Source organism: Caproicibacter sp., from assembly GCF_046707225.1.
Lineage (GTDB): Bacteria > Bacillota > Clostridia > Oscillospirales > Acutalibacteraceae > Caproicibacter.
Map to the genome: position 1 here is coordinate 1 of NZ_JBJKOP010000020.1, position 56431 is coordinate 56431.

59 protein-coding genes, 1 riboswitch and 1 other annotated feature (1 of these 61 cut by a window edge) are annotated in these 56431 nt (G+C 53.4%); of the genes, 50 read left to right on the plus strand and 9 right to left on the minus strand.

Annotated elements, in window-relative coordinates; genetic code table 11:
- Positions 1 to 137 precede the first annotated feature (137 nt).
- Together ACLQ3M_RS03015 and ACLQ3M_RS03020 are read right to left on the minus strand one after the other, a co-directional pair.
- Positions 138 to 611, minus strand: a complete 474-nt coding sequence (locus ACLQ3M_RS03015; RefSeq protein WP_411676231.1) for a DUF1540 domain-containing protein — start codon at positions 609 to 611, stop codon at positions 138 to 140.
- A gap of 52 nt (positions 612 to 663) precedes the next feature.
- Positions 664 to 1299: an AAA family ATPase gene (locus tag ACLQ3M_RS03020; protein WP_411676232.1), complete on the minus strand. Its 636-nt coding sequence runs from the start codon at positions 1297 to 1299 to the stop codon at positions 664 to 666.
- 298 nt (positions 1300 to 1597) lie between these two features.
- On the opposite strand from ACLQ3M_RS03020, the gene ACLQ3M_RS03025 reads away from it, so the two are divergent.
- From ACLQ3M_RS03025 to ACLQ3M_RS03085, 13 genes are all read left to right on the plus strand, one after another.
- Entirely contained in the window at positions 1598 to 1993 is a 396-nt protein-coding gene (locus ACLQ3M_RS03025; RefSeq protein ID WP_411676233.1) for an MmcQ/YjbR family DNA-binding protein, read from the plus strand.
- Between the two features lie 353 nt (positions 1994 to 2346).
- Complete coding sequence (locus tag ACLQ3M_RS03030; protein ID WP_411676234.1) at positions 2347 to 3735, plus strand: TrpB-like pyridoxal phosphate-dependent enzyme; 1389 nt, start codon at positions 2347 to 2349, stop codon at positions 3733 to 3735.
- A gap of 106 nt (positions 3736 to 3841) precedes the next feature.
- A complete protein-coding gene (locus tag ACLQ3M_RS03035) occupies positions 3842 to 4885 on the plus strand; it encodes an ABC transporter substrate-binding protein (protein WP_411676235.1) in 1044 nt (347 codons plus the stop codon).
- Positions 4886 to 4902: 17 nt separating this feature from the next.
- A complete protein-coding gene (locus ACLQ3M_RS03040) occupies positions 4903 to 5823 on the plus strand; it encodes an ABC transporter permease (RefSeq protein WP_411676236.1) in 921 nt (306 codons plus the stop codon).
- A 4-nt stretch (positions 5824 to 5827) separates the two neighbouring features.
- Positions 5828 to 6607, plus strand: coding sequence for an ABC transporter ATP-binding protein (locus ACLQ3M_RS03045; RefSeq protein WP_411676298.1), 780 nt, complete (start codon positions 5828 to 5830; stop codon positions 6605 to 6607).
- A gap of 100 nt (positions 6608 to 6707) precedes the next feature.
- Positions 6708 to 6957 (plus strand) — a binding site (T-box leader).
- Between the two features lie 76 nt (positions 6958 to 7033).
- Positions 7034 to 8572 carry a 2-isopropylmalate synthase gene (locus ACLQ3M_RS03050; RefSeq protein WP_411676237.1) on the plus strand — a complete coding sequence of 513 codons (1539 nt, stop codon included), beginning with the start codon at positions 7034 to 7036 and terminating at the stop codon, positions 8570 to 8572.
- 13 nt (positions 8573 to 8585) lie between these two features.
- Positions 8586 to 9860, plus strand: a complete 1275-nt coding sequence (gene leuC, locus ACLQ3M_RS03055; protein WP_411676238.1) for a 3-isopropylmalate dehydratase large subunit — start codon at positions 8586 to 8588, stop codon at positions 9858 to 9860.
- Positions 9861 to 9862: 2 nt separating this feature from the next.
- Entirely contained in the window at positions 9863 to 10348 is a 486-nt protein-coding gene (gene leuD / locus ACLQ3M_RS03060; RefSeq protein WP_411676239.1) for a 3-isopropylmalate dehydratase small subunit, read from the plus strand.
- Between the two features lie 23 nt (positions 10349 to 10371).
- On the plus strand, positions 10372 to 11445 hold the full coding sequence (gene leuB / locus ACLQ3M_RS03065; RefSeq protein WP_411676240.1) for a 3-isopropylmalate dehydrogenase: 1074 nt from the start codon (positions 10372 to 10374) through the stop codon (positions 11443 to 11445).
- A 205-nt stretch (positions 11446 to 11650) separates the two neighbouring features.
- Positions 11651 to 12580, plus strand: coding sequence for a cysteine synthase A (gene cysK / locus ACLQ3M_RS03070; RefSeq protein WP_411676241.1), 930 nt, complete (start codon positions 11651 to 11653; stop codon positions 12578 to 12580).
- 97 nt (positions 12581 to 12677) lie between these two features.
- The gene (locus ACLQ3M_RS03075; protein ID WP_411676242.1) at positions 12678 to 13631 is read left to right on the plus strand and encodes an NAD(P)H-dependent glycerol-3-phosphate dehydrogenase; all 954 of its coding nucleotides are present in this window, start codon (positions 12678 to 12680) and stop codon (positions 13629 to 13631) included.
- Between the two features lie 71 nt (positions 13632 to 13702).
- On the plus strand, positions 13703 to 14542 hold the full coding sequence (locus tag ACLQ3M_RS03080) for a P-loop NTPase (RefSeq protein ID WP_411676243.1): 840 nt from the start codon (positions 13703 to 13705) through the stop codon (positions 14540 to 14542).
- Positions 14543 to 14941: 399 nt separating this feature from the next.
- Positions 14942 to 15541, plus strand: a complete 600-nt coding sequence (locus tag ACLQ3M_RS03085; RefSeq protein WP_411676244.1) for a TetR/AcrR family transcriptional regulator — start codon at positions 14942 to 14944, stop codon at positions 15539 to 15541.
- A 91-nt stretch (positions 15542 to 15632) separates the two neighbouring features.
- Here the strand turns inward: ACLQ3M_RS03085 and clpB are convergent, their stop codons facing one another.
- The 4 genes from clpB to ACLQ3M_RS03105 form a co-directional block, all read right to left on the minus strand.
- Positions 15633 to 18239 carry an ATP-dependent chaperone ClpB gene (gene clpB, locus ACLQ3M_RS03090; RefSeq protein ID WP_411676245.1) on the minus strand — a complete coding sequence of 869 codons (2607 nt, stop codon included), beginning with the start codon at positions 18237 to 18239 and terminating at the stop codon, positions 15633 to 15635.
- A 38-nt stretch (positions 18240 to 18277) separates the two neighbouring features.
- Complete coding sequence (locus ACLQ3M_RS03095) at positions 18278 to 18943, minus strand: ribbon-helix-helix domain-containing protein (protein WP_411676246.1); 666 nt, start codon at positions 18941 to 18943, stop codon at positions 18278 to 18280.
- A gap of 192 nt (positions 18944 to 19135) precedes the next feature.
- On the minus strand, positions 19136 to 20116 hold the full coding sequence (locus ACLQ3M_RS03100) for a D-2-hydroxyacid dehydrogenase (protein ID WP_411676247.1): 981 nt from the start codon (positions 20114 to 20116) through the stop codon (positions 19136 to 19138).
- Positions 20117 to 20207: 91 nt separating this feature from the next.
- Positions 20208 to 20654, minus strand: coding sequence for a TspO/MBR family protein (locus tag ACLQ3M_RS03105; protein ID WP_411676299.1), 447 nt, complete (start codon positions 20652 to 20654; stop codon positions 20208 to 20210).
- Positions 20655 to 20769: 115 nt separating this feature from the next.
- Here ACLQ3M_RS03105 and ACLQ3M_RS03110 point away from each other — a divergent pair, with 115 nt between their 5' ends.
- Positions 20770 to 22080: a glycosyltransferase gene (locus ACLQ3M_RS03110; RefSeq protein ID WP_411676248.1), complete on the plus strand. Its 1311-nt coding sequence runs from the start codon at positions 20770 to 20772 to the stop codon at positions 22078 to 22080.
- Between the two features lie 29 nt (positions 22081 to 22109).
- On the opposite strand, the gene ACLQ3M_RS03115 is transcribed toward ACLQ3M_RS03110, so the two are convergent.
- Positions 22110 to 22283: a hypothetical protein gene (locus ACLQ3M_RS03115; RefSeq protein ID WP_411676249.1), complete on the minus strand. Its 174-nt coding sequence runs from the start codon at positions 22281 to 22283 to the stop codon at positions 22110 to 22112.
- Between the two features lie 203 nt (positions 22284 to 22486).
- Here ACLQ3M_RS03115 and ACLQ3M_RS03120 point away from each other — a divergent pair, with 203 nt between their 5' ends.
- Positions 22487 to 23662 carry an HD domain-containing phosphohydrolase gene (locus tag ACLQ3M_RS03120; RefSeq protein ID WP_411676250.1) on the plus strand — a complete coding sequence of 392 codons (1176 nt, stop codon included), beginning with the start codon at positions 22487 to 22489 and terminating at the stop codon, positions 23660 to 23662.
- Between the two features lie 51 nt (positions 23663 to 23713).
- Here the strand turns inward: ACLQ3M_RS03120 and ACLQ3M_RS03125 are convergent, their stop codons facing one another.
- The gene (locus tag ACLQ3M_RS03125) at positions 23714 to 23935 is read right to left on the minus strand and encodes a hypothetical protein (protein WP_411676251.1); all 222 of its coding nucleotides are present in this window, start codon (positions 23933 to 23935) and stop codon (positions 23714 to 23716) included.
- Positions 23936 to 23979: 44 nt separating this feature from the next.
- The gene (locus ACLQ3M_RS03130) at positions 23980 to 25041 is read right to left on the minus strand and encodes a sporulation protein (RefSeq protein ID WP_411676252.1); all 1062 of its coding nucleotides are present in this window, start codon (positions 25039 to 25041) and stop codon (positions 23980 to 23982) included.
- Between the two features lie 104 nt (positions 25042 to 25145).
- On the opposite strand from ACLQ3M_RS03130, the gene ACLQ3M_RS03135 reads away from it, so the two are divergent.
- The 35 genes from ACLQ3M_RS03135 to ACLQ3M_RS03305 form a co-directional block, all read left to right on the plus strand.
- Entirely contained in the window at positions 25146 to 25394 is a 249-nt protein-coding gene (locus ACLQ3M_RS03135; protein ID WP_066647855.1) for a YabP/YqfC family sporulation protein, read from the plus strand.
- A gap of 9 nt (positions 25395 to 25403) precedes the next feature.
- A complete protein-coding gene (locus tag ACLQ3M_RS03140) occupies positions 25404 to 26582 on the plus strand; it encodes a sporulation protein YqfD (protein WP_411676253.1) in 1179 nt (392 codons plus the stop codon).
- Positions 26583 to 26688: 106 nt separating this feature from the next.
- On the plus strand, positions 26689 to 27648 hold the full coding sequence (locus tag ACLQ3M_RS03145; RefSeq protein WP_411676254.1) for a PhoH family protein: 960 nt from the start codon (positions 26689 to 26691) through the stop codon (positions 27646 to 27648).
- 3 nt (positions 27649 to 27651) lie between these two features.
- Positions 27652 to 28161, plus strand: a complete 510-nt coding sequence (ybeY, locus tag ACLQ3M_RS03150) for an rRNA maturation RNase YbeY (protein ID WP_411676255.1) — start codon at positions 27652 to 27654, stop codon at positions 28159 to 28161.
- A gap of 2 nt (positions 28162 to 28163) precedes the next feature.
- Positions 28164 to 28679, plus strand: coding sequence for a diacylglycerol kinase family protein (locus ACLQ3M_RS03155; RefSeq protein ID WP_411676256.1), 516 nt, complete (start codon positions 28164 to 28166; stop codon positions 28677 to 28679).
- Positions 28660 to 29583: a GTPase Era gene (gene era / locus ACLQ3M_RS03160; protein ID WP_411676257.1), complete on the plus strand. Its 924-nt coding sequence runs from the start codon at positions 28660 to 28662 to the stop codon at positions 29581 to 29583. Before ACLQ3M_RS03155 ends, era begins: the two co-directional genes overlap by 20 nt.
- A 245-nt stretch (positions 29584 to 29828) precedes the next feature.
- Positions 29829 to 30593: a DNA repair protein RecO gene (gene recO / locus ACLQ3M_RS03165; RefSeq protein ID WP_411676258.1), complete on the plus strand. Its 765-nt coding sequence runs from the start codon at positions 29829 to 29831 to the stop codon at positions 30591 to 30593.
- 4 nt (positions 30594 to 30597) lie between these two features.
- On the plus strand, positions 30598 to 31125 hold the full coding sequence (locus ACLQ3M_RS03170) for a GNAT family N-acetyltransferase (protein ID WP_411676259.1): 528 nt from the start codon (positions 30598 to 30600) through the stop codon (positions 31123 to 31125).
- On the plus strand, positions 31122 to 31526 hold the full coding sequence (locus tag ACLQ3M_RS03175; protein ID WP_411676260.1) for an ACT domain-containing protein: 405 nt from the start codon (positions 31122 to 31124) through the stop codon (positions 31524 to 31526). Before ACLQ3M_RS03170 ends, ACLQ3M_RS03175 begins: the two co-directional genes overlap by 4 nt.
- Positions 31519 to 33897 carry an endonuclease MutS2 gene (locus ACLQ3M_RS03180; protein WP_411676261.1) on the plus strand — a complete coding sequence of 793 codons (2379 nt, stop codon included), beginning with the start codon at positions 31519 to 31521 and terminating at the stop codon, positions 33895 to 33897. Before ACLQ3M_RS03175 ends, ACLQ3M_RS03180 begins: the two co-directional genes overlap by 8 nt.
- 73 nt (positions 33898 to 33970) lie before the next feature.
- Entirely contained in the window at positions 33971 to 34630 is a 660-nt protein-coding gene (locus tag ACLQ3M_RS03185) for a hypothetical protein (RefSeq protein ID WP_411676262.1), read from the plus strand.
- Between the two features lie 85 nt (positions 34631 to 34715).
- Positions 34716 to 35078, plus strand: coding sequence for a YlxM family DNA-binding protein (gene ylxM, locus ACLQ3M_RS03190; protein WP_411676263.1), 363 nt, complete (start codon positions 34716 to 34718; stop codon positions 35076 to 35078).
- An 11-nt stretch (positions 35079 to 35089) separates the two neighbouring features.
- Positions 35090 to 36418: a signal recognition particle protein gene (gene ffh / locus ACLQ3M_RS03195; RefSeq protein WP_156990151.1), complete on the plus strand. Its 1329-nt coding sequence runs from the start codon at positions 35090 to 35092 to the stop codon at positions 36416 to 36418.
- A gap of 62 nt (positions 36419 to 36480) precedes the next feature.
- A complete protein-coding gene (gene rpsP, locus ACLQ3M_RS03200) occupies positions 36481 to 36723 on the plus strand; it encodes a 30S ribosomal protein S16 (protein ID WP_066647822.1) in 243 nt (80 codons plus the stop codon).
- A gap of 21 nt (positions 36724 to 36744) precedes the next feature.
- On the plus strand, positions 36745 to 36978 hold the full coding sequence (locus ACLQ3M_RS03205; RefSeq protein ID WP_066647820.1) for a KH domain-containing protein: 234 nt from the start codon (positions 36745 to 36747) through the stop codon (positions 36976 to 36978).
- 65 nt (positions 36979 to 37043) lie between these two features.
- Positions 37044 to 37140: riboswitch (THF riboswitch) on the plus strand.
- A gap of 57 nt (positions 37141 to 37197) precedes the next feature.
- Complete coding sequence (locus ACLQ3M_RS03210; RefSeq protein ID WP_411676264.1) at positions 37198 to 37743, plus strand: folate family ECF transporter S component; 546 nt, start codon at positions 37198 to 37200, stop codon at positions 37741 to 37743.
- A gap of 22 nt (positions 37744 to 37765) precedes the next feature.
- A complete protein-coding gene (gene rimM, locus ACLQ3M_RS03215; protein WP_411676265.1) occupies positions 37766 to 38281 on the plus strand; it encodes a ribosome maturation factor RimM in 516 nt (171 codons plus the stop codon).
- Positions 38271 to 39020 (plus strand): tRNA (guanosine(37)-N1)-methyltransferase TrmD, encoded by a 750-nt coding sequence (trmD, locus tag ACLQ3M_RS03220; RefSeq protein WP_411676266.1) that lies wholly within the window; start codon positions 38271 to 38273, stop codon positions 39018 to 39020. Before rimM ends, trmD begins: the two co-directional genes overlap by 11 nt.
- Positions 39021 to 39392: 372 nt before the next feature.
- A complete protein-coding gene (locus ACLQ3M_RS03225; RefSeq protein ID WP_066647806.1) occupies positions 39393 to 39656 on the plus strand; it encodes an HPr family phosphocarrier protein in 264 nt (87 codons plus the stop codon).
- Between the two features lie 86 nt (positions 39657 to 39742).
- Positions 39743 to 41602, plus strand: coding sequence for an excinuclease ABC subunit UvrC (uvrC, locus tag ACLQ3M_RS03230; protein WP_411676267.1), 1860 nt, complete (start codon positions 39743 to 39745; stop codon positions 41600 to 41602).
- A gap of 56 nt (positions 41603 to 41658) precedes the next feature.
- Positions 41659 to 42204 carry a 16S rRNA (guanine(966)-N(2))-methyltransferase RsmD gene (gene rsmD, locus ACLQ3M_RS03235; RefSeq protein WP_411676268.1) on the plus strand — a complete coding sequence of 182 codons (546 nt, stop codon included), beginning with the start codon at positions 41659 to 41661 and terminating at the stop codon, positions 42202 to 42204.
- A gap of 3 nt (positions 42205 to 42207) precedes the next feature.
- A complete protein-coding gene (gene coaD / locus ACLQ3M_RS03240; RefSeq protein WP_411676269.1) occupies positions 42208 to 42702 on the plus strand; it encodes a pantetheine-phosphate adenylyltransferase in 495 nt (164 codons plus the stop codon).
- Complete coding sequence (locus ACLQ3M_RS03245) at positions 42699 to 43169, plus strand: ATPase (protein ID WP_411676270.1); 471 nt, start codon at positions 42699 to 42701, stop codon at positions 43167 to 43169. The genes coaD and ACLQ3M_RS03245 overlap by 4 nt, the downstream gene beginning before the upstream one ends.
- 224 nt (positions 43170 to 43393) lie before the next feature.
- A complete protein-coding gene (mraZ, locus tag ACLQ3M_RS03250; RefSeq protein ID WP_066647800.1) occupies positions 43394 to 43813 on the plus strand; it encodes a division/cell wall cluster transcriptional repressor MraZ in 420 nt (139 codons plus the stop codon).
- A 12-nt stretch (positions 43814 to 43825) separates the two neighbouring features.
- On the plus strand, positions 43826 to 44773 hold the full coding sequence (rsmH, locus tag ACLQ3M_RS03255) for a 16S rRNA (cytosine(1402)-N(4))-methyltransferase RsmH (protein WP_411676271.1): 948 nt from the start codon (positions 43826 to 43828) through the stop codon (positions 44771 to 44773).
- Positions 44774 to 44775: 2 nt separating this feature from the next.
- Positions 44776 to 45270 carry a hypothetical protein gene (locus ACLQ3M_RS03260; RefSeq protein ID WP_411676273.1) on the plus strand — a complete coding sequence of 165 codons (495 nt, stop codon included), beginning with the start codon at positions 44776 to 44778 and terminating at the stop codon, positions 45268 to 45270.
- A 149-nt stretch (positions 45271 to 45419) separates the two neighbouring features.
- On the plus strand, positions 45420 to 47630 hold the full coding sequence (locus ACLQ3M_RS03265; protein ID WP_411676274.1) for a penicillin-binding transpeptidase domain-containing protein: 2211 nt from the start codon (positions 45420 to 45422) through the stop codon (positions 47628 to 47630).
- Positions 47631 to 47651: 21 nt separating this feature from the next.
- Complete coding sequence (locus ACLQ3M_RS03270; protein WP_411676275.1) at positions 47652 to 48209, plus strand: hypothetical protein; 558 nt, start codon at positions 47652 to 47654, stop codon at positions 48207 to 48209.
- Between the two features lie 14 nt (positions 48210 to 48223).
- Positions 48224 to 49231: a phospho-N-acetylmuramoyl-pentapeptide-transferase gene (gene mraY, locus ACLQ3M_RS03275; RefSeq protein ID WP_411676276.1), complete on the plus strand. Its 1008-nt coding sequence runs from the start codon at positions 48224 to 48226 to the stop codon at positions 49229 to 49231.
- 107 nt (positions 49232 to 49338) lie between these two features.
- Positions 49339 to 50550: an FtsW/RodA/SpoVE family cell cycle protein gene (locus tag ACLQ3M_RS03280; protein ID WP_411676300.1), complete on the plus strand. Its 1212-nt coding sequence runs from the start codon at positions 49339 to 49341 to the stop codon at positions 50548 to 50550.
- An 18-nt stretch (positions 50551 to 50568) separates the two neighbouring features.
- Positions 50569 to 51699, plus strand: coding sequence for an undecaprenyldiphospho-muramoylpentapeptide beta-N-acetylglucosaminyltransferase (gene murG, locus ACLQ3M_RS03285; RefSeq protein WP_411676277.1), 1131 nt, complete (start codon positions 50569 to 50571; stop codon positions 51697 to 51699).
- 60 nt (positions 51700 to 51759) lie between these two features.
- On the plus strand, positions 51760 to 53013 hold the full coding sequence (murA, locus tag ACLQ3M_RS03290; RefSeq protein WP_411676278.1) for a UDP-N-acetylglucosamine 1-carboxyvinyltransferase: 1254 nt from the start codon (positions 51760 to 51762) through the stop codon (positions 53011 to 53013).
- A 24-nt stretch (positions 53014 to 53037) separates the two neighbouring features.
- Entirely contained in the window at positions 53038 to 53910 is an 873-nt protein-coding gene (locus ACLQ3M_RS03295) for a cell division protein FtsQ/DivIB (protein WP_411676279.1), read from the plus strand.
- A gap of 167 nt (positions 53911 to 54077) precedes the next feature.
- Positions 54078 to 55172: a cell division protein FtsZ gene (gene ftsZ, locus ACLQ3M_RS03300; RefSeq protein WP_411676280.1), complete on the plus strand. Its 1095-nt coding sequence runs from the start codon at positions 54078 to 54080 to the stop codon at positions 55170 to 55172.
- Positions 55173 to 55516: 344 nt separating this feature from the next.
- A protein-coding gene (locus ACLQ3M_RS03305) for a magnesium transporter CorA family protein (RefSeq protein ID WP_411676281.1) crosses the window boundary here: on the plus strand, positions 55517 to 56431 show its 5' portion. The gene runs 9 nt beyond the window's last position; 915 of the gene's 924 nt are visible here — the first part of the coding sequence; its start codon is at positions 55517 to 55519; its stop codon lies off the right edge, out of view.

The following is a 56431-nucleotide window of genomic DNA, read 5'->3' on the forward strand; positions in this document are numbered from 1 at the left end:
GTTATGCTCTAAGAGCTTTTCATTTTGTGTCACAACTAAATTCTAAAGCAAAAAGCCGGAGCAGCCAATACCTTTTGGTATGGTTGTTCCGGCTTTTTTTCGGCGCTGTTTTGCAACAGCCCCTTCCGGATTCGTGATTAAAATGTCGGATGATTCGTTGAGCCGAACCCTTTGCTTTCTTCACTCGATTCGTGCAATGCGGCGGAATATGCGCCGTAGCCCTTCCCCGGCGAATTCTGACCGCCGGTACCGACGGAATTTCGGCTTCCGCCGTCGCCGCCGCTTCGGTTTTCAAAGGTTGCGCATTCCGTTTTGACCTGACCGTTGTTGACATTGGTCGTCCGGATGTCGATGCGATCGGCGGAGCAGGCCCGGTTCTCATTATAAACGCATTTTGTCACTTCGCAGTGAATGTCCAGCGACGGGTTCGGCGATTGATGATCGACCGCGTTTTTCGGAATTCCTCTGTTTTCTTCGGTGTCAATAAAATTTGCACAGTAGGTTTGGGTACTCGCGCTTGCGCGCGGGCCGCCCACCATAATATCGGGGCGGCAGCAGGATTTGCTTTTGTTATTTCCACAGTTTGTAACATCACAATGTAAATTCGTCATATTACGGCACCTCAATCTTAATTTTTATCTATTGTGTGCCGGAAGAAGCGGTTTATTCCTGCTCAGTCTGATTTTCATGCAATTCGACAGCCCGCGCAATCAGTTGTTCCGTTCCTGAAATTCCGATGAAAGAAGTATCGACGCAAAGATGGTAATTTTCGGCGTCCCCCCATTTCTCGTCCGTGTAAAAATGGTAGTAGCCGGAGCGCTGCTTATCCTGCTTTGCGACCCAGCCCGCCGCGCTTTCAGGCTGCACACCGTACTCCGTTACGGCGCGCTCTTTCCGGAACGTAAGGTCGGCGCGCAGGAATACGCTGAATACGTTTTCCTTTCCCCGCAGAATATCGTCGGCGCAGCGGCCCACAATGACGCACGGCCCCGCCTCGGCCGCCTCCCGAATCAGCTTCGCCTGAAGCTGAAACAGGCGGTCGTTGATCGGCAGACGCCCGGATGCAATGGCGTTTTCCGCAAAGGGATAATTGTTTCCCATGATCATTGCATACAGAAGGTTGCTTCCGGCTTTTTCATCCGCCTGTTCCAGAATTTCACGGCTCCATCCGCTTCGCTTCGCGGCCGTCGCGATCAGCTCCCTGTCATAAAAAGGAATCGAAAAACGCTGCGCCAGCTTTTGCCCGATCTCCCGGCCTCCGCTGCCGTACTGTCTTGCGATGGTAATCACGGTCTTCATGCTGATTTCCCTCCAGTTCCGCTTCGTTTGGATTTACTTTTATTATAACATGAAACGGGAGAAATGAGGCATTTTTTTCCACGGATGTCCCCGCTTGACTTGCCCGCGAAATCGGATTATTATTTTTTGTGCCCTTTGAAACTCCCCGGCCATGCCGGGGGGCTCAGAAGAGCGTGGGCGTTGAGCAGAAAATGCGCATCGAACCTACCCCAAACCCCTCCCGTTTTAATTTCGAAGCGAAAGCAGGCGGCCTCCATGAAACGGGGGCGGGGGTGAGTGAAAAGGAGTCTGACCTTTTATGAGGGATAAGAACGGGACGGGAAAAAGCCGTGTTTTGACCCGAAGGGAACTTGCCGACTGCTGCCTCCGCTTTCCCGGCGCTTATGAAGATTACCCGTTTGATGACGATCCGCTTTCTCCGGACGCCTGGACCGTCATGCGGCACAGGGAAAACCGGAAGAGCTTTGCGCTGATCTTTGAGCGCGGCGGGTTCCTCAACATTAACCTGAAATGCGATCCCGCCGAGGCCGATTTTCTGCGCGGAGTTTACCGGAGCGTGACCCCGGCGTATCACATGAACAAGGAACACTGGATCGGCGTCCGGCTGGACGGCGGCGTTCCGGAGGCGGAGCTGTTCGCCTGGGTGGAACGGAGCTTCCGGCTCACGCTTGCGCAAAAGAAAAGAAAGTCTTGACAAAAAATCCGGCCCGGCATATACTGAATATCAACATAAAAAACCGGCGAGTAAGAGTAGTACTTCGGGGTTACATTTTCTTAAGAGAGCCGCAGGCGGTGAGATTGCGGTGGGGATGTTCCGGATGAATGGACTTATGAGGGCGGGACGAAAGGCTTTTTTGCCGAGTAGTGTCCGACGGGATCTTCACCCGTTACCAAGGAAGCGTGCATGGTGGTGCATGGAGTAAGCGGGCGATTTTCGCCAACGTGGGTGGTACCGCAGGAGTTTAGGCTCTTGTCCCTGTAATTACAGGGGCAAGGGCTTTTTTTGTACTCTTTTTTAACTTTTGGCAGAATGAAAGGAGAATTATCATGAGCAAAATTCCATACCGTTTGTATTTAACCGAAGATCAGATTCCGCGGCAGTGGTATAATCTGCGGGCGGATATGAAGGAGCTCCCCGACCCGATGATCAACCCGGTGACCATGAAACCGGCGGTGGAAGAAGACCTGTATCCCGTGTTCTGCCGGGAATTGGCGCATCAGGAAATGGACGCCGAAACGCGCTGTGTGGATATTCCGGACGAAGTGCTGAATATTTACAAGATTTACCGCCCGTCGCCGCTGGTGCGCGCTTATAATCTGGAAAAAGCGCTTGGAACACCGGCAAAGATTTATTACAAATTTGAGGGGAACAATACCTCCGGCAGCCACAAGCTGAATTCCGCCGTCGCACAGGCGTATTATGCGAAGCACGAAGGAATGACTTCCCTGATGACGGAAACGGGCGCGGGACAGTGGGGCACTGCGCTTGCGGAAGCCTGCTCTTATTTTGGAATTCCGCTGACCGTGTTTATGGTTAAGGTTTCCTATCAACAGAAGCCGTACCGCAAAGATGTGATGCGGACGTTCGGCGCGGACGTAATTCCAAGCCCCAGTGATTTGACGAATGCGGGGCGTGCTATTCTTGCCAAAGACCCGAACACCACAGGAAGCCTTGGCTGCGCGATTTCGGAGGCTGTTGAACGCGCCGTCACCACAGAGGGATGCCGCTATGTTCTGGGTTCGGTTTTGAATCAGGTTCTGCTGCACCAGTCCGTGATCGGGTTGGAGTGCGAAACAGCCATGAAGCTGATCGGGGAATACCCGGATGTCGTGATCGGCTGTGCGGGCGGCGGTTCAAATTTAGGCGGGCTGATTGCGCCGTTCATGCGCGATAAACTGACCGGAAAGGCGAATCCGCACTTCATCGCGGTGGAGCCGGCTTCGTGCCCATCCCTGACGCGCGGAAAATACGCTTATGATTTCTGTGACACCGGGAAGGTCACGCCGATGGCGAAAATGTATACCCTCGGCAGCGGCTTTATTCCGTCCGCGAATCATGCCGGCGGTCTTCGTTACCATGGAATGTCTCCGATTCTGTCGAAGCTGTACCATGACGGATATCTGGATGAGGCACGTTCGGTGGAGCAGAGCAAGGTTTTTGAAGCCGCCGTCTATTTTGCAAAGCATGAAACCATCCTGCCCGCGCCGGAATCCGCGCACGCGATTCGAGTGGCGATGGATGAAGCCGTTCGCTGCAGGGAAAGCGGCGAGGCAAAAACGATTCTGTTTGGCCTGACCGGAACCGGATATTTTGATATGGCCGCCTATTCGTCCTACTTGGACGGCAGCATGACGGATACGATCCCGACCGATGAAGCGCTGCAGCGCGGATTTGACAGCCTGCCGAAAATACCCGGAGTTCAGGAAGAACCTTAAAAGCTCAACAAAAATAGCCTGAAAGAAGGTGGTGCCGATGCCGGACGGCTGGCGGTGGAATTCGTGTTCCTTTGGTAAGAATATCTTTTTCAGGAGGGAATCTCATATGAAAAACTTTGGTAAAAAAATCGGCGCGGCGGCTCTCGCCGTTCTTGTCTCCGGCGCGCTCGGCGCCTGCTCGGCCTCCGGCTCCGCTTCTTCCGCGGCGCCGGCTTCTTCCGCCGGATCGTCCGGTTCTTCGGCAAAAACGTCGAAATCGATCGGCATCATCGAATACGCCGTGAATCCGTCGCTTGACAACTGCCATACGGGCTTTGTGAAGGGGTTGGAGGAGTCCGGCTACAAGGAGGGCGAAAATCTGACCGTCGATTTTCAAAACGCCCAGGCGGATCCCAACAATGCCAAAACGATCGCACAGACCATGGTGGCGAAAAAGTATGACATGGTGATGGGCATCGCGACCCCGGCGGCGATGGCTTTGTACGGCGCGGCGAAGTCGGCGGATATTCCGACCATTTTTACTTCCGTCAATGACCCGGTTGCGTCCGGAATCGTAAAGTCGCTAAAAAAGCCCGGCGTCAACTGCACCGGATCCTCCGACGTTCTGCCGCTGGAGGATCAGATCAAAATGATCCGCGCGTTTCTGCCGAACGCGAAGAAAATCGGCGTGCTGCACACGACCAGCGAGCCGAATTCCACGGCATGCCTGAAAAAGTTCCAGAGCATTGCGCCGAAATACGGTTTTGAAGTGGTTGAAATCGGGGTCACAGGTTCCTCCGATGTGGAACCGGCAGTCAAAACGCTGATTTCCAAAGGGGTTGACTGCATCAATAACTTTACGGACAACAATGTTGTCAACCATTTGCCCGGTTTGCTTCAGGCCGCAAACGAAGCAAAAATCCCGATTTTCGGTTCTGAAGTGGAACAGGTGAAGGACGGCTGCCTTGGTTCCGTCAGCATTGATTTCGTTGCCCTTGGGGAAGAAACCGGCAAGATGGCCGCGAAGGTATTGGACGGCACGGCGAACCCGGCGACGACTCCGGTTTACACGGTGGATTTCGGCAAACCGGTATATAACGATAAAGTGATGAAGCAGCTGGGAATTTCTCTTCCCAAGGACTATTCCGGCGCGGAAAACGTCGCGCAGTAAAAACAATCGGGGGGCTGATGGCATTGGATGTGTTTTTGGGACTACTGACCGGCGTGTTGCAGGAGGGCTTTGTCTACGGCATCATGGCGCTTGGAATTTATGTGACGTATCAGGTGCTGAATTTTCCGGATCTTTCGGTGGAGGGAACGTTTCCGCTTGGGTCCTGTGTTGCCGGTGTGATGATCGCTTCCGGACTGAATCCGTGGCTTGCCTGCGTGGCGGCGTTTGCATGCGGGGCGGCGGCGGGCGGCGTGACGGGTCTTCTGCATGTGAAACTGCACATCACCGACCTGCTTTCCGGAATTCTGGTCATGACGGCTTTGTGGAGCGTCAATCTTGCTGTTACTTCCGGCAGCGCGGTCACGCCGTTTTACAACCGGCCAACCATTTACACTTCCGGCCCGGCGGCGCTGATTTCGGATTCCCATAACAGCCTGCGGGCGCTTGTGGTCGCGTTTGTTTCCTGCCTGCTCGTTAAGCTGTTGCTCGATGAATATTTAAAAACAAAATCCGGCCTTTTGCTGCGTGCCGCAGGGAACAATCCGCGGTATGTCGTTTCGCTTGGAAAGGACCCGGGCAATATGAAAATTCTGGGTCTGATGCTCGGCAACGGCCTAGCCGCGCTTTCCGGGTGCATCCTCTGCCAGCGGGAGGAATCCGCCGATATCTACAGCGGGACCGGCATGATCGTTCTGGGACTTGCGGCAGTCATTGTGGGGGTCAATATTTTTTCCGGCATCCGGTTTCTGCGTTCCACAACGGCAGTCATCCTGGGCGCGGTTCTGTACCGCGGCGTTCTGGTGGCCGCGCTGCAGATGGGTCTGCCGACCAACTACATGAAGCTGTTAATGGCGGTGCTGCTGACCGTCGTTCTGGTGGCCTACAAAACGGTGCCGGCGGGAAGGAGGAAGAAACATGTCAGTCGAACGGAAGTCTGAACCGCTGCTGGAATTCCGGCAGATCGATAAAACCTTTCACAGCGGGACGGTTAGCGAACTGAGGCTGTTCGATCATTTTGACCTTTCGGTCCCTCAAGGCCGTTTCGTCTGTATCATCGGAAGCAACGGGTCCGGAAAAACGACCCTTTTGAACCTCCTTTGCGGCGGGGAAACGCCGGACGCGGGCAACATTTTTCTCGGCGGCAGAGAGATTACCCGCGAGCCGGAGCATGTGCGTTCCCGGCGAATCGGCCGCGTGTTTCAGGACCCGTCGATCGGTACCTGCCCGCAGCTGACGATTCTGGAAAATCTCTCCCTTACCGACCGGAAGGGAAAACGCTATGGGCTTTCCCGCGGGGTCAGCCGGAAGAAAATCGACGAGTACCGTTCCAGACTGGAACTGCTGAAGCTGGGGCTGGAGGATCAGCTCGACCTGCCGGTCGCGAACCTTTCGGGCGGCCAGCGGCAGGCGCTGTCCCTTCTGATCTGCACGATGACGCCGATCGACCTGCTGATTCTCGACGAGCACACGGCAGCGCTCGATCCTTCTTCCAGTGAAAATGTGATGGAACTGACGCGGCGTTTTGTCAGGGAGAAGCGGCTGACGGCCCTGATGGTGACGCATAATCTCCGTTTTGCCCTGGCTTACGGCGACCGTCTTGTGATGATGCACCGCGGGAAAGCGGTTCTGGACGTCTGCGACGGGGAAAAGAATGCCCTGAAAATCCACGATCTGACCGAACGATTCAACGAGATCAGCATTGAGGACGGGAATGACGTCTGATTGCGTCTTCCTGTGAAAATGTATTGAAAAATAAAATCATTCATTAAATTCCCCTTGACAGCCGGCAGTTTCTACGCTACAATACCAATTAATTGAATCACGGAATGCGTTGATAGGGATCAAAGCATCTGCAACCGAGTTTCAGAGAGCCGTTGTTTGCTGCGAAACGGTGCCGGGCAGATGTATAACTCACCTTAGAGCAGTCCGCCGAACGGTTTTCATACCCAGTAGAGCGGAACGGTTTCTCCCCGTTACAGGAGAACTGCATTGATGGATGCAGGCCGAGTGGGCATTGGAAACAATGCCAACAAAGAGTGGTACCGCGACAGGATTTCACCGTCGTCTCTTTTTGAGACGGCGGTGTTTTTTGTTTTCCCCGATTCTGCAAATCGTGATGAAATCATTTTGACGGATGGAGGCAATCGTATGACAGAATCCATGAGAAGAATCAAGATTTTTGACACAACCCTGCGCGACGGCGAGCAAAGCCCCGGGTGCAGCATGAATCTGGGGGAGAAGCTGGAAATGGCGGCACAGCTGGAAGAATTGGGAGTCGATGTGATCGAGGCCGGTTTCGCGGTCTCATCCCCGGAGGATTTTGAATCCGTCCGGCAGATTGCCGATGTTTTGCAGAAAACAACGGTGGCGAGTCTGGCACGCGCGACAAAATCGGATATCGACACCGCGTTTGACGCGGTCCAGAAAGCAAAAAAACCGCGCATCCACGTGTTTCTCGCAAGCTCCGATATTCATCTGCAGCACAAGCTGCACATGACGCGGGAGGAAATGCTGCGCCAGACCGGCGAAATGGTCCGCTACGCGAAAACTCTGGTGGAGGACATTGAATTCTCCGCGGAGGATGCGAGCCGCACGGACTGGGAATTCCTTGCGAGGGTTTACGAAACGGCGATTGCGAACGGCGCAACTGTTATCAATGTACCGGATACGGTGGGATATGTGACGCCGCAGGAAATGTACGATCTGATCGCGTATTTGAAAGAGAATGTAAAGGGGATTGAAAAGGCGGAAATTTCCGTCCACTGCCACGACGACCTCGGCATGGCGGTCGCGAATTCACTTGCCGCCGTGCGGGCGGGGGCAACTCAGGTGGAATGTACGGTGAACGGCATCGGCGAACGTGCCGGGAACGCCTCTCTGGAGGAAATCGTAATGGCGCTGAGAACCCGGCAATCCTATTATCAGGCGGCGGCCGGCGTGGATACGACAAAGATTTATAAAACCTGTAAAAAGCTTTCCGCCATCACCGGTGTGCCGATCGGGCCAACCAAGGCGATTGTGGGCGCGAACGCGTTTGCGCACGAGGCGGGAATCCATCAACACGGCGTGCTGAACGATCGTCTGACGTATGAAATCATGACGCCGGAAAGCGTTGGAATTTCCCATAATACGATGGTTCTCGGCAAGCACTCCGGGCGTCACGCGTTTGAAGAAAAACTGAAGTCGCTCGGCTATGCGCTTTCTTCGGAGGCCCTGTCGGAGGCTTTTTCGGCTTTCAAAAAGCTGGCCGATCTGAAGAAAAACGTAACGGACCTCGATTTGGAGGCGCTGCTCTCCGGCGCGGCGAAGATGAAAATCGAGGAAATTTACGCACTGGAATCCTATGTGGTCAACACAAGCTCCGTGAACTCCGCTTCCGCTATGGTAAAATTGGGGGTCGTGGAATCGGGGCAAAAGAAAATCGTGGAAGGGACCGGAATCGGGGCCGGTCCGGTCAACGCGGCCCTTTCCGCAATCGACGCGGTGACGGGGAAGGATTACACATTGGAGAATTTTTCAATTCAGGCGGTGACGGAAGGTGACGACGCGCTCGGCGAGGTTGTCGTCCGGCTGAAAAATTCGGCGGGGACGATTGTCAGCGGCAGAGGACTCAATGTTGATATCATCGGCGCCAGCCTCGCGGCGTATGTCAACGCGTTAAACCGTATGGAATCACGGATGGATTAAGGAGGAACACAGCATGGCAATGACAATGACGCAGAAAATCCTGGCGGACCATGCGGGTCTGCCCGAAGTTCGGGCGGGCCAGTTGATCCGCGCGAAGCTCGATCTGGTTCTCGGCAACGATATTACCACGCCCGTCGCAATTAATGAATTTGAAAAGCACGGGTTAAGCGGCGTGTTCAACCGCGATAAAATCGCGATTGTTCTGGATCATTTCACACCGAATAAAGACATCAAAGCCGCGGAGCAGTCCAAACAGTGCCGCGAATTTGCCAAATGCAACGGAATCACGCATTTCTATGATGTGGGCCGGATGGGAATTGAGCACGCGCTGCTGCCGGAGCAGGGCCTTGTCGCCGCGGGGGAAGCCGTCATCGGCGCGGATTCCCACACCTGCACCTATGGGGCGCTCGGCGCGTTTTCCACCGGAGTCGGTTCCACCGATATGGCGGCGGGCATGGCGACGGGGGAGTGCTGGTTCAAGGTCCCTTCCGCGATCCGCGTACATTTGACCGGGAAACCGAAAAAATGGATCGGCGGAAAAGACGTGGTCTTAACACTGATCGGAATGATCGGCGTGGACGGGGCAAGATATCAATCGCTGGAGTTTACGGGGGACGGCGTTGCGGCGCTCTCGATGGACGACCGCTTTGCCATTGCGAATATGGCGATTGAAGCAGGGGCAAAAAACGGGATTTTTCCGGTGGACGAAACGACGATCGCGTTTATGAAGGGCCGCGTGAATCGGGAATATCAAGTTTACGAAGCCGACGCGGACGCTCCCTACGAAAAAACGGTGGAAATTGACCTTTCAGAGCTTCGCCCCGTCGTGGCGTGCCCGCACCTGCCGTCCAATACGAAACCCGCGGATGAAGTAAACGATATCACCATTGACCAGGTGGTCATCGGTTCCTGCACCAACGGCAGGCTGAGCGATCTCGCAACCGCCGCAGAAATCATCAAAGGAAGAAAGGTTGCGGAAAATGTCCGGGTAATCGTCATTCCGGCGACACAGCACATTTACCGGGAAGCGATGCGCCTTGGCTACCTCGATACCTTTATTGAGGCGGGCTGTGCCGTTTCCACGCCTACCTGCGGGCCATGCCTTGGGGGGCATATGGGAATCATGGCGGCGGGCGAGCGCACCGTGGCAACGACGAACCGGAACTTTGTCGGGCGCATGGGGGACCCAAGCTCTGAAGTTTATCTCGCGGGTCCGGCCGTGGCGGCGGCTTCCGCCATTCTCGGCAGGATTGCGTCACCGGAAGAAATCGAACAAGGGGGAAACTGAAAATGCAGGCAAACGGAACGGTCTTTGTTTACGGGGATAATGTTGATACGGACGTCATTATTCCCGCGCGGTATCTGAACAGCTCCGACCCGAAGCATCTGGCTTCACACTGCATGGAGGACATCGACGCGGCATTCGCGCAAAAGGTGCGGCCGGGCGACATTATTGTCGGCGGCAGCAACTTCGGCTGCGGCTCCTCCCGCGAACACGCGCCGCTCGCGATTAAATCCTGCGGGGTATCCTGCGTCATCGCAAAAAGCTTTGCGCGCATTTTTTACCGCAACTCCATCAACATCGGCCTTGCGATTCTGGAATGCCCGCAGGCCGCCGAAAACATCCGGCAGGGGGACGAAATTTCCATCGATTTCGACAGCGGCGTCATTATAAATAGAACAAAGCAGGAAACCTATCAGGCGGAGCCGTTTCCGGAATTTATCCGTGAGATTATCAACGCGGACGGGCTTTTAAATTCATTGAGCAAATGCTAAACGGATACGTGGGGGTGACAATTATGGAAAAAACGATTGTGTTGTTCAGAGGGGACGGCATCGGCCCTGAGATCGTGGACGGCGCCGTGACGGTGCTGAAACGCGTGGAACAAAAATTCGGGCATCGGTTCCGCTTTGAATCGGCGTTGATCGGCGGCGCTTCCATCGACGACTGCGGCAAGCCGCTGACCGAAGATACCGTTGCGGTCTGCAAACAGGCCGACGCGGTTCTGCTCGGAGCGGTCGGAGGACCGAAATGGGACTCGATTCCCGTGGAAGACCGCCCGGAGCGCGGCCTTCTGGGCATCCGAAGCGCGCTGGGCCTTTACGCAAACCTGAGGCCTGCTTATCTGTATCAGGAGCTGGCCGCGGCCTGCCCGCTGCGGGAAGAACGCGTAAACGGCGGGATTGATCTGATGATGGTTCGGGAACTGACCGGAGGGATCTATTTCGGCAAGCGGGGAACGGTAACGAAGGAAAACGGAAAAAAGTCCGCGTTTGACCGAATGGAATACAGTGAGGAAGAAATTGAACGGATCGGCGTCATTGCGTTTCGGCAGGCAATGATGCGCCGCAAAAAGCTGGTCAGCGTGGATAAGGCCAATGTGCTGGACACCTCCCGCCTGTGGCGGAACGTGATGCACCGCCTGAGCGAGAGGTTCCCGGAGGTGGAATACCGTGATCAGCTGGTGGACAGCGCCGCGATGCAGCTGGTCTCCGATCCGGGACAGTTCGACGTCATCGTCACGGAAAACATGTTCGGCGACATTCTCTCCGACGAGGCGAGCATGGCGGCAGGTTCCATCGGGATGCTGCCCTCCGCGTCGCTGGGGGACAGAACGCGCGGACTCTATGAGCCGATTCACGGCTCCGCGCCGGATATCGCGGGCAGGGACGCGGCGAATCCGCTGGCGACGATTCTTTCCGCCGCCATGATGCTCAAAATCTCGTTCGGCATGGAGGAGGAAGCGCGGGCGGTGGAAGCCGCCGTTCAGTCGGCTTTGACAAGCGGGTACCGCACAAAGGACATCGCCGCGCAGGGAGAAACCGTGACGGGGTGCCGGAAAATGGCGGAAATCGTTGCAAACGCCATTTAGAATCGAAGGATAAAAACGGGCAGAGCAGAACCGGGACGGCCGCTTGAGACCGTCCCTTTTTGCTGCTCGGAATAAAATTTGATTCAGAATCCTAAAAAAGCTTGACATTGTTTCGTTTCTTGCCTATAATAATAACAAGCCAATAACATATAATTATAGTATGAATACTATGAAATAAAAGCAAAAACGAAAAAGGAGCGCTAACATGATGAAAATAGCAAAGAATCTGACGGAACTGATCGGCAATACCCCGATGCTGGAGCTGTCCAATTTTGAGAAAGAAAAAGGCGCGCAGGCAACCATTGCGGCAAAGCTGGAATCCTTTAATCCGCTTTCCAGCGTAAAGGACCGCGTCGGCTATGCGCTGATTCGGGATGCGGAAGAAAAAGGTCTGATCAATCGGGATACCACGCTGATTGAGCCGACCAGCGGGAATACCGGAGTCGGTCTGGCGTTTGTGGCGGCGGCGAAAGGCTATCGACTGATTCTGACCATGCCGGACACCATGAGTCTGGAGCGCCGGCGCCTGGTTGCGGCGCTGGGTGCCGAGCTTGTCCTGACGGAGGGCGCGAAGGGAATGAAAGGCGCGATTGAAAAAGCCAACGAGCTGCACGCTCAAATCCCGAATTCATTGATTCCGGGTCAGTTTGTCAACCAGGCGAATCCGGAGATGCACCGTAAAACCACCGGAGAAGAAATTTGGCGCGATACCGACGGTAAAGTGGACCTCTTTGTCGCGGGCATCGGCACCGGCGGAACGGTTTCCGGTACGGGACGCGCGCTGAAAGAACACAATCCGAATGTGAAGGTGGTTGGCGTGGAGCCCGCGGGGTCTCCTGTGATTTCTCAGGGAAAAGCGGGCCCGCACCGGATTCAGGGGATCGGCGCCGGTTTTATACCGGAAACGCTCGACGTCAAGATTCTGGACGAAGTGATCACGGTGACGAATGAAGACGCGTTCGAAACGACCGCCCGTCTGGCGAAAAGCGAGGGACTTTTGGTCGGGATTTCTTCCGGCGCGGCGGTTTTCGCGGCTCTCCAGCTTGCGAAGAGGCCCGAAAATAAAGGAAAGCTGATTGTTGCGCTTTTGCCGGACACCGGTGAGCGGTATCTTTCAACCGGCGTGTTCGACTGAAAACAGAATCTTTCGTGAAAAAACGGGAGCGGGCGGTTGTCCGGCCCCGTTTTTTTTGCTATGATACTGATATACTAAATCTGGGAGGTGGATTTATTTGCAGATTTCCGTCATCGGCTGCGGCCGCTGGGGAAGTTTTTTGGCATGGTATCTGAATGGAATCGGGCATCAGATTACCTTATATGGAAGGGAAAGCTCCCGGAAGTTTACGGAGCTTCGAAAAACCGGAACGAACGGGCTTGTTACTCTGGATGAGAAAATGAACCTGACTTCCGACCTTGGCGCGGCCTTGAAATCTCAAATTCTTGTCATATCAATCGGCGCGCAGTCGTTTCGTTCCCTGATGGAACAGCTCTCTTCCCGCGATCTTGCCGGAAAAACCGTAGTGCTTTGCATGAAAGGATTGGAGGCGGGGACAGGGAAGCGGCTGACACAGATTTTTGAGGATTACCGTCCGGATACGCCGGTTGCCGTTTGGGTCGGGCCGGGCCATGTGCAGGACTTTACGCGCGGAATTCCAAACTGTATGGTCATCGACAGCCGGTCCATGCAGGTGAAAAAAGAGCTGGTGAATGCGTTTTCCAGCGACCTGATCCGTTTTTACTATGGGGACGACCTCATCGGCAACGAGATCGGCGCGGCTTCTAAAAACGTTATCGGCATTGCCGCCGGGATGCTGGACGGCCTGAACAAAACCGCCCTCAAGGGGGCGCTGATGTCGCGCGGGACAAGAGAAATCGCCCGGTTGATCCGAAAAATGGGCGGCAATGAGATTACGGCCTACGGCCTTGCGCATCTTGGGGATTACGAAGCGACCGTCTTTTCGCCCTACAGCCACAACCGCCGGTTCGGCGAAGCGTTTGTGCGCGGCGAAGACTACGGCGAACTTGCGGAAGGAGTCGCGACCACAAAGGCGATGCTGACGCTCGGGCGGCAATATCAGGCGGAGCTGCCCATCAGCGACGCGGTGAACCGCGTGATCAATCAGGGAGAAGAACCGAACCGCGTTCTTTCCGATCTGTTTCTGCGAAGCATCAAAATGGAATTTTAGTTGACAAATTTAGTATAGAATCTTAGAATAAGAAAAAGAAACCCGTATGTTGTAAAAAAGGAGTTATTTTAATGAGTGAAGAAAACTGCAGTCATGACTGTTCCTCCTGCGGAGAATCGTGCTCTTCTCGCACGGAACCTCAGGATTTTCTGGCAAAGCCGAACCCGCAGAGTAAAATAGACCGGGTCATCGGCGTTGTCAGCGGCAAGGGCGGCGTGGGAAAAAGTCTGGTTACCTCCCTGCTGGCCGTTCAGCTCAACCGCCGCGGGTACCATACCGGCGTGCTGGACGCGGACGTGACAGGCCCTTCGATTCCGAAAGTGTTTGGGATTCATCAGCATGCGATGGGGAACGAGAATGGAATTGTTCCGGTCAAAACCCGCACGGGAATCGACGTTATTTCCGTCAACCTGCTGCTGGAGGATGAGAACGCTCCCGTCGTGTGGCGCGGGCCGATTATTGCAAATGTGGTCAAGCAGTTCTGGACGGATGTTGTTTGGAAAGATGTAAATTATCTGTTTGTCGACATGCCTCCGGGAACCGGCGACGTGCCGCTGACAGTCTTCCAGTCAATTCCTCTGGACGGGATAGTCATTGTCACTTCGCCGCAGGAGCTTGTTTCCATGATTGTTTCCAAGGCGGTTTCCATGGCGAAAATGATGAATATTCCGATTCTCGGCATTGTCGAAAACATGAGCTATGTCAAATGCCCGGACTGCGGCAAGGAGATTTCTGTTTTCGGAGAAAGCCATTTGGAACAGACGGCGCAGAAATTCGGCCTGAAAGTTCTTGGCAGATGTCCTTTGGACCCGCAGGTCGCCGCAAAGTGCGACGCCGGGAACGCGGAGGACATTGAGGCTCCGTGGCTTTCGGACGCGGCCGACGAGGTGGAGCGCCTGACCAAAGGCTGATTTTGCACCGAACAGGACAGTCAAAACAAATGAGCCCGCCTTTTCATTGCGGAAGGGCGGGCTTTATTTTTTTTTTGGAGGGCAATTTCAGACAGACCGGAACCGGTTTCGGACCTGGGACGGGCATATGCGGCGCGATACAGGAAGAAGCCCGCGTTTCACAGAGTGAATTGAGATTAGTGCATAAAGCATAATTGCATCAGCTTATATTTGTTGATATTTTTCTTTTAATTTTGTTTTAAATCGCTTTTTTAGAACTATTTCGCAAGAATTGGTTTGAAAAAGCTAAAAAATGTTTTAAAAACAAAAAAATATTGAAAAATATAATTTATTTTCTTTTTTATATAATAATTATTTTGTCATACAATTAAAATAGAAGCAAGAAATGGAGGGAATGAAGTGAACCGGGAAGAACGCAAAAAAGAGTATTTGAAATGTTTTATCAAAACGTTTTCAGAGAATGGAATTGACAGAACACCTGTAAAAAAATTGGCCGGCGAGGCAAAAATGAATGAAGCTTCCATCTATCAATATTTTAAAAACAAAGATGAAATTGTTGTTGAATGCGTCAGATTGTATCTGGAAGGAGAGCTCGAGCGGCTTTTGCAGGTTCTGTCCGATCCGGAAGAGGATTTTGAATCCAGGGTCAGAAGTTTTCTCAACCTCAGTTATGAAACTGCAGATGAAGCAAAGTTCATCATACAGGTTTTGACCAGCCCTACGTACAGCGTCATGTGTTCTCCGATTGTCCACGACTTCAGCAAACGCATCCTTTCCACATCTTCGCATGCAGATGCGGAAGACGAAGATGATTCGGCGGCAAAGGAGTCCGCCGTTCAGCTTCTGCTGTTGAGTATTATGATCGGCGATCGGGTATTCGGTGAAAGCAGCCTGCTTCGTGTGCAGGTTGAATGCCTCCTGCATTTGATTGATCATGACGGCGGCATGTGCACAGGCGTCTTTCAGGACAGAGCGTTTTCTCAGCGGAATTCTGCGTAACACTCATGAATGGCACACTTTTTCTTTCTGTGAAAAGAGGACCGGCTGAAAAGCCGGTCCTCTTTTCGTTCATTCCCCCGTGGAGAGGAATTTATTTTTCGGTTTTGGGGAATAACTGTTCTCCGTCGCTGTCGATGATCAACTCGGTCTGGGGGGTCAGAGCGGAAGAGAGAATCATCTTGGCAATCAGTGTTTCAATATTGCTCTGAATCAGCCGTTTGAGCGGCCTTGCGCCGTAAACAGGATCATAGCCGCGGTTTACAACAAATTCCCTTGCGGCGGGAGTGAGGCGGACGCTGAGTTGTTTGCCGCTCAGCCGCTTTTGCAGCGCCGCGATCTGCAGGTCTACAATTTTGTCTATTTCTTTCCGCGTCAGAGGGCGGTAGAAGACGATTTCATCCAGCCGGTTCAAGAATTCCGGACGGAACTGACGCCTCAGCAACGCGGTGACCTGGCTTCTGGCTTCCTCGCTGATCTGTCCTTCCTGATTGATCCCTTCCAGAATCCGGTCCGAACCGAGATTTGAGGTCAGAATCAGAATGGTGTTTTTAAAATCAACGGTGCGCCCCTGCGAATCGGTGATCCGCCCGTCGTCCAGAACCTGCAGCAGGATGTTGAAAACGTCCGGATGGGCTTTTTCCACTTCGTCAAACAGAACCACGGAATACGGGTGCCGTCGGACGGCCTCCGTCAGCTGACCGCCTTCCTCGTATCCGACATAACCGGGAGGGGCGCCGATCAGGCGGGATACGGAGAATTTTTCCATATATTCCGTCATGTCGATTCGAATCATGTTCTTTTCGTCGTCGAATAATGTCTGTGCCAGCGCCTTGGCCAGCTCCGTTTTGCCGACTCCGGTAGGGCCGAGGAACAGGAACGAGCCAATCGGCCTGTTTGGATCCTGAATTCCCGCCCGCGACCGAAGAATGGAATCCGTCACCTTTTGGACCGCTTCGTCCTGACCGACAACGCGCTGATGAAGAATCTCTCCGAGCCGCAGCAGCTTTTCCCGCTCGCTTTCCACCAGGCGGGACACCGGGATTCCGGTCCAGCGCCCGACAATTCGCGCGATTTCGTCCTCCGTGACGCGGTCATGCAGAAGAGAATCGGAATTCTGCGTCTTTTCCGCGACCGCTTCCTCCGCTTTTAACTGCTTTTCCAGCTCCGGAAGTTTTCCGTACTTTAGTTCCGCCGCTTTGTTCAGGTCGTAATTCCGTTCCGCTTTCTCGATCTCCGCGTTGACCTGCTCGATCTGCTCGCGGAGTCCGCGCACCTTGCTGATCGCCTGCTTTTCATTTTCCCACTTTGCTTTCATTTCTTTAAAGCGGGCGCGTTCATCCGCCAGTTCTTTTTGAATTTGTGCCAGATGCTCTTTTGAAAGCGGATCCGAGTCCTTCTTTAAAGCAGCCTCTTCGATTTCTCTCTGCATAATCCTGCGGGAAATGTCGTCCAGTTCGGTCGGCATCGAATCGATTTCCGTGCGGACCATCGCGCAGGCTTCGTCAATCAGATCAATGGCTTTATCGGGCAGAAAACGGTCCGAAATATAGCGGTTGCTCAGTACCGCCGCCGCGATGAGCGCCTGATCCTGAATTTTTACGCCGTGAAAAACCTCATAGCGTTCTTTCAGTCCGCGAAGAATCGAGATCGTATCCTCCACGGTCGGCTCCTCAACCATGACGGGCTGGAACCGGCGTTCCAGCGCCGCGTCTTTTTCGATGTACTGATGATATTCGTTCAGCGTGGTCGCGCCGATACAGTGCAGCTCTCCGCGGGCGAGCATCGGCTTGAGCAGGTTTCCGGCGTCCATGCTCCCTTCCGTTTTGCCGGCGCCTACAATCGTGTGCAGTTCATCAATAAAGAGGATGATTTTTCCTTCGCTCTTCTTGACTTCGTTCAGAACGGCCTTCAAACGTTCCTCAAACTCGCCGCGGAATTTGGCGCCCGCGATGAGCGCGCCCATATCGAGGGAAAACACTTTGTGGTCCTTAATACTGTTCGGGACGTCTCCGCGTACAATGCGCTGCGCCAAACCTTCCGCGATCGCGGTCTTGCCGACTCCGGGTTCGCCGATTAGGACGGGGTTGTTTTTTGTCTTACGCGAAAGAATCAGAATTACGTTGCGAATTTCATCGTCACGGCCGATGACGGGATCCAGCTTGTGGTTCTTTGCAAGGGATACCAAATCCTGTGCGTACTTCGCCAGAGCGTCGTAGGTTTCCTCCGGATTGTCGCTGGTGACGCGCGTGCTTCCCCTTACCGTGGAAAGCGCGGCGAGAAAAGAATTGCGGTTGATCCCATAGCGGTCGAACAGCTTGCGGATTTCCGGATCCGGTCGGTCAATCAGAGCGAGCATGACATGTTCCACAGAGACATATTCGTCTTTCATCCGCTCCGCAAGGCGTTCCGACTCGGTCAAAGCGGCGTCCGTACCGGAGGAAACATAAATTTTCCCGGGTTCCCGGCCGGGACCCGTCACGCCGGGCAGACGGTTCACCAGCTCCTGAGCATCGCGGGTAAGCGCCTCCGAGTCGATGCTCATTTTCTTGATCAGCTGAGGAATCAGTCCGTTTTGCTGGGTCAGCAGGGACAGCAGCAGGTGTTCCTGCCCAACCTGCATATTGCTGTTTTCGATCGCGATATTCTGGGCCTGCTGAATCGCTTCCAGTGATTTTTGAGTAAATTTCTGAGTATCCATAAATGCCAAACCCCCTTTTGTCTGTCTGAAACTTATTTTTATATGATTATGTTTTTCTTAATGTGGTTTTGATATTCCCATTCCAGTTTTACCTGCGTTTTGATGGGAGAATCGGAACCGGCGCAGTAATGCTTCAATTCCCGGTCAAATTCCAGAATATAGTCGCAGATTGCTTCCGACGTTTTTTCCGCCGTTCGGTCCTGCTCGGAAGCGGGAGCGACTAGCGTTCTGGTAAAGCGCCCGGGTCCGATCTCATACGGGACATGGTCGCCGGGGAAATGCGCTCCAAGCCACCGCTGCTCCATTTTGCCCCGAAAAGTGAAAAATTCGGTCAAAAGCTCTTCCAACACAGGACTTTTCGTACGCAAGGTGACCCGCAACTCTCCAATAGCCTTCGAATTTTCCCGAAAAAGCTCCAGCGCGTAACGAACGGTCGGATGATAACGGTATTTCAGGGAACTGCGGATGGTCAGCATGGTCTCACTTTGGCGGGAACGCACCTGAAAATTATCCGCCGCTGAAAAATATTGTTCCATACAGCTGAAGATATTTCCGATTCTTTCTTCCGGAGTGGCACAGGAAAGGTAGTCCGCAAGGATTCGGTTAATCATTCCGCTTCGGCTGATTCCCTGTTCGCACGCAAGGCGGTCCACCGCGTCTACCAATTTCTCCAAAAGCACAATACTGTAGACATTGCGATCCATTCCCACACCTCTTTTCTTTATAATTATAAGCAACTAAAAATAATTTGTCAAACAATTTATATAAATAGTCGTGCAAATTATGGCGTAATAAGCGATTTGTTTCGGAAACACGCGTTTTAATATAAAAATCAGAAAATAAAATCCCCGGCAAAGAAGCCGGGGGCAGGAAGGGATTGCTTCAATTATTTTCTGTCAGTCGTTCTTCTTGTAACCGGTGGACAGATCAACGATATTGATCAAGGGCTTGTTTTCAAAATAGCGGGACAGGTTTGTACAGATAATTTCAAAGACCCGTTCGAAGTTTTCGCGGGCGTCCCATCCGCCTGAGATGTGCGGGGTAATGATGGTGTTCGGCGCGTCCCAGATCGGATGCTCCGCCGGCAGGGGCTCCGGGTCCGTAACATCGAGTGCGGCTCCATAAAGCTTTCCTGCATAAAGGGCTTCGCTGAGAGCATCGGTATCGACTGCGGTTCCCCGACCGACATTGACAAGAACGGCGTCTGGTTTCATCAGGCCGATCTTTTCTTTACCGAACAAATGCTGTGTTTCGCCGGTTGACGGCAGGCTGAGGGTGACGACATCCGCGCGGGGAAGAAGCTCGTCCAGCCGGTCGGCGGTATACAGCTCGTCCAAATAATCGGGCTTTTCACCCGGTGTGCGTTTTACTCCGATCACCTTACCGCCCAGCGTTTTGTACCGTTTTGCGAATTCGCTGCCGATGTTTCCAAGGCCGACGACAAGGGCGGTGGTGCCGAGGACATGCCTCGATTTTCCGCTGCTTTTCCATAGGTGCTGCCGCTGATTGTCACGGTAATGGGGGAAATCCAGAAGAAGACTGAGCACCGAACAAATCATGTATTCCGACATGGATTTTCCGTAGGCGCCTGTGGCATTGGTAAGGGTGACTCCGTCGGGCAGGACGCCGGGCTTGGTATAGAGATCCGCTCCTGCGCTGAGAAGTTGCAGCCATTCAAGGTTAGAAGCATATTTCAGTATGGACCGGCGCGGCATTCCAATCAGAATATTAACCTTTGCAATCAAGTCCTGATTGATTTCGTTGTTATCTTGAAAAATCAGTTCGGCATCGGTTGCAATCTCCTGCAGCTTTGCCCGGTGGGCATCATCCGCCTTAAAGCCTTCGGGAAAATCAAACAGGATTGTTTTTTTGTCCATGGTATCCATACTCCTATCTACAATTTTATACCATTATATCACAGGCTTTTCCAAAAACAAAACGGTTGTTTTCCCTGAGCATTCATTTCGCTTATGTCCGGTTCAACAGGGCGATCATCAGGTTTAAATAGCCGGCAAAAACGACCCAAAGCAAATAGGGCAGCTGCAGAAGCGCTGCGGATTTATTAATTTTCCAAAACGTCACGACCATGACGATGATCAGGCCCAGAAGCAGAAGAAGCCAGAAAAAGGAAAACCAGTAGGCTTTCAGGGAAAAGAAAAAAATCGTCCAGAAAAAGTTGACGGCAAGCTGAGCCGCGTAGAAAATCAGTGCGTTTTTTCTGCCGGGGGAATCCGATTGATAAATCATGGCTGAGCTGATTCCCATCAGCACATAAAGAACGGTCCACACGATTGGAAATACTGCTGAGGGCGGCGTCAAAGACGGCTTTTTCAGTGCCTCAAACGCAGCCATCTCGTTTCTGGTCAGAAAACCGGCAAGTGCGCCAACCCCGACCGCAATCAGGATCGAGATCAGATGAAATTTTAATTTTTTTTAGGAAATAATCATAATGCAATCACCTCGGAGTAATATATACTTCTGGAAAACAAATATAATGGCACCTCTGAGGGCTAGAAAGGCGATTTATAAAATGGGGAAAAAGAAGGTACGCATCGTTTTTTGTTCTTTGTTCCAGGATGCCGGGGAAGCGACTCGCGCGCTGGAGCTGGCGCGGGGACTTAGGCGGCAGTGCCCGCCGGGGTTAAGCCCGGAAATTATCTTTCTAAGCCACGGCGGACGCTTTGACGAAGCCTTCGCCGAAGCCGGTTTTTCCGTCACACCTGCAAAGCCCGCATTGCCGGGAGTCGGATTCCGGCAGGATCTGAAGACTTCGGCGCTTGAATTTGTGGGGGATGCGGGTCTGGCCGCCGAACTGCTTCGCGGGGAATATGAAGCAATGTTGCAGATTCGGCCGGATTTCGTGATTCACGGATTCTGGCCGGTTGCAGGAATGGCGGCAAAACTGACCGGTACTCCGGAAATATGTTATCTTCCGGTTCCGTTTGAACCGAAAGCGTTTTCTACATGGTTGCTTCAAGACCTTCCGGATTTCGTGGGGCCGCTGACTCTGCTCCCAAAAACGGTCCGGATGAAAATCATGGCGGCTATTCCCAAATCCCTGAAATTGAAAATGCCGCTTCTGCGTCAGAAGAATCTGGTCAGGGCGTTTGAACTGGCGGGAGGGAACGAAAACCGACCTGAGAATCTCTTCGATATGCTCAAGTCGGATTTTACGATCATCAACGATTTTCCGGTTTTTTATGAAGGAAAACCACTTCCCCAAAATTTTGCCGTGACGGGACCGCTGTTTCCGAAAGGGACCCGGGATGCGGAGATTGATCCGGAAATACAAAGGCGGTTGAAACCGGATTCCGGAAAGCTGAGAATTTTCTGTACGCTTGGTTCTTCCGGAGGCAAAGATTTTTTACTTGAGGCGATCCGCGCATTAAAGAGGATGGAAAACTGTACCTCAGTGGTCCTGTGCCCGCCTTCCGTATGCCCTTTTCAGGAAGCGAAAAGCGTTGCGGGCGGCAGCCCGGACCTGTACCTGACGGACACGTTTGTTCCGGCTCTGAAGGTGAATAAAATGGCGGATGTGGTTCTGAGCCACGGGGGACAGGGAACGCTCCAGACGGCGGTTGCAAGCGGTACTCCGGTTGTGGGGTTTGCGGTACAGCCGGAGCAGCAGATCAATCTGGAGCATATTGTTTCATTTGGGGCGGCCGTCAGGCTTCCGTCCCGGCGCTGGAAGGCCGACATAATCTGCGGCGCGCTGAAAACGGTCGGCACGGACCCTCACTACCGTTCCAAGATGCAAATCTTACTGAAACAGCTGACCATAATTGATGGAGAAACGGAAGCCGCGAAAGCTATCTGGAATTTTTGGAATTCGCAGCGGTAAGGATGTGCGGAACGGTCGGACTCCGCACGTTATTCGTCGTCCCTGGTTAGATTTTCCGCGTAGTCGCGCAGGCTTTCTATGGAATTGATGCTTTGGGCCCGTTGGCTGATTGATTCGCGGACGAAATTTGGAAGGGAACGAAAATACCGGTCGGCTTCCGGGTTCTGTCGTATCAGACCGTACAAATCTTCGTAATGCTGCATGAAAATCCCCCCTTTCTCTTCGCTTTATTATTAACCGATTTTTTAGAATTAGAAGGCGAATTTGTTAATATCTCCAAAAAATCGGGTTAGTTTTTTTCCCATTTATTGCCGAATGCTGTCGTTTAATCTACATTGTGGAAATATCAAACCTGAAAAACTGTTATAATTACTTTAGCTATAAAAGATTTTAGGATGTTGAGATCATGCGAATAAATGTGAATGAATTTCTGATTTCTTTATCCAGAACGCTGGACTTCGCGGAGAAAGGGGTTCTTCGGAATAACTATAATCATGGAATGAGGGTAGCATATATCGCCGGCAGAATCGCGCTCGCGCTTTCCATGCCGGATGAAAATCTGTTTGATTTGATTTCATTTTCCCTGCTTCATGACAACGGGGTTATGAAGGCTTTGCTTGAGTCGCCGTCCCGTGAAAATTTCAATACGGAGACAAACCCCATGCATTGCGTGGAGGGCGAAAAGAATATTGCCGCATTTCCTTTTCTGAACCGGGAAAAGAACGTGATCCTGTATCATCATGAGCATTATGACGGAAGCGGTTTTTTCGGCGTTTCCGGAAGAGACATCCCCCTTTATTCCCGTGTGATTTCGCTCGCCGACCGTGTGGCGATCCGGTATGCGTACGGATATACGTCGGACACAATCATTGCTCAGATTAACCGGGAAGCGCGCATTTTTGATCCTGTCGTGCGCGAGGCATTTCTGGAGATGAGCAGATACATGGAGTTCTGGCTTGGGATGGACGATATGTTTGTTCAAAGCTCTCTGGTATCCATGCTGCCAAAGGTTTCCCGCGAACTTGATTTTCAAAAGATCAGAACAATTTCACAGATTTTCAGCAGCATCATCGATGCTAAATCCCCATTTACCGGCTCTCATTCCCGCGGGATCAGCGAAAAGGTCGGGATGATTTGTCAGTACTATGAGTTTGACGATACCACCTACTGGAAAATGAGGATTGCGGCCGACCTGCACGACCTTGGAAAACTTGCGGTGCCGAATGAGATTCTGGATAAACCGGGAAAGCTGGACGTAAAAGAGTTCCGCGTGATCCAGTCGCACCCTTATTACACCAGAAAGGTCCTTGAGATGATCAAGGGGTTTGAAGATATTACGGAATGGGCTTCCAACCACCACGAGAAGCTGAACGGGACGGGGTACCCGTACGGGCTCGGAGAAGACCGTCTGGATTTTAATTCGAGAATTCTTGCCTGCGTGGATATTTATCAGGCCCTGACGGAAGACAGACCCTACCGCCGGGGATTATCGCATGAGGACGCCATCCGTATTATGGAGGATATGGCGGGAAATCATTTGATTGAACCGGCCGTGGTGGAGGATATCAATTCAATTTTCTAGAAACTTAAAAAAGCCGTCCTTTCCAGCATCAGGAAAGGACGGCTTTCATTTCTATAGCTCAAATTCACCCGGGTCGTGTTTCTTTAGCGGCGGGGGCGCATAAGGCGCGCGAAGAAGAGGATCATATCGGAACGCGCGGCATGATCCGGGGTTTTCATCCTCGCCGGGCTGACGGCAGTCGCAGCTCTCCGCCGGTCCGGGGCCGTGGACGCAGTAACTGCAGTCCGGCTGAATGTCGTTTCCAAACAGCGGTTTCTTTTTTCGTCCGAACATCTTCATATCCCTCCGGTTTTCCGTTTGATAATGATTTCATTATATCATTCCTTTTCTGCGATTTCCATCCCTTTGTGAGGAATACTCAGCAGCAGAGCGGAGCAGAGAGCAAGGAGGGCGGCGGCAGCGGGAGGAGCGGCCGAAAGCGCGCCGCTGACAGGACCCGCGAAACTGCAGAAGACTGTCTCTGTTTCCGGGAATAAAAGCATCAGTCCCCAGGAAACGGCCGCGGAAAGAACCGCCTGGAAGAAACGGAACAGAACGAAACGCGCTTTGTTGATTTTCAGTTCCGTCAAGGTCGACAAAACCTGAAAATGAACACAGATTCCGCCCCAGCCGATGGCGGCGGAAAAGACCCAGGGGGGAACGCCCAGACGGGCCAGGTCAGAGCATCCGCCCGTTACCTCCAGCAAGGCGGAAAGAGCTGCCGAGCGGGCCGGGTCGGAACAGCTCATCCTGAGCAGGTTCATCAAAGCTGCGAACAAAATGACAAAACAGCACATGTTGATTGTGGAGTGAGCCGCATCGGCTGCGGATGTAATCAGGGCCTGGGATGCGCCGTATGCTTTTGCCCTTTTCCCGCCGCGCCCCGGCGCCTCTCTTTTGGCGGTCAGTCCGCTGCCGATGCCAAGCAGCAGAAAAACGATTCCCTGAGCGGCGAAAAGAACGGCGCCCGCCCGCGGGCTTTTTAAAAACCCTGCGCCGACGGCGGTGATCACAAAAGACGGGCCCGCGTTCACGCAAAACCCAAGCATACGCTCTGCCTGTTTTTGGCTGATTTCACCGTCTTCATAAAGGGAAGCGACAGAGCGGGCTCCGGCCGGGTACCCGCCGATCAGACTCATCAGCACGGTGGGGGCCGCGCTGCCCGGCAGGCGGAACAGCTTTTGGGTTGGGCCCTCGAAGATCCCGCTGATTTTTCGTGAAAGGCCGCTTTTAACAATAAAAACGGAAAGCACCATGAACGGGTAAAGGGAGGGAACAAGAACTTCCAGACAATAACCGATGCCGTTTTTTGCGCCCTGTGCCGCTTGTACCGGGAAAATCAGCAGCGCGCAGGCGGCGGTCAGCGTTGCGAGAAGCAGCGCTCCGGTTTTAATCCTCATGATAATGAATCACTCCCATCGTTTATGTATATGTGTCCCTGCGGATATTTACCCCTTTTTCCGCATAGCATTAGGTGTAATCACAACGGGAGCGGGGGATCACTTTGGGGAACAAAAACAATTTGCTGGCTCGCGCCGGACTCGGCATGCCAACTCATATGGAGATTAACGGGAATACGGAAGCTGTGGTGGACGGGTGCAGCGGTGTGCTGGAGTATGACTCGGACGTGGTTCGCATCCGTACGGGCAAACTGGTTGTCCGTTTCACCGGAAGAGGCCTGACGATCAAATGTCTGACCGCGGAATCTCTTGTGGTAACGGGTTTTTTTACGGGAATTGAATTTCTGGTCTGAGGTGTTGTGATGTTTTCGCTTCAAATTACCAGATGGATTCTGGGATATGTCCGTTTTTCGGTAATCGGCGGCAGTCCGGAACGCTTTTTCAGCTATTGCGCCAGGTCCGGGATTATTCTGTGGGACATCAGTTCCCGCAGTAACAGCGGAGCCTGCGTATCCGCCGGTCTGTACAGGAATCTTCGCTTTATGGCGCGCAAAGCCGGCTGCCGCCTTCGCGTCAGGGAGCGCCGGGGCATGCCGTTTCTGCTTCGAAGAACGCGCACCCACAGGGGGATTATCTGTGGCGCAGCCGCGTTTACCGTGATTCTGATTCTGCTTTCCCTGCATGTCTGGTGTATTGACGTCACGGGGAACTCCACCCTTGATTCAAAGGCACTGCTGTCGGCGCTTTCCAAAAACGGCCTCTATCCCGGGGCGAAAATCACAGACGTCAATACGAAAAAAATTGAACAAAAGCTGATGCTGATGTTTCCGAAGATCCGTTGGATGACCATTAATACGCAGGGCTGCACCATGCAGGTCTGTATTCAGGAAAAGACGGAGCGCCCGGAGATTGAACAGGAAAGCGGCGTCTGCAACGTGAAAGCGTCGTCGACGGGGCAAGTTGTCGCAATCCGGATTTTTGCAGGAACGGCGCAGGTTAAAAAAGGAGACGCCGTGGCAGAGGGACAGCTTTTGGTCAGCGGCGTGGTGGAAGACGAATTCGGCGGAAGCACCTTCGTTCATGCAAAGGCGGAAATCATCGCGGAAACTTCGCGCTCCTGCGAGTTCCGGATTCCGCTGCGGCAGAGCGTCCGGCAATCCACGGGCTCTAAGGCGGTTCGCAGAAGCCTGCGGCTGTTTGGGGCGAATATCCCGCTTACGCTGACCGGAAAGCCGAAGGGAGATTACGATGTTTCAGGAACACAAACGGATCTGAGGCTTTTCGGCACTCTTCTCCCCGTCAGCCTTTACGAGGAGGACTGGACCGGGATGTGCACTGTCCCCGTAACAGTCACAAGGCAGCAGGCTGTCGCCGAGGCGAAAAAAGATCTCGCCGAATATGAAAAAAATCTTCCTCAGGGCACAAAGATTTTAAGCTCCTCCGCGTCCGACAGGACGGAAAAGGAAACACTTATTTATTCCGTCACTCTGAAATGCGAGGAAAACATTGCAAAAGAGTCGGAAATATTAATAAAATCGTAATATAATTTTGTATATTTTATGGTGACGAAATCCTATAATTGTGCTATAATAAACTAAAATCTATCCGGCAGGAATTTTGTTCCTGCTTAGGGCTTTAGGTGATGGGATGTTTGAACAGAGGATCAATATAGACCGCATGGAGCAGGCTGTTGCACTGTTCGGCAGTTTTGATGAAAATATCAGGATTATAGAACAGGAGTACGGCGTTTCCATCGTCTACCGCGGCGGTGAAATGAAGGTTTCCGGCGAGCCGGACGGCGTGGGCAAAGCGGTCCGCGCGATCGAAAGCCTGCTGTCGCTGATTAACCGGGGAGAAGCGCTGAGCGAACAGAATGTCCGCTACTGCATTTCCCTTGTCAACGAGGGAAGTGAAAGCAAAATCGAAACTCTCGCCGGCGACTGCATCTGCATTACCTCCAAAGGAAAACCGGTCAAGGCGAAAACGTTAGGGCAAAAGCGCTATTGCCAGGCGATTCAAAGCCATACGATTACAATCGGCGTCGGGCCGGCGGGAACGGGGAAAACTTATCTTGCTGTGGCGCTTGCCGTCAAGGCGTTTCGCGCGCAGGAGGTTAATCGGATCATCCTGACCCGTCCGGCCGTGGAAGCCGGGGAAAAGCTGGGCTTTCTGCCCGGTGATTTACAGCAGAAGGTGGACCCTTATCTGCGTCCGCTCTACGATGCCCTTTTTGATATGCTGGGTGCCGAAACCTATCAGAAATATGTAGAGCGCGGCAACATTGAGGTCGCGCCTCTCGCCTATATGCGCGGCAGAACGCTTGACGACAGCTTCATCATTCTGGATGAGGCGCAGAACACGACGCCGGAACAGATGAAGATGTTTCTTACAAGGCTGGGTTTTAATTCCAAGATGGTGATCACCGGCGATATCACGCAAATCGACCTGCCGGACGGCAGAAAGTCGGGGCTGCGCGACGTCCTTCATATTCTGAAGGGCATTGATGATATTGCACAGATTCGTTTTTCAGAAAAAGACGTTGTGCGCCACCGTCTGGTGCAGGATATTATTAAAGCATATGAAAAAAATGAAGAAGCGGGGCGATAGAAGTTGGAAAAAATAAGAGTAATTATTGACAATAAACAGAAAGCGGTCAAAATACCGACCGGGCTGCGTATGCTGGTGCGCCGTTGCTGTAATGCCGTTCTGAAACTGGAAAAGTTCGAAGGCCCGGCGGAGATCAGCGTGATTTTTGTCGACAACGAGCAGATTCAGAAGCTGAACGCCCAGTATCGAAACAAGGATGCTGCGACGGATGTGCTTTCTTTCCCCATGGGGGAAAACGGAGTTTATGATGTTAACCATGCGACCGGCGCCAAAATTCTTGGGGATATTGTCCTTTCCATGGAAAAGGCGGTAGAACAAGCGGATCGTTACGGGCATTCTCTGGAGCGTGAGGTCGGTTACCTGACGGCGCACTCCATGCTGCACCTTTTGGGATACGATCACGAAAAGGGCGGTATTGCGCGGGTCCGTATGCGCGAAAAGGAAGAAGAAGTTATGATGCAGCTCGGTCTGCCGAGCACGGCCAGCTATGTTCTGGACGAGGATGAGGAATAGGATTGCGCTTTTTAAAGAGCTTTAAGTACGCGTTTCGCGGGATTGTTTACTGCATTAATAATGAGCGAAATATGCGGATACACACAGCAACAGCGCTGTATGTGTTTGTGTTTTCGTTTTTTTTTCATTTGACGCGGGCTGAATATGCCGTGCTGTTTTTAACCTTTGCTCAGGTTGTCGCGGCGGAGCTGTTTAATACGGTCGCGGAAGAATTGTGCGATTTGAACGCGGCAAGCTTCAACCCCGTTGTGCGCATCGTGAAGGACATGGCGTCCGGCGGAGTCCTCGTGTGCGCGGTGTTTTCCGTTGCGGTCGGCGTATGCCTCTTCTGGAAGCCAAATGTTTTCGCGCAGATCCTTTGGTATTTTACACAGCATCCGATTCTGTTTTTGCTGCTGCCTCTTTTCACGGCGGCGGCTGTCTTTTATATCGTGCTTGGACCGCTTGGAATCCGCGACCGTCTGCGGAGAAGAAAAAACGGAAATAGGGAGAGATTTTTTGGTGGAACAGGGAAGTAAAAAATCAGCGTTTATCGCGATTGTCGGAAGGCCGAACGTAGGCAAATCGTCGCTTTTGAACTCGATGCTCGGGCAAAAGATCGCGATTGTTTCACAAAAGCCGCAGACCACGCGCACACGTATTATGGGCGTCCTGACGGAGGAAGAAACGCAGACCGTTTTTATCGACACGCCCGGGCTGCTTCAGCCTCGCAATCGTCTTGGGGAATTTATGGTGCGTTCCGTTCTGGAATCCGTTTCCGGCGTGGACGCCTGTCTGCTGGTGGTGGAAGCGGGAAGAAAAACCTCCCGCTCCGCGCTGGAACTGGTCGACCGGTTCCGGTCGCAGAACATGCCGGCGATTCTGGCCATTAACAAAATCGACCTGCTGCAGGACAAGACTGCCCTGATGGAACAGATTGCGGGCGCGACCCGGCTTTATGACTTTGAGGCGGTGGTTCCCGTATCCGCGAAGACCGGCAGCGGAGTTGCGGACCTGAAAAAGGAGCTTTTTGCCCTGGCGGAGCCCGGAGAGCATTTCTTTGACGACGATACCCTGACCGATCAGCCGGAACGGGTGATCGCCTCTGAAATTGTGCGGGAAAAACTTCTTCGGCTTCTGAGCGCCGAGATTCCGCACGGAATCGGGGTTGTGGTCGAACGGATGGCGGAACGGCCGGACCGCGGCGGGATTACCGACATCACCGCAACCATTTACTGTGAGCGCGAATCTCATAAGGCGATCATCATTGGCAAAAGCGGGGATATGCTCAAGCGGGTCGGCACCTATGCGCGCGAGGATATGGAGCAGTTTTTCGGCTGCAAGGTGAATTTGCAGCTCTGGGTAAAAGTGAAGGAAAACTGGCGCAACCGCCAGTCCGCGCTGCGGATGATGGGCTACGACTCCTCCGGATTCGACGCCTGACAAATTTTTTAGAAAGCACATTTTTCTTGAAAATTGTGTCATTTTATGGGGTAAATTCATTTATTTACCGCTCATAGATACTGACGAAAGGCAAATACTTTGAATAGTATCATAAAAAGGAGCGGTAATCTTGGATAAGAAGACAGCATGGGATAGTTTCCAACATACGGGAAGTGTCAAGGATTACTTGATCTACAGCCAGCTTCGTCAGGTTGACGAGGAGGAACAGTTGCAGGAGGACCGGAATGAGGACGGACGCCGAGGGCTTGGTTATCATGGAGAAATGCGTGGGTGACAGCGATCGGCTGATCACCGTTCTCACCAAAGAAAAAGGGGTTTTGCGGGCTTTTGTCCAGCGGCCGGGCCGGGCCAAAAACGGCAGGCTTTCAGCGACAAGGCTTTTCAGTTACTCCCGCTTCACAATTTTTGAGGGGCGGGATAAATACATAATCGACGACGCCCGGCCGATCGAAGTGTTTTTTGACCTTCGAAAGGATATCGAGCGTCTTTCGCTTGCCCAATATTTCTGTGAGCTTTCCCTTGCTCTTGCTCCGCAGGATTCGCCCGCCGGGGAATATCTCCGCCTGGTTCTCAACGCGCTTTATTTTCTTGGCCGCGGGGACCGGCCCGCGCGCATCATCAAATCGGTCGTGGAAATGCGCATGCTGGCTCTTTCGGGCTATCAGCCCGATCTGGTCGGGTGTTCGGAATGCGGGAAGTTTGAATCGGACATTATGTATTTCCTTCCGGTTTCCGGCAGAATTGTCTGCGGAGAATGCGGCTGTCCTCGCGGGGAAACGTCTGTTCGACTGGGGCGCGGCGCAATGGCGGGACTGCGGCATACGATTTACGCGGGACTGGAAAAAGCCTTTTCCTTCACGCTCTCTCCGCAGGGAACGGAAGAATTGGGGCGAGCCGCGGAAGCCTATGTCCTCAGCACGCTGAGCCGAAGTTTTGCCACTTTGGACTTTTATCACGCAACGGCCGGGGACACCGGGTGGAAAGGGTAAAAAGATGGAACGGAGAGAGGACCTGAAGATCCGTTTGGCGGAGCAGGCGGATTTTTCAGAGATTTTATCGCTTTATGCCGGCGCGATGCGGAAAATGCGCGAAGAAGGCATCGACCAGTGGGACGAATTTTACCCGCATGAAACAGATTTGCTGCAAGACGTTGAGCGGGGTGAAATGCTGCTTTTGACAATGGACGGGAAACCGGTTTCCGCAGCTGTGCTGAACGCGGAGCAATCGCCCGAATATGAAGCGGTCGAGTGGCATATTGGTAGAGTGGACCCGCCTGGAGTGATTCACCGCCTTTGCGTCAGCGCGCAGGGACAGGGGAAAGGTTTGGGAAGGCAGACCCTGAAGGCTGCCGAACACTGGGCGCGCGAACTTGGGTACCGCTACATACGACTCGACACCTTTACAAAAAATCCGCAGGCAATCAAATTATATGAATCTGCGGGTTATCAGAGGGCTGGAAATGTAACATATCGCAAAGGGCTTTTTCTCTGCTACGAAAAACTTCTGGATGGTGAAGGATGAAACTGGAACTGATAAAAGGTGAATTTACAGTCTGCAAGATCCTAAATGCAAAGGATGCTTCTCTTTCCGGAAATTTTGTATCCGTTACAAAGACAAAGGATGAAATTTCATTGGTTTGTCCGACTGAGAATGTGCCGGAGCATTGCGCGGTCAGAGAAGACGGTTGGGCTTGTGTGAAAGCGGCCGGCCCTCTCGATTTTTCTTTGATCGGAATTTTGGCGAGGATTTCCGCGATTTTAGCAGAGAATAAAATCAGTATTTTCGCGGTTTCTACCTTTGATACGGATTATATTCTGATGAAGGATGAAAAGCTGAACCAAGCCGTTGCGGCTCTTCGGGAAAATGGTTACGAGTTCTCTGCGCAGCGGCCTGTAAGGGAGGAAAAACAAATACATGCCTAGTGAAGGAATACAAAAGCACGCGCGGGCTCTGGAGCTCGATAAGATATTAAAGCTGCTTGCGTCCAGAACCGCGTGCGACGACGCGGCGCGGATTGCGGAAAATCTGGTGCCGTCAACATCCCCGGATGAAGTCGGAAGGCTTTTGCAGGAAACCGACGACGCTTATGTGATGATGGCCCGTTTTGGGGCCCCGCCGTTCGGCGGGCTTACCGACGTGACGAATTCCCTGCGAAGGGCTCAGGCCGGAGGAATGCTGACCATGGCGGAGTTGCTGAGGGTTTCCGGGCTTCTGCGCACGCTGAGGGCCGTTGTGGAATGGCGAAGCAAAAGCGAAGGAGTGAAAAGCTGCCTGGATGACCGGTTCTCCATGCTGATGCCGAATCAGTATCTGGAAAACCGCATCAGTCAGGCGATTTTATCGGAAGAGGAAATGGCGGACGGCGCTTCACAGGCGCTTTCCGCAATCCGCAGAAAAATCCGAAACGCGTCCTCCAAAGCGCGAGAGGTTCTCGACAGGATGATCCGGTCCGCGTCCTATCAGAAATATCTTCAGGACCCGATCGTCACCATCCGCGGGGGGCGTTTCGTCGTTCCGGTCAGGGCCGAATACCGCAATGAAGTGCCCGGCCTTGTACACGACACATCCGCCAGCGGCTCCACTTTGTTTGTGGAACCATTGAGCGCCGTCGAATTAAACAATCAGGTACGGGTGCTTCAGTCGGAGGAAAAAAAGGAGATCGAGCGGATTCTCTCGGAGCTTTCCGCGGAAGCCGGGGGATTCGCCGACACCATCCTCCGCGGGTATCACACGGCGGTGGAACTCAACGTAATCTTTGCCAAAGCGGACCTCGCTTACCGGATGAAGGCGACGATGCCGAAGGTGAACGACCGGGGGCGGATCGTGCTGAAAAAGGCCCGCCATCCGCTGATCAACCCCAAGGCCGTGGTACCGACGGATATTGAGCTTGGGATACGGTTCGACACTCTTGTGATTACCGGGCCGAACACGGGCGGCAAGACGGTTTCGCTGAAAACGGTCGGCCTGCTTACCCTGATGGCCATGTGCGGACTGATGATCCCCACCGCGGAGGACAGCGAGATTTCCGTTTTTCAGCAGGTCCTTGCAGACATCGGGGACGAACAGAGTATTGAGCAGTCTCTGTCAACCTTTTCCGCGCATATGACAAATATCATACAGATCATGAAGCGGGCGGGGCCGGGCAGCCTGATTCTTCTGGACGAACTCGGCGCGGGAACGGACCCCGTGGAGGGCGCGGCGCTAGCGGAGGCAATCTTGGAAGCCCTTCGCGCGAAGGGCGCCAGAATCGCGGCGACCACGCACTACGCGGAGCTGAAAGCCTATGCCCTGCAAACGCGGGGGGTGGAAAACGCCTCCTGTGAATTCAATGTTGAGACCCTTCGGCCCACCTACCGCCTGCTGATCGGCGTTCCGGGGCGTTCCAACGCGTTTGCCATTTCGCTTCGCCTTGGAATGGAGAATCCGGTTGTCGAACGGGCGAAAGACCTTGTTTCTCAGGAAAACACAAGATTTGAGGATGTGGTGCAGACTCTGGAATCCAGCCGCCAGAAGCTGGAGGGTGAGCGCGAAGAAGCGCGGCAAGCACGGGTTCGGGCGGAAGAAATGCGCCGTCAGGCGGAGGAAAAGTTGGAACAGGTCCAAAAGGAAGCGGACGGCGAATTGGAGAAAGCGCGGGAAAAAGCGGCCCAGCTGGTCGCAAGGACCCGCGCGCAGGCCGACTCTATTCTGAACGAGTTGGAAGAAGTGAAAAAGCAGCGGAACAAGGCGCTGACCGCGGAACAAAAGGCGAGGATGAACGCCGGCATGAGGGAACTGGAAAACGGAGCCGACCCGGTCCGCGAAAAGGGAAACGGAGACTATGTCCTTCCGCGTCCGCTCAAAGCGGGCGATGCCGTGCTGATTTTTGATCTCGATAAAAAAGGTACGGTAATCCGTCCGCCCGAAGGGGATTCCGGTGAAGCGCTGATTCAGGCCGGTATTCTCCAGACGCGCGTTCCTGTCTCGAACCTCCGGCTTCTGCGGGAAAAACCGCAGCGCACGCCGGTTGGCAGGGTAACCCGGAACGTGACGTCCCGCGCGACGGCGAAAGTGACGACGGAATGCGACCTGAGAGGGCAGGCTGCGGACGAGGCGGTCATGAATCTGGACCGATTCCTTGATTCCGCGCTGCTCAGCGGGGTCGACCAGCTGACCGTGATTCACGGCAAGGGCACCGGCACGCTGAGAGCCGCCGTGCAGCAGCACCTGAAGAATCATCCGAGCGTCAGAAGCTACCGGCTCGGCACGTTCGGAGAGGGTGAGTCCGGCGTAACGATTGTGGAACTCAAATAACGCAGAACAGAAAAAGCGCAGACGTTAAACCGAAGCGGCCCATTTGAATGTTATTATGATGGGAGGGAAAACCATGCAGCCAAAACACATGCGGGGAAAAAGCGCGGGGAGCAGAGTCCTGACGGGGGCTCTCTCGGTTCTTGTCGTACTGTTGGGAGCCTTGTGCATTCTCAGCTGGATGATTTTGAACGATCCGAACGCGGGAACCTCTATGCCGCAGCCGTCGGACGCGGCGGTTTCCAAGGTGATTTCGGCCTCCGTTGCAGGCAAAGAGGTCAGCCTGACGCCGGAGGAAGTAAGCGGCTGGCTGAATTTTCTGATCCAAAAGGATAAAAACGCGCAAAGCGGCTCGGTATTTACGGCTGTTTCCGTCACGGCGGGAGAGGACGGCACGGCGGAGGTCTATGCCCCTGTGCGCTACGGCGGCAAAACGTTCGGCGTTCTGATGAACGTGTCCCCTTCGTTCGATCAGGCGTCGGAGCAGATGAAGTTTGCCGTCAACTCGGTGCGCGTTGGGCGGCTGCCTGTTCCTGTCGGCTTTGCCATGGATTACCTGGAGAAAGGACTGCCGTCCCTTCTTGCCCGCAAGGACAACACGCTGGCCTGCAATACGGCCTCCCTGTTTCGCGTGGATTACTCCGGTGCGTCCGCGCAGCTCAGGATGACCCAGATGAAACTGCTGAATCAGCTTTTTGTTCTTCAATTCACAATCCAGCTGGGGCTCACCGGGTGAAATATCCCTTGACAGCCCCTTGGTTTTATAGTATAATCATTGCTTGTAAAGAGAAATAACTTTACACCGTAACGGAGGCGGTCAGATGGCGAAGAATTTGAATATTTCGCTTCTGCTCGATTTTTACGGTTCAATGCTGACCGAGAAACAGAGGCGGATCGTCGAGTATTATTACGACGACGATCTGTCCCTTTCCGAAATCGCGGAAAACGAAGGCATCACCCGTCAGGGCGTGCGCGACTTTGTCAAGCGCTCCGAAGGGCTGCTCCTTGAAATGGAGCAAAAGCTCGGCCTTGTCCGCAGATTCCGCGAAATGATGGACGGTCTTCAGAAAATCGACGAGGCGGCGGGCCGCATCCGGGAATATAACGAACACTATATTTATGCGCGGGAAATTGATGAAAGCGCAAAGCAGATTTTGGAAATTACCCGCAGGCTCTGCGAATAGGAGGAACCGTTTTGGCGTTTGAAAATCTATCGGAAAAACTTTCGGCGGCGTTCAAGCGCCTGCGCTCCAAGGGCAAGCTCAATGAGTCGGATGTGAAGGAAGCCATGCGGGAGGTCCGTCTGGCTCTTCTGGAGGCGGACGTCAACTACAAGGTTGCAAAGGACTTTGTCGCAAAGGTGAGCGAGCGCGCCGTAGGAAACGAGGTCATGGAAAGCCTGACTCCGGCGCAGATGGTCATTAAGATTGTCAACGAAGAGCTGACGGCTTTGATGGGCGGTGGGGAAACCCGGCTGAACAGCCCGTCATCCCCGCCGGCGGTCGTGCTTTTCTGCGGGCTGCAGGGTTCCGGTAAAACGACCCACGCCGCGAAGCTGGCGCTGATGCTGAAAAATCAGGGCCACCGTCCGCTTCTGGTCGCGTGCGACGTTTACCGCCCTGCCGCGATTCAGCAGCTGCAGGTTCTGGGAAGCCAGGCGGGCGTGCCCGTGTTCGAACAGGGGGCCGGCGACCCGGTGAAAATCAGCCGGGAGGCCGTGAAGCACGCAAAGGACTACGGCAATGACTTTGTCCTGATCGACACCGCCGGACGTCTGCAGATTGACGAGGCTCTGATGGACGAGCTTCGCCGAATCAAGGAAGCGGTTCCTCCCACCGATATCCTGCTGGTTGTGGATGCCATGACCGGTCAGGAAGCGGTCAACGTGGCGAAATCGTTTCATGAGCTTCTCGATATCACGGGCGTGGTCCTGACCAAGCTGGACGGCGACGCGAGAGGCGGCGCCGCGCTTTCGGTGCGCGCCGTGACCGGCAGGCCGATCAAATTCGCCGGCATCGGTGAAAAGCTCTCGGACCTTGAGGTATTCCATCCGGACCGCATGGCGTCCCGCATTCTGGGAATGGGCGACGTGCTTACTCTCATTGAGGATGCCCAGAAGAATCTGGACCAGAAGGCTGCCCAAAAAGCTGCGGAAAAGATGATGCAGAATCGGATGGATCTGAACGACCTGCTCGACCAGATTCGCCAGATGAAGAAGATGGGGCCGATTCAGGATGTTCTGAACAAGATGCCGGGGATGGGCCAGCAGCTCAAGGATGTGCAGATCGACGACCGGCAGATTGACCGGACGGAGGCGATCCTGCTTTCCATGACGCCGCAGGAACGCGAGAAGCCGGAGCTGATGAACCCGTCGCGCAAGAGGCGCATCGCCGCGGGGAGCGGCATGAAGGTGGAAGATGTCAACCGGCTTTTAAAGCAGTTTGAGCAGACCCGCAAGCTGATGAAGCAGTTTAAGAAAAAAGGCATGCGCCGGCGTTTTGCCGGGATGGGACTGCCGTTTTAATTTAAATTCACCCGGCTTTCGGGCCGGTGAAGATAGATGCAAGGTTCGTGGAGGTGAAATAAATGTCAGTAAAAATCAGACTTCGCAGAATGGGCGCCAAGAAGGCTCCGTTCTACCGCATTGTTGTGGCGGATTCCCGTTTTCCGCGCGACGGACGTTTTATCGAGGAGATCGGATATTACAATCCGCTTGAGGAGCCGTCCGTTGTAAAGGTTGACGCTGAAAAAGCCAAGGCCTGGATCGCTAACGGTGCTCAGCCCACCGATACCGTTAAGGTTCTGTTCAAAAAACACGGTGTGCTTTAAGAAACAGGGAGGTGCCTTGTCATGAGGGAACTGCTGTTATCTATTGCTCAGGGCCTTGTCGAGGCCCCGGAACTCGTCCGCGTGGACGCTGACGAACCGTCTGAGGACGGAACGGTCGTGTATCATCTTCATGTCGCCGAAAACGACATGGGCCGGGTGATTGGCAGGCAGGGGCGGATTGCAAAGGCGATCCGCGTCGTGATGAGGGCTGCCGCAACCCGGGACGGCAGCAAGGTCGCCGTGGAAATCGACTGATTCGGTTCTTCGGCTTTCGTTCCTTCAGGCCCGGTCTTTTTTCGCGGGCCTGACAAAATTTAGAATGCAGAGTAGAATTTTGCGCGTTAAGTGCCGCCTGGACAGGGAGTTGCCAGACGGACGAAAAGGAAACTTGCGGTGCAGAGTTCGCATCCCGCTGCTACATAGTTTGGGGGAAACCTCCTTTATGTAGCATGAATACAAAAGGAGGTCTTTTCTATGAAGAATTTTTTTAACTCCGTCAAACTATCCAACGGACGCAGCGGCGTCATGACTCTTGCCGCATGCGGCATGCTGCTCGCTCTCGACGTCATCCTCGGGATGTTCACTCTCAACCTGTCTCCAATTCTGAAGGTCGGGTTTTCATTCCTTTCGGTCGCGGCCGCAGGCATGCTGTTCGGCCCGATGGCCGGCGGAACGGTCGGCGCTCTTGGCGACATCATTTCTTATTTTATCAATCCGACGGGCCCCTATTTTCCCGGTTTTACGCTGAACGCTTTTCTGTCGGGGGCCGTCTACGGCTGGTTCCTTTACAAAAAGCCGGTTACTCTGCTCAGGTCTGTTCTTGCCAAAATTGCCGTAACGGTGCTCGTCAGCCTTTGCCTGAACCCCCTGTGGCTTTCCATTCTCTACTCAAAAGCATTTTTTGTCGTCCTCTCGGCCCGCATCGTCACCAATCTGATTCTGCTGCCGATCGACGTTTTGCTGCTGTTCGGCCTTATGAAAGTCATGGAAAAGGAACCGTTGTTTCATATGAAAAAATGAATCTTTATTTTTTGGAGGAGTTATGCAGAAGAAATATCTGGAAGCTGGCAAAATTGTGGGTACGCACGGCATCAAGGGTGAACTCCGTGTTCAGCCATGGTGCGATTCCGCCGAATTTCTGACGCGCTTTTCCACTCTTTATCTGGAAGCGGGAAATGCTCCCGTGCACGTGCTTTCCTCCCGCGTGCATAAGGAGCTCCTGCTGATGGTGCTGGAGGGAGTGGATTCGGTCGAAAAAGCGGACACCTACCGCAACAAAGTCCTGTATCTTGACAGAAACGACGTCACGCTTCCGGACGGCCGCTATTTTATGCAGGATCTGGTCGGGCTGGATGTTTACGACGCGGATACGTTTCTGTATTACGGGACGCTGACCCGCGTGCTTCGCACCGGTGCCAACGACGTTTATCAGATCACCGCGCAGGACCATAAAAATTACCTGATTCCGGCGGTCCCGGAGTTTATTCTGGGGATCGATCTGGAGAAGGGGAAAATGATGATCCGCCCGATCAAGGGGATTTTTGACGATGAGGATTGACCTTCTGACGCTTTTTCCGGAAATGTGCGAAGCCGTGATGGCGGAGAGCATCATCGGCCGGGCCCGCAAAAAGGGCGCGGTGCAGGTCTGCTGCCATCAGATCAGGAATTATGCGCTGGACAAGCACAGCACGGTGGACGATTCCCCGTTCGGCGGGGGAATGGGAATGCTTTTAAAAGCGGAGCCGATCGCGCTGTGTATGGACGACCTGATTGCGCATCTGGGGAAGAAGCCGCACACCGTTTATCTTTCACCGCAGGGGAAAACCCTGACGCAGCGCCGGGCAGCGGAGCTTTCGGAGCTGGACGGATTGGTGCTTCTCTGCGGGCATTACGAAGGCGTGGACGAGCGCGTTCTGGAAGCTTACGCGGATGAGGAGATTTCCGCGGGGGATTACGTCGTAACGGGCGGGGAACTGCCCGCGCTGATTTTGGCGGACGCCGTCTGCCGCATGGTTCCCGGTGTTTTGTCGGACGCGGAATGCTTTCAGGAAGAAAGCCATTTTCACTCCCTGCTGGAGTACCCCCAGTATACCCGTCCGGCAAACTGGCGCGGGCGGCAGGCGCCGGAGGTTTTGCTCAGCGGGAACCACGGCCTTGTCCGCCGCTGGCGCAGGGAGCAGTCACTGGAGCGAACGGCGAAAAAGCGCCCGGAGCTTCTCGCAGCCGCGGACCTGACGGAGGAGGACCGAAGGTTTCTGGTTTCCCTTTCGAATCATATCGAAAAAGAAACATCTTAAATCTTTCGCATAGAATAGGAAAAGCGTGTTCACACGGCCGTCTGCCCGGTTGGAGGTTTCCGCTCTTTTCGAAGCTCCGTTTTCGAAAGGTCGGTTCGTTTGATAAAAATTCTGTTTTAGATCCGCGTTTTTCAGGCTTTGTGAACATGTTAGGGCGGGACAATCGGCAGACAGAACAAAAACTTTCAACATTTACGTCATAATGCACAAATGAGCCTTTGCGTGAGACTCACCGTTGGGCAATCAATCCAAAGTTTTTGATTAACGTTGACGGCCCGTCCAAACGTGCTATAATATATGTGGTGACGAATAATATCGTGTTCTGTTTTCGGAATGCCTTCGGATACGATTTTGTGTAGGAGTGGATTTAGAATGTATGTGAAAGAAGTTCTGGTTCAGAATCAGGTGGGCCTGCATGCCCGTCCGGCAACTTTTTTTATTCAAAAGGCAAATGAATATAAATCTTCCATCTGGGTGGAAAAAGAGGAAAGACGCGTTAACGCGAAAAGCCTTTTGGGGGTTCTTTCCCTTGGAATCGTCGGCGGGACGAATATTAAAATTATCGCGGACGGGTCCGATGAGCAAGAGGCTGTGGACGGCTTGGTTCAGCTGGTGCAGTCCGGTTTCTCCGAATAAACAGTTGAAACATATGGCACCGCTTGATGGCGGTGCTTTTTCTTTTTTGTATTGGTATGGGCGGAAGCGGGAAAGGAGGAGCGGCGGTGTTGACCGAGCAGGAAAAGCATAAAAAGGAGCTCAGGGCCCGGGCCATGAGACTGCCTTTGAGTCCGGGCGTTTACCTGATGCACGATAAAACCGGGAAAATTATTTATGTCGGAAAGGCCAAGGCGCTGAAAAACCGGGTCAGCCAGTATTTCGGCTCCGAAAAAAATCATGACGACAAGGTGCGCCGCATGGTGGCGAACGTGGATACGTTCGAGTACATTTTGACAGACAGCGAATTTGAGGCGCTTGTCTTGGAATGCAGTCTGATTAAACAATACTCTCCCAAATACAACATTTTGCTGAAGGACGACAAAGGGTACCATTACATTCGGGTCAGCTCCGGTCCGTGGCCGAAAATTTCGGAAGCGAAACAGGTTGTCGACGACGGAGCGGAATATATCGGGCCGTATGTAAGCTCCTGGTCCGTCAAGCAGTCGGTGGACGAGGCGCTGAAGATTTTTCGCCTGCCTTCCTGCACCAGAAAATTCCCTCAGGATATCGGAAAAGGCCGACCGTGCCTGAATTTTTACATTAAACAGTGCTGTGCCCCATGCAGGGGAAAAATCAGCGAGTCCGAATACCGCGAGTACGTTTCGGAAGCCCTGGAGTTTCTTCGCGGCGGCAGTGCCAAAAGCATTCGCGCCTTAACGGAGAGAATGGACGAGGCCGCGGAAAACCTGGAATTTGAGCGCGCCGCGCGGCTGCGCGACAGAATCGCCGCGATTCGCAAGATGAGCGACCGGCAAAAGGTGGTCGCTTCCCGCGTAAAGGAGCAGGATGTGATCGCGCTGACGCAGGGGACTGAAAAAAGCTGTTTTGAAGTGTTCCGTTTTCAGAATGGAAGGCTGTGTGACAGGGAAACCTTTCTGATGGGGGAAACCGGAAAAGCGAAAGAGGCGCGAAGCGAATTTCTCGAACGGTATTACTCCATGCGCGACAGAATCCCGCCGCGCGTCTCGCTGGACGGACCGGCGGAAAACGAGGAGCTGCTGTCCCAGTGGCTGACTGAAAAAGCGGGCAGAAAAGTTACGATTACGGTTCCGCAGAAGGGGGAACAGGCGCAGCTGGTTGAAATGTGCCGCAGCAACGCGGCGGAGCAGCTTGCCCAGAAGACGGGGCGTACCGGGCGGGAGGCTTCGGCGCTGGACGAACTTGCGCGTCTGCTCGGCCTGCCGGAACCGCCGGCCTACATTGAATCCTATGATATTTCAAATCTTGCCGGCGGGGAAAATGTGGCGGGCATGGTTGTGTTTGAAAACGGCAGGCCGCTTCGGTCCGCCTACCGCAAGTTTAAAATCCGGACGGTTGTCGGGCAGGACGATTACGCTTCCCTGCGGGAGGTACTGTCCCGCAGGCTGGAAGAATACGAAAAAAACAGGGAATCCGGCGAGGGATTCGGCCGTTTGCCCGATCTGATCCTGCTGGACGGCGGGAAGGGACAGATTTCCGCCGTGAGGCCGGTTTTAGAGGAGGCGGGGCTTCCGATTCCTCTCTTCGGCATGGTCAAGGACGACAGGCACCGTACCCGCGCGATTGCGAAGGACGGCGGAGAAATTGCAATCAGCTCCAATCGGAGCGCGTTCACGCTGGTTTCTTCCATTCAGGAGGAGGTCCACCGGTTCGCCATTGGGTATCACCGGCAGGTGAGGAAGAAAAATTCCATTTCCTCTTCGCTGACCGCCGTGGAAGGAATCGGACCCGCGCGCGCGAAAGCGCTGCTCAAACATTTCAGAACGGTTGCCGCCGTGCGGAACGCGACGACGGAGGAACTTTCCGCGGCGCCGGGAATGACAAAACCGGCGGCCCGGAAAGTCTATTCCGCGTTTCATCCGGAGGAACCCGCCCGGACCGATTGACAGAACCGCCGGTTCATGGGATAATAAAAACCAAGTCGGATTAAGGTGGAGAAACTATGAGAGTCATTACCGGTTCCGCCCGGGGAAAGCGGCTGTCCGTTTGTACGGGCGGCGCCGTTCGGCCAACTCCGGATCGGGTCAAGGAAGCATTGTTCAGTATTATTCAGTTTCAGGTGGAAGGCAGGCGCGTGCTTGACCTGTTTGCGGGTTCCGGGCAGCTGGGCATCGAGGCCCTGAGCCGTGGTGCGCGGGAAGCCGTCTTTGTCGACGCGGCCAGCCAGCCCGCCGCGGTTGTTGCAAAAAATCTGGAGAGCACGGGACTTTCGGACCGGGCAAAGGTGAAGCGTATGGATTTCGCCTCTTACCTTGCGGGGGACTGCGGCGTTTTCGACCTTGCTTTTCTGGATCCACCCTACCGCACGGGACTTTTGCAGCGCGCAATTCCTCTTGTTGCCGGGCGGATGAATCCAGGCGGTACGATTATCTGCGAAAACCCGACGGACGAAGCACTTCCGGAATCGGCCGGCGATTTTATCCGCGGCCGTTCTTACAGATACGGAAAAATTGCGCTGACCCTATATAAACACAAGGACGTGACATAAGCCGTGAAAACAGCGATTTGTCCTGGCAGTTTCGATCCTGTTACGCTTGGGCACATGGATATTATCAATCGCGCAAGAAAACTCTTTGACCATACGATTGTTGCCGTTCTGGTCAACCCGGAAAAACACACCGCTTTTACGGTGGAAGAACGAATCAGTATGTTGGAGCGTTGTACCCGGGACATGGACGACGTGGAAGTCGTCGGGTTTGACGGACTGATTGCGGATTATGCGCGGATCCGGGACGCCGCCGCGATTGTGAAGGGACTTCGCGCGATGTCTGACTTTGAATATGAATTTCAGATGGCTCTTTTCAATAAAAAGCTGAATCCCGAACTGGAAACGATCTATCTCAATACAACGGCGGAAAACATGTTTTTAAGCTCCAGCGGAGTCAAACAGGTCGCCTGCTTCGGCGGCGATATTTCCAATTTTGTACCGGAATGTATTTTGCAGGACATCGAACAGCGTTTGTGCGCAGGAGGAAAACGGAAATGAGCGTAGACGACTTAATTAACGAACTCTATGATATGGTAGACAAAGCCTGGAGCCTGCCGCTGAGCCGGGGACGCGCGGTTCTTGACGGCGAAGAGGTCAAGCAGGTGCTGGATGAAATTCGGGAAAACATGCCGAAAGAGATCCGGCAGGCCAAGGCAATCGTGGCGGACCGGACCCAGATTCTTGACGATGCCCGGCGGGAAGCGGAGACCGTTTTGCACGTGGCACAGGAACGCGCGAAGGCGCTGATCGCGCAGGATGAGATCGTCAGGCAGGCCCAGCAAAGGGCAAATGAAATTACAGCGCAGTCCCAGACCAAGGTGCGGGAAATGCGCAAAGCCAGCAACGATTATATTGACGACCTGATGAAACGCACCGACGACGGCCTTTCGCAGATCCTTGCAGAATTGAGGCGGACCAGGCAGAACATACGGGCCTCCCAAAGGCAAAATGGAACAGATTCATAAAAAAGGAAAATTTTTACGCCACAAGATTTTGTGGCGTTTTTTTTATGGGTGAAAAGCTGATACAAAATATTTGAATAAATATCTACCCGTAATTGACATAATGCAAAAAATCAGTTGCATTTTTTTATGAGTTACGATATAATCAGAACAAAGTGGTGAAAGGTGGGGGCAAGTAGCAGAATGTGGATTCGTATTCCGCATTTGCCCCGGCAGAGAGGATCGTCATGTTGATCGGAGAGTACCAGCATTCCATAGACCTGAAAGGGCGTGTGATTGTTCCGGCCAGATTCCGAGAGGATCTGGGGGATAATTTCTATGTCACCAAGGGACTTGACGGCTGCCTCTTTGTCCTTTCACCGGCGGAATGGAACCGGCTTCAGGAAAAGATCAGCGCCATGCCGATCTCAAAAGCGCGGGGACTTCAGCGCTTTTTCTTTTCCGGCGCCGTTGAAGCGCAGCCGGACCGTCAGGGGCGTGTCCTCTTGCCGCAGACGCTCCGCGATTATGCCGGCCTGGAAAAAGACGTTACCTTTATCGGCGCTTCCAGCAGAGCGGAAATCTGGGATACCGAACGCTGGACAAGCTTCAACTCCACTTTGACTCAGGACAACATCGCGGAAGCGATGGATCTTTTGGAACTGTAAAGAGGCGCGGCGATGGAATTCTATCATAAACCCGTATTGTTTGACGAGACAATTAAAAGTCTGGACATTCGTCCGGACGGGATTTATATTGACGGAACGGCCGGCGGCGGCGGGCACTCCCTCGCGATTGCGAAATGCCTGACCACCGGCAGGCTGCTGGCGCTCGATCAGGACCCGGACGCGGTTCAGGCGGCGGGCGACCGCCTGAAGGACTATCCCTGTGCGACGGTTTACCACACCAATTTTTCCCGCATGGACGAAGCGGCTGAAAAATTCGGTCTGGTACCGGTGGATGGGGTTCTTCTCGACATCGGCGTTTCGTCCTTTCAGTTCGATAATCCGGAACGGGGGTTTTCTTACCACGCCGACGCTCCCCTGGATATGAGAATGAGCCGGGAGGGCGTATCCGCGCGGGACCTGGTCAACACCCTGCCCGAGCGTGATCTTGAGAATATTTTGCGCAGGTATGGGGAAGAGAGCAGCGCCCGAAGAATCGCGGCGGGAATTGTCAGGGCGAGGGAACAGTCGCCGATCGAGACAACTCTTCAGCTTGCCGATATTGTCAAAGAGTCCGTACCCGCCGCGGTGCGCCGGAAACCGGGGCATCCGGCCCGCAAAACCTTTCAGGCTCTGCGGATTAAGGTGAACGGCGAACTGGACAGGCTTTCGGAAGGTCTGGACGCGGCGTTTTCAATCCTCAAGCCGGGCGGTCGTTTGGCGGTTATCACGTTTCACTCGCTGGAGGACCGTATTGTAAAAAAAAGAATGGCGGAATGGTGTTCCGGATGTACCTGTCCGCCGGATTTTCCGGTATGCGTATGCGGAAAGAAGCCGCGGGCGGAGTTGATTTATAAAAAGGGCCTGTCTCCCACGGAGCAGGAACTGGAAGAGAACCCAAGAAGCCGCAGCGCGCGGCTCAGAGTCTGTAAAAAGCTTGAAGAAACGAAAGGGGCGGAATAAGAATGGCAGCCAGCAACACAGCATACGATTTTGGAATGTTTGAACCAAAACGCCGGGAAGTACAGGAACCGGCGCGGCAGAATAACGTCATTGAGCTTCCGCGGGAACGGCTGGAGGAAAATCGCCGGCCCAAGCGCAGCATTTTAAAAATGCTGCCTACGATCCTTTCTTTTCTGATTATTGCCGGTATGGCCGGCGCATATATCTATGGGCAGGTGCAGCTGGCGGAGTTGTCGGATTCCCTTGGCGTGGTTACGAAACAGCTTTCGGAAGACCAGAGCGTTTACACGCAGATGAAAATGAAGTCGGAGGCGCAGACCTCTCTTCAATCGGTCGAAAACTATGCTTCGGATCAGCTCGGCATGGAAAAAGTGAATCGGAATCAGATTGAAAACGTCACTCTTGCCGCCGGTGATAAAACGCAGGTCTTACTGCCGGCACAAAACGGGAGCTGGTTTTCAGAACTGATCGGTTCGATCCGCCGTTTTCTGTCATAAAGGGGCCGGTTTTCCAATATGTATTAATAGCGCGACCGGGGCGCCTGTGGGAATCTTCCGCTGTTCGATAGAAGGAGAGTTAAGAAAAAGTTCTTGACTCTCATTTTTGATTCAGATCTGTTTTTTTCAGGCAATTGGAGGAACATGGGATGGCAAAAGGGACGACCGTAAGAATGTGGCACCGAACGGTGTTTGTTTTGCTGATGATGATAATTGCCGGATTTGGGGCTGTGATCTTCAGCCTGGTTCGGCTGCAGATTGTCGAGGGCGAAACCCTGAAAATGAGGGCTGTCGACAATCAGGTGAAGGACACGGTCCTGACCGCTCAGCGAGGAACGATCTATGACGGTAATATGAAGGTTCTGGCGCAGAGCGCCACTGTCTGGCAGGTTGTTCTGGAACCCGCCTATATCACCGATGACAACCGGGACCTGATTGCCACCGGGCTGGCGCAGATTCTGGGCATGGATAAGAATGTCATACTGGAACACACGAAGAAGAAAACATATTTTGACGTCATTAAACGCAAGGTGGAATCGGATGTCAAGGACAAGGTCGTGGCGTTTAAGGACAAAAACAATATTACGAACGGAATCCGCTTAATTGAGGATTATAAACGGTATTATCCCTACGGAACGCTGGCTTCCACCATACTCGGCTTTACAGGAACCGACAGTCAGGGCCTTTCCGGAATCGAAGCGGAATATGACAGCGAGCTGACCGGCGTTTCCGGCAAGCTGGTAACGGCGAAAAACGCGATCGGAACCGACATGCAGTACGATTATGAACAGGAAGTCCCGGCTCAGGACGGGAACAGCCTGGTCCTGACCGTAGACGAGGTCGTACAGCAGATTCTGGAAAAGAACCTGGAAGAAGGCCTTGTTAACAATAAAGTTCAGAACCGCGGCTGCGCAATCATCATGAATGTCAAAACCGGCGGCATTATCGCCATGGCGGTCAAGGGGGATTTCGACCCCAACAACCCGTTCACCATAGCCGACAAGACGGTGGCGGATCAGATCGCGAAGATGCCCGACGGAGAGGCAAAGACGAAGGCCCTTCGGGAGGCTCAGCAGGCCCAGTGGCGAAACAAATGCGTCAGCGATACTTACCAGCCCGGCTCCGTGTTCAAGATGATTACAGGCTCGGCCGCGATGGAAGAGGGCCTGGTGACCGAAACTACGCAGTTCAGCTGCCCCGGCTACCTGACGATCGGCGGAAAGCAGATCCACGACTGGCGGCGCAGCGGCTTCGGCAGCCTGACTTTCGCGCAGGGAATCTGTCAATCCAGCAACGTTGTGTTTATGAAAGTCGGCGCGCTCCTGGGGCCGAATCTGTTCTACAAATATTTCGATGCGTTTGGGTTTACCGCAAAAACCGGCATCGATCTGCCCGGCGAATCCCGCAGCATCTATTATACGGCGGCCCAGCTGACGCCGATCAACCTCGCCATCGAATCTTTCGGCCAGAGTTTTACCATTACGCCGATTCAGATGATTACCGCCTGCGCGGCGGTGGCGAACGGGGGCTATCTGGTAAAACCGCATGTTGTGGACCGGATTCTGGACAGCGACGGGAATATTGTCAAGTCTGCCGACACCACGCCGAAACGCCAGGTGGTCTCCAACGACACATCAAAACGGATCAGCGCGATTCTGCGGCAGGACGCCACAACAGGGACGGCGAAAAGCGGTTATATTCCCGGCTACCGGGTCGCCGGCAAAACGGGGACTTCCGAAAAACAGGAAATCAAGACAAGTAAGGAGTACATCGCGTCTTACTGCGGGTTCGCACCCGCGGACGATCCTCAGATTGCCATGCTGGTTTTTTATGACGAGCCGCACGGAAACAGTTATTACGGCAGCTATGTTTCCGGCCCGGTTTTTCTGAAAACGATGTCTGAAATTCTGCCGTACCTCGGCGTGGAACCGAAATACACGGAGGAAGAAATGGCAAAGCTCGATGCGTCCACACCGAATGTTGTGGGCCAGACGGTCGCGCAGGCGAAAAATAAAGTTTCCTCCGACGGCCTTACGCCTCAGATTTACGGCGACGGCGAAAAAGTGGTGTCACAGGTTCCCGAACCGGGAAAAAGCATCCCGAAGGGCGGAAGAGTGGTCCTGTTTACGGATCAGCAAAGTAAAGAGAAAACGGTCACCGTACCGGACCTTGTCGGGCTTTCGCTTTCACAGGCCAATGAACGCGCCTCCCAGTCGGGAATCAATATCAGTGTTTCCGGCGCCGCTTTAACAGGAACCGCAAACGCGGTGTCCAGCCTTCAGAGTGTTGCGGCGGGAACCAAGGTTGCGCCCGGAACAGTTGTTACGGTTTCGTTTATTGAACCCAATCATGTGGAATAATGAATGCAAAGGAGCGATTCGATGAAAAGCACGACGGACTGCGGTCATTGCACAAAAGCCGTCGCAATCGTTGAAAAGGATGGGCGCGCGGCCGCATTGCTGAAGAAAATTTTTCTGCATTGCGGCAGAGGGCATAACCTTGTTGTGGAATACGGCGACCCGCTGCCGCCCGTCGCGACAAAATCGGTGCTCCTCTTGTGCGGAGATACGGCTGAATTTGACCCGAGAGACTGGGCTGTCTGCGTCGTTGAGCGAGAGCTTTCGGACCGGGCTGTCGGTGCGGCCCGAACCATCACTTTTTCAATGGTGCGCAACGAAGCGGATTTCACTGCCCGCGACGTCCGCACGATTGCGAACGGAGACGTCGCCTTTGAAATTGTAGGCTTTGGGGTAATCGGCCGGGTGCGTCTCCCCGGCGGGGATCTTTCGGAAGTCTCCGGGGCACTGGCGGCCGCTTGTGCGGCCGTAGGCGCGGGAATTCCGTTTGCCGATGTCTTAACGGCACTGAACCAAAGGGAGCTTCAGGAGTCTTGCACCGACGGGCGCATGTATAAATCGCAAGGACAGTTTACAGAATAAAGGTGAATTGAAACATGAATTCTTTATGGACCTTGATCGCGGCGACAGTATCGTTTGGGATAACGGCGCTGCTGGGAAAATGGATGGTGCCGTTTTTGCACCGCGTGAATTTCGGCCAGACAATTCGTGACGTCGGACCGTCATGGCACCGAAAGAAAAACGGAACCCCGACGATGGGCGGCTTTCTGTTCATCGTCGGAATCGCTGCGGCTTCCGCGGTCTGTCTTTCCGCATATTACGGTTCGGAAGGGCTCAGCCAGACCAATCTTGCAATGAGAACCAAAATTGCGGGGGGTCTGCTGATGGCCTTCGGATTTGGTCTGATCGGCTTTTTTGACGATTATATCAAAGTGGTGAAAAAGAGAAATCTGGGCCTTACCGTCCGGCAGAAGCTGGTTCTTCAGTTTCTTGTGGCCGGGGCGTACCTTTATACCCTTTACAGGTTCGGCTCGGGTTCCGTTACGCTGATTCCCTTTTCCGGGGGCGTTGATCTGGGCCTGTGGTACTGGGTTCTGTCTCTTCTTGGAATCGTCGGGATGGTAAACGCCGTTAATTTTACGGACGGCATCGACGGTCTGAACGCTTCCGTCACTTTTTTCGCGTCCGCTTCCTTCATGGTGATTGCAGGCATTTTCAGGCTTGTTCCCGTGGGCATTGTTTCGGCGGCCGCCGCGGGAGGATGCCTGGGGTTTCTGGTATGGAACTTTAATCCCGCGAAAGTATTTATGGGGGATACCGGATCTCTGTTTCTGGGCGGACTTGTCTGCGCGCTTGGGTTTGACGTAAACGCGCCGATTCTGATTCTGCCGATCGGAATTATCTACCTCTGCGAAATCCTGTCCGTCGTTCTGCAGGTTCTGTATTTTAAGGCAACACACGGGAAGCGCCTGTTTAAGATGAGCCCCATTCATCATCATTTCGAGCTTTGCGGCTGGAGCGAAGTGAAAATCTGCTTTGTTTTCAGCGCCGTCACGGCGTTTTTCGGCGCGGTTTCCGTGCTGTTGGTGTTCTACGGTTTTTAATCTTTTCACAGGATACGACAGATTTGGCGGCGGCGATATGTTTCAATAGTATCTGATACGGGAAGGAGGGGACAATCATGGCACGAAACGAGGCTTCTGTAACGACCATGCCGCGGGGAGCCGCAAAACGCCCCGCCGGAGAAATTCGTGAAGCCACCTCTTACGGCAAAAAGGTCCGTAAGAAATTCCGTATCTTTTCGGTGCGTTCCGGCATGGATCTGCCTTTTTTGTTCCTTGTTCTGGTCCTGCTGATTATCGGGCTGATCATGATGTTTTCCGCCAGCTATGCAAACGCTTTTTACCGCCATAACGGGAACAGTTACTTTTTTATCAGCAAACAAGCGATTTTCGCCGTACTGGGCATATTTGTAATGATGGCCATTTCCTATTTTGACTATCATCATTTTCATGAATTCGCAATTCCGATTCTGTTGATTTCCTATGCGCTGCTTGTGTTGGTTCGGTTTATGCCGGCAATCAACGGAGTGCATCGCTGGATTAACGTTGGCCCATTGGGGCAGTTTCAGCCTTCCGAAATCGCCAAGTTCTCAATCGTTTTGATCTTTGCCCATCTGATATCACTGAACTTTAACCGGATGGGGACGTTCCGGTACGGCGTTTTGCCCTACGCGCTGATTTTGGGCATGACCGCTGCCCTGCTGATGTGGGAGCCCCACGTTTCCGCCACCGTTATCATTACGCTGCTGGGCGCTGTGATGCTGTTTATCGGCGGGGTGAAGCTTCGCTGGTTTGTCGGCGCGTTCAGCGTGATGGGGGCAGGAGTAGCCTATCTCGTCCTTTTTGCAAAGGAATACGCCTATGCGAGCGACCGCATCACCGCTTGGCTGGATCCTTTCTCCAACGCGACTCCGCAGCTGATCGCGGATACCTGGCAGACCCGGCAGTCGCTGTTCGCCATCGGTTCCGGCGGGCTGCTCGGCCTTGGGCTGGGCCAGTCGCGGCAGAAATTCCTGTACCTGCCGGAGCCGCAGAATGATTTTATCTTTGCCATTGTCTGCGAGGAGCTTGGTTTCATCGGCGCCCTGATTATTATTATTCTGTTTGCCATGCTGATCTGGCGCGGCATCACCATTTCTCTGAGGGCAAAAGACAAATTCGGCATGCTGCTCGGCATCGGGCTTGTGGTTCAGGTGGGTCTTCAGGTAATTCTGAACATCGCCGTTGTTACAAACACGATACCGAATACCGGAATCAGTCTGCCGTTTTTCAGTTACGGAGGCACTTCGCTTGTCATACTTCTGGCCGAAATGGGGATTGTTCTCTCCATCTCGCGAACGTCGGCCATTGAAAAAACGTAGAAGAACAGAGGGTTGAAAATGAGAATTCTTTTTGCCGGAGGGGGCACCGCCGGCCATATCAACCCGGCTCTCGCCATTGCCGGGTACATAAAGGAAAAGGAGCCGGACGCCCAAATTCTGTATGTGGGCGCGAAGGGCGGAATGGAAGAGCGCCTTGTGCCTTCCGCGGGATACGATTTCCGAAGCATCACGATTTCCGGCTTTCAGCGCAGTCTGAGCTTTCGGAATCTTGTTAAAAACGGAAAAACGGTGGCCCGCCTGTTTACTTCCACAGTGGAAGCCCGCCGCATTCTCCGCGAGTTTCACCCGGACATCTGCGTCGGCACGGGAGGATATGTTTCCGGGCCCGTCATCCGGGAAGCGATGCGTTTGGGGATTCCGTCCGTGATTCACGAGCAGAACGCGTTCCCGGGCGTAACCAATAAGATGCTGTCAAAGAAAGCCGACCGGACCATGCTCGCCGTCGCCGACGCGCAGAAACACCTCAGTCCCGCCGCAAGATGCGTCCTGACCGGAAATCCGGTCAGGCAGGAGGTGATCCGGACCGACCGGAAGGCGGCAAGGGCAAAGCTCGGGCTCGACAGCCGCCCGCTGATTCTTTCCTTCGGCGGAAGTCTGGGAGCGAGAAAAATCAATGAGGCTGTGGCGGAATTGCTGGTCCAAAGTGCCAAAAGCGGCCGTTACCAGCATATTCACGGATACGGTCAGTGGGGAAAATGGTTTCCCGACCTGCTTTTGGAAAAGGGCCTTGATGTTAAGGGCCGCAAAGAAATGGATATTCGGGAATATATCGGCAATATGCCGGACTGCCTGGCCGCCGCGGATCTCGTCATCTGCCGCGCCGGCGCGATTACCCTGAGCGAGCTTCAGGCGGTCGGCAGAGCGTCCATTTTGATTCCATCGCCGAATGTGGCGGAAAATCATCAGTTTCATAATGCAATGGCAATGGTTGACCGCGGCGCCGCTGAAATGATTGAAGAGAAAAATTTGACCGGCGAGGGACTGTGCCGAAAGGTACAGGAACTGTTTTCTCAGCAGGGAAAAATAGAGACACTTGCGGAAAATGCGAAAAAAATGGCAATTCCAGATTCCTGCGACAGAATCTACAGAATGATCCGTGAAATTCTGAACCAGCCTCCGGCTGATTGAGCCGTCACCGCAATCCCCTTAAAAGCATAATATGTTACCAGATTATGTGGGGGTGTTGCTATGTCGAAACTGCTGATACATGGCACAAAAAAGCTGAAAGGAGAAGTACAGATTCACGGGGCCAAAAACAGTACACTGCCGCTGATGGCCGCGTCACTCTTATGCGCGGGCGAATGTGTCCTACATAACTGTCCTGCGCTTTCAGATGTGGACACAGCCATTAAGATTCTGCGGCATCTCGGCTGCAAAGTGGAGCGTACTGCGGGAGACGTCGTTATTAACCCTCTTACAGCCAAAAATTACGACATCCCCGACCATCTGATGCGGGAGATGCGCTCGTCAATCATCTTTCTGGGCGCGATTGTCAGCCGTCTGGAACGGGCGATTTTATCTTTTCCAGGGGGCTGCGAGCTTGGCCCGCGCCCGATTGACCTGCACCTTTCCTCCCTGAGAAAAATGGGGGTAGACATCAACGAGGACCACGGTTGTCTGGACTGTGTGGTTCCGAACGGCCTGAAGGGCGCCGTAATTAACCTTTCTTTTCCAAGCGTCGGGGCTACGGAAAACATCATGATTACTGCCTGCCTGGCAAAGGGAAAAACCGTGATCAACAACGCGGCCCGTGAGCCGGAAATTTCCGATCTGGCGGATTTCCTGAATTCCTGCGGAGCCAAAATCCACGGCGCGGGCAACAGTACGATCTGTGTGGAAGGAGTCCGCCGTCTGACCGGATGCGAGCATTTTGTCATACCTGACCGCATTGCGGCGGCAACTTTTATGACGGCAGCCGCGATTACGGGCAGTACGCTGACGGTGTCCAGCGTGATACCGGAACATTTGGCCCCCGTCATACCGGTCTTGGAAGAAAGCGGGTGTCAGGTCGATCTTTACGACAGCTCCATACGAATATCGGCCCCGAAGCATCTCAGCCGGATTAAGAGCATCAGGACGATGCCGTATCCGGGTTTTCCAACGGATGCGCAGGCTCCTGTCATGGCGATGACAACTTTGGCGGAGGGCACCAGCATGTTTGTGGAAAACATTTTTGAAAGCCGCTACAAGCATGTAGGCGAGCTGCTTCGCCTTGGAGCAAACATTAAGGTGGAAGGGCGGGTCGCTGTTGTTGAAGGCGTAAAGAGGCTTTCCGGGGCGACGGTGGAGGCTTCGGACCTGCGGGGAGGGGCGGCTCTGGTGGTGGCCGGTTTAGCCGCACAGGGAACAACGGAAGTGTACGGCCTGCATCATCTGGACAGGGGCTATGAGTCCATTGAAAAGAATCTTGCCCTGCTGGGAGCGGATATCAGGCGCGTTTGAATTTCGCCGGAAGGGAACTGGAACATGAGGGATTTGAAAAACGGGCGGCACACGTCGCGTGTGAACGATATGGGAAACGGTGCTTACAGGCCTGCCCGGAGAGAGGACATCAACGTGCCCTCCCGGGCCGGAATCCGCGCGGAAAACAGACGGCGGCGCAGGCGAAGGGCACTATTGATTTTTTACATTCTTCTGTTTGTCACAGTGATTTCGGCGGCGGCGGTCTTGTCGCTCACAGTGCTTTTTAAAATCGATTCCGTAGAGGTTACCGGCATCTCCCGCTATTCCCAGGAGCAGATTAAAAGCGTGTGCGGGATCAAAACAGGGGAGAATCTTTTCCTGGCAAAAACAAAGCAGGCGGAAAAAAAGATTCAAAGCAGCCTTCCCTATATCGGCTCTGTTAAAGTCAAACGAAAATTTCCCGCGGGGATCAGCATCCAGGTTTCGGAAGCTCAGGTTTGCGGAGCAGTGGAATACTCCCAAAAATACGCGGTGCTGAGCAACGATTTCAGGGTGCTGGAATTGGCGGACAAGCTTCCGCAGAACTGCCCGCCCATCAAGGGCATCACGCTGAAAACCGCAAAGGTCGGAAGCAAAGCCGAATTTGCAAACAAATCCCTTCAGACGGCTTTGACGGAGGTGGAAAACGCCGTGAAAAGTAACGGCCTGGGTAAAATCACGGGGCTGGATTTCAGCCGGACTTCTGCAATAACGATGAGCTATGACGGGCGCGTTACAATCAAACTGGGGATGCCGTCCGGGCTTGACTATAAAATCCGTTATGCAAAGGCGCTTTTCGACCATGGCAACATCAAGGATACGGAAAAAGGAGTTCTGAATCTTTCGACCGTAGAAGATAACGATACCGCTTATTTTGATCCGGATACGGCTTCTTGAAAGCGATGCGGGATTTTCGCGCTATATTTGGAGCAAAAAGGAAAATATTTATTGAAATTGAACCTGAATCGTGTATAATAATTTAGTATGGGACGATATATAATCGACATGTTTACGATACAGGCGGGTACACAAAAAAAGGATTCGCATAAGGGGGATTGCGGCACATGCCTTTTGAAATTGAAAATGACTTTGATAATATTGTTCAAATAAAAGTCATTGGGGTCGGCGGCGGCGGCGGCAACGCGATTGACAGAATGGTTGCCACGGGCGTGCAGGGCGTTGAGTTTATCAGCGTAAATACGGACAGGCAGGCGCTTTACCGTTCCAAGGCCACGCAGAAAATTCAGATCGGTGAAAAGGTGACCCACGGAAAGGGCGCCGGTTCCAAACCCGAGATGGGACAAAAGGCCGCCGACGAAAGCAGGGAGGCCATCGCGGCCGCAATCCGCGGAAGCGACATGGTTTTTGTCACGGCGGGCATGGGGGGCGGCACCGGCACCGGCGCCGCGCCGATTGTGGCGGAGATCGCGCACGATATGGGGGTTCTGACGGTTGGTATTGTCACCAAACCTTTTGAGTTTGAGGGCCGCCGCCGCATGGAGCAGGCTGAAAGCGGCATTACGGCTCTGAGAGAGCATGTGGACTCGCTTGTGGTCATTCCCAACGAGCGGCTGAAACTGGTCAGCGAGCAGCGCATCACCCTGTTAAACGCGTTCTCCATCGCGGACGACGTGCTGCGCCAGGGCGTGCAGAGCATTTCGGACCTGATTAAGCTTCCCGGGCTGGTCAATCTGGATTTTGCGGACGTTACCGCAGTCATGAAAGACGCCGGTTACGCGCATATGGGCGTCGGCCGGGCTTCCGGCAAAGAAAAGGCCCAGGAGGCGGCGAACATGGCAATTTCCAGCCCACTTCTGGAGACCGCTATCAACGGGGCAAAGGGCGTTATTATCAACATTACCTCTTCGCCGGACATCGGACTTGATGAAATAGAAACCGCGTCGTCCATGATCGCGTCGCAGGCGCACGAGGATGCGAACATCATTTGGGGCGCCGCGTTTGATGAAAATATGGACGATGAAATGAGCGTGACGGTCATTGCGACGGGATTCGCAACCTCCGCGGGGGAAGAACCCATTGCGAAATCGCAGGAAAAGCAGGAAGAAGGAAGTCATGAGCGGGTGGCTGTCCACGACAGCAGCTCGATCGAGGATGACGATTTTACAGATATCATGCAGATTTTCAATCGGAAATCCTGAACGTAAGGGAAGCACCGAAGGCAGACCCCGAGGGGGTCTGCCTTTTGTTTGGGGTGATTGCGTGAATGAGATCTTCCGGAAAAGCGAAACATATGAAAAACAGGTTTTGACTCTCATTTTAGTTTAAAATGGCTAAAATCAATCAAATAAGCCTTTTGAAGATGCTTTTCGACCGGTACGGAAAAATAGGCCTTAAAATATCGCCCACTCTCTTGCAATCTCCATTTTATGTGCTATAATAGCTCATGGAAAAAGAAATCAGTTAATTTTTAAAGGGGGTGGCATTGTGAATCCCGACCCTTTGGGGAAACCGCGAAGAAAATTTCATAAAGGAGATGAGCACAATGCTGTCCTACTTCAAAACGGTGGATGGACGCATGACGCAGATCGAGGCGTGCGAGCCCGGCTGCTGGATCAACTGTGTTGCTCCGGACGACCGCGAGATAGAAAGCCTGATTGCGGATTTTGCGATTGAACCGGATTTCATTCGTGCCGCAATGGATGAAGAGGAATCCTCCCATATCGACAATGAGGATGACAACACGCTGGTTGTGATCGATATTCCGGTTGTGGAACAGGATGGGAAGAGCCTGGCTTATTCCACAATGCCGATGGGGCTGATCCTGACGGAAAAAAATGTGATCACGATTTCCATCCGGGACAATACGGTTGTGGACGAATTCGCACGGGGCTTGGTCAAGGGCGTGCGTACCAATCTGAAAACCCGTTTTTTGCTGCATATCATGCTGCGCGTGGCCAGCCGCTATCTGCAGTATCTGAAGCAGATTGACAAAATCAGCAATACCGTGGAATCGGAACTGAGGGAGTCGATGAAAAACTCCGAACTCCTGCAGCTGCTGGATATTGAAAAATCCCTTGTTTATTTTTCCTCTTCCTTAAAGGGGAATGAAATCACTCTGGAAAAAATCATGCGGGGCAGGGTGATCAAGCTGTACGACGAAGACCAGGACCTTTTGGAAGATGTTCTGATTGAAGTGAAACAGGCCATTGAAATGTCCAACATACACCTGAATATATTGTCCGGAACCATGGATGCCTTTGCGTCCGTTATTTCGAACAATCTGAATATCGTAATGAAGGCGCTGGCATCCATTACACTGCTGTTTTCGGTGCCGGCGGTGATTACCGGCGCTTATGGAATGAACGTCAAGGGAATACCGTTCCCCAGCTTTTGGTTTCCGGCCGCCTTATCGTTCCTCTGCATTGCGATCGCGTACTGGATTCTTCACAGAAAGAAA

Coding starts and splice junctions, on each gene's coding strand:
- ACLQ3M_RS03015 (WP_411676231.1), bottom strand. CDS start 611: ATGACGAATTTACATTGTGATGTTACAAACTGTGGAAATAACAAAAGC.
- ACLQ3M_RS03020 (WP_411676232.1), bottom strand. CDS start 1,299: ATGAAGACCGTGATTACCATCGCAAGACAGTACGGCAGCGGAGGCCGG.
- ACLQ3M_RS03025 (WP_411676233.1), top strand. CDS start 1,598: ATGAGGGATAAGAACGGGACGGGAAAAAGCCGTGTTTTGACCCGAAGG.
- ACLQ3M_RS03030 (WP_411676234.1), top strand. CDS start 2,347: ATGAGCAAAATTCCATACCGTTTGTATTTAACCGAAGATCAGATTCCG.
- ACLQ3M_RS03035 (WP_411676235.1), top strand. CDS start 3,842: ATGAAAAACTTTGGTAAAAAAATCGGCGCGGCGGCTCTCGCCGTTCTT.
- ACLQ3M_RS03040 (WP_411676236.1), top strand. CDS start 4,903: ATGGCATTGGATGTGTTTTTGGGACTACTGACCGGCGTGTTGCAGGAG.
- ACLQ3M_RS03050 (WP_411676237.1), top strand. CDS start 7,034: ATGACAGAATCCATGAGAAGAATCAAGATTTTTGACACAACCCTGCGC.
- leuC (WP_411676238.1), top strand. CDS start 8,586: ATGGCAATGACAATGACGCAGAAAATCCTGGCGGACCATGCGGGTCTG.
- leuD (WP_411676239.1), top strand. CDS start 9,863: ATGCAGGCAAACGGAACGGTCTTTGTTTACGGGGATAATGTTGATACG.
- leuB (WP_411676240.1), top strand. CDS start 10,372: ATGGAAAAAACGATTGTGTTGTTCAGAGGGGACGGCATCGGCCCTGAG.
- cysK (WP_411676241.1), top strand. CDS start 11,651: ATGATGAAAATAGCAAAGAATCTGACGGAACTGATCGGCAATACCCCG.
- ACLQ3M_RS03080 (WP_411676243.1), top strand. CDS start 13,703: ATGAGTGAAGAAAACTGCAGTCATGACTGTTCCTCCTGCGGAGAATCG.
- clpB (WP_411676245.1), bottom strand. CDS start 18,239: ATGGATACTCAGAAATTTACTCAAAAATCACTGGAAGCGATTCAGCAG.
- ACLQ3M_RS03095 (WP_411676246.1), bottom strand. CDS start 18,943: ATGGATCGCAATGTCTACAGTATTGTGCTTTTGGAGAAATTGGTAGAC.
- ACLQ3M_RS03100 (WP_411676247.1), bottom strand. CDS start 20,116: ATGGACAAAAAAACAATCCTGTTTGATTTTCCCGAAGGCTTTAAGGCG.
- ACLQ3M_RS03110 (WP_411676248.1), top strand. CDS start 20,770: ATGGGGAAAAAGAAGGTACGCATCGTTTTTTGTTCTTTGTTCCAGGAT.
- ACLQ3M_RS03115 (WP_411676249.1), bottom strand. CDS start 22,283: ATGCAGCATTACGAAGATTTGTACGGTCTGATACGACAGAACCCGGAA.
- ACLQ3M_RS03120 (WP_411676250.1), top strand. CDS start 22,487: ATGCGAATAAATGTGAATGAATTTCTGATTTCTTTATCCAGAACGCTG.
- ACLQ3M_RS03125 (WP_411676251.1), bottom strand. CDS start 23,935: ATGTTCGGACGAAAAAAGAAACCGCTGTTTGGAAACGACATTCAGCCG.
- ACLQ3M_RS03130 (WP_411676252.1), bottom strand. CDS start 25,041: ATGAGGATTAAAACCGGAGCGCTGCTTCTCGCAACGCTGACCGCCGCC.
- ACLQ3M_RS03140 (WP_411676253.1), top strand. CDS start 25,404: ATGTTTTCGCTTCAAATTACCAGATGGATTCTGGGATATGTCCGTTTT.
- ACLQ3M_RS03145 (WP_411676254.1), top strand. CDS start 26,689: ATGTTTGAACAGAGGATCAATATAGACCGCATGGAGCAGGCTGTTGCA.
- recO (WP_411676258.1), top strand. CDS start 29,829: ATGAGGACGGACGCCGAGGGCTTGGTTATCATGGAGAAATGCGTGGGT.
- ACLQ3M_RS03170 (WP_411676259.1), top strand. CDS start 30,598: ATGGAACGGAGAGAGGACCTGAAGATCCGTTTGGCGGAGCAGGCGGAT.
- ACLQ3M_RS03175 (WP_411676260.1), top strand. CDS start 31,122: ATGAAACTGGAACTGATAAAAGGTGAATTTACAGTCTGCAAGATCCTA.
- ACLQ3M_RS03180 (WP_411676261.1), top strand. CDS start 31,519: ATGCCTAGTGAAGGAATACAAAAGCACGCGCGGGCTCTGGAGCTCGAT.
- ACLQ3M_RS03185 (WP_411676262.1), top strand. CDS start 33,971: ATGCAGCCAAAACACATGCGGGGAAAAAGCGCGGGGAGCAGAGTCCTG.
- ylxM (WP_411676263.1), top strand. CDS start 34,716: ATGGCGAAGAATTTGAATATTTCGCTTCTGCTCGATTTTTACGGTTCA.
- rpsP (WP_066647822.1), top strand. CDS start 36,481: ATGTCAGTAAAAATCAGACTTCGCAGAATGGGCGCCAAGAAGGCTCCG.
- ACLQ3M_RS03205 (WP_066647820.1), top strand. CDS start 36,745: ATGAGGGAACTGCTGTTATCTATTGCTCAGGGCCTTGTCGAGGCCCCG.
- ACLQ3M_RS03210 (WP_411676264.1), top strand. CDS start 37,198: ATGAAGAATTTTTTTAACTCCGTCAAACTATCCAACGGACGCAGCGGC.
- rimM (WP_411676265.1), top strand. CDS start 37,766: ATGCAGAAGAAATATCTGGAAGCTGGCAAAATTGTGGGTACGCACGGC.
- trmD (WP_411676266.1), top strand. CDS start 38,271: ATGAGGATTGACCTTCTGACGCTTTTTCCGGAAATGTGCGAAGCCGTG.
- ACLQ3M_RS03225 (WP_066647806.1), top strand. CDS start 39,393: ATGTATGTGAAAGAAGTTCTGGTTCAGAATCAGGTGGGCCTGCATGCC.
- rsmD (WP_411676268.1), top strand. CDS start 41,659: ATGAGAGTCATTACCGGTTCCGCCCGGGGAAAGCGGCTGTCCGTTTGT.
- ACLQ3M_RS03245 (WP_411676270.1), top strand. CDS start 42,699: ATGAGCGTAGACGACTTAATTAACGAACTCTATGATATGGTAGACAAA.
- mraZ (WP_066647800.1), top strand. CDS start 43,394: ATGTTGATCGGAGAGTACCAGCATTCCATAGACCTGAAAGGGCGTGTG.
- rsmH (WP_411676271.1), top strand. CDS start 43,826: ATGGAATTCTATCATAAACCCGTATTGTTTGACGAGACAATTAAAAGT.
- ACLQ3M_RS03260 (WP_411676273.1), top strand. CDS start 44,776: ATGGCAGCCAGCAACACAGCATACGATTTTGGAATGTTTGAACCAAAA.
- ACLQ3M_RS03265 (WP_411676274.1), top strand. CDS start 45,420: ATGGCAAAAGGGACGACCGTAAGAATGTGGCACCGAACGGTGTTTGTT.
- ACLQ3M_RS03270 (WP_411676275.1), top strand. CDS start 47,652: ATGAAAAGCACGACGGACTGCGGTCATTGCACAAAAGCCGTCGCAATC.
- mraY (WP_411676276.1), top strand. CDS start 48,224: ATGAATTCTTTATGGACCTTGATCGCGGCGACAGTATCGTTTGGGATA.
- ACLQ3M_RS03280 (WP_411676300.1), top strand. CDS start 49,339: ATGCCGCGGGGAGCCGCAAAACGCCCCGCCGGAGAAATTCGTGAAGCC.
- murG (WP_411676277.1), top strand. CDS start 50,569: ATGAGAATTCTTTTTGCCGGAGGGGGCACCGCCGGCCATATCAACCCG.
- murA (WP_411676278.1), top strand. CDS start 51,760: ATGTCGAAACTGCTGATACATGGCACAAAAAAGCTGAAAGGAGAAGTA.
- ACLQ3M_RS03295 (WP_411676279.1), top strand. CDS start 53,038: ATGAGGGATTTGAAAAACGGGCGGCACACGTCGCGTGTGAACGATATG.
- ftsZ (WP_411676280.1), top strand. CDS start 54,078: ATGCCTTTTGAAATTGAAAATGACTTTGATAATATTGTTCAAATAAAA.